This window comes from Pseudomonas knackmussii B13 (genome assembly GCF_000689415.1).
In the GTDB taxonomy this organism is placed as follows: Bacteria; Pseudomonadota; Gammaproteobacteria; order Pseudomonadales; family Pseudomonadaceae; genus Pseudomonas; species Pseudomonas knackmussii.
Genome location: NZ_HG322950.1, coordinates 4797011 through 4853482 on the forward strand (window position 1 = coordinate 4797011; position 56472 = coordinate 4853482).

The 56472-nt window shown below is 66.0% G+C and carries 52 protein-coding genes and 1 pseudogene (2 of these 53 only partly in view); 24 read left to right on the forward strand and 29 right to left on the reverse strand.

The window, feature by feature from the left end; genetic code table 11:
• From hisD to PKB_RS22465, 9 genes are all read right to left on the reverse strand, one after another.
• Positions 1-1000 carry the 5' portion of a histidinol dehydrogenase gene (hisD, locus tag PKB_RS22425; RefSeq protein ID WP_043254641.1) on the reverse strand. Its footprint begins 311 nt before the window's first position, so the window shows 1000 of its 1311 coding nt (coding positions 1-1000); its start codon is at positions 998-1000; its stop codon lies beyond the left edge, outside the window.
• A gap of 125 nt (positions 1001-1125) precedes the next feature.
• Positions 1126-1761: an ATP phosphoribosyltransferase gene (gene hisG, locus PKB_RS22430; protein ID WP_043254643.1), complete on the reverse strand. Its 636-nt coding sequence runs from the start codon at positions 1759-1761 to the stop codon at positions 1126-1128.
• Positions 1762-1773: 12 nt separating this feature from the next.
• Entirely contained in the window at positions 1774-3039 is a 1266-nt protein-coding gene (gene murA / locus PKB_RS22435; RefSeq protein ID WP_043254644.1) for a UDP-N-acetylglucosamine 1-carboxyvinyltransferase, read from the reverse strand.
• 21 nt (positions 3040-3060) lie between these two features.
• Positions 3061-3300 (reverse strand): BolA family protein, encoded by a 240-nt coding sequence (locus PKB_RS22440; protein WP_043254646.1) that lies wholly within the window; start codon positions 3298-3300, stop codon positions 3061-3063.
• Between the two features lie 116 nt (positions 3301-3416).
• Entirely contained in the window at positions 3417-3728 is a 312-nt protein-coding gene (locus PKB_RS22445; protein WP_043254648.1) for an STAS domain-containing protein, read from the reverse strand.
• Entirely contained in the window at positions 3725-4378 is a 654-nt protein-coding gene (locus tag PKB_RS22450) for an MlaC/ttg2D family ABC transporter substrate-binding protein (protein WP_043257665.1), read from the reverse strand. Before PKB_RS22450 ends, PKB_RS22445 begins: the two co-directional genes overlap by 4 nt.
• 18 nt (positions 4379-4396) lie before the next feature.
• Complete coding sequence (gene mlaD, locus PKB_RS22455; protein WP_043254650.1) at positions 4397-4870, reverse strand: outer membrane lipid asymmetry maintenance protein MlaD; 474 nt, start codon at positions 4868-4870, stop codon at positions 4397-4399.
• The gene (gene mlaE, locus PKB_RS22460) at positions 4870-5667 is read right to left on the reverse strand and encodes a lipid asymmetry maintenance ABC transporter permease subunit MlaE (protein WP_043254653.1); all 798 of its coding nucleotides are present in this window, start codon (positions 5665-5667) and stop codon (positions 4870-4872) included. Before mlaE ends, mlaD begins: the two co-directional genes overlap by 1 nt.
• Positions 5667-6476, reverse strand: a complete 810-nt coding sequence (locus PKB_RS22465) for an ATP-binding cassette domain-containing protein (RefSeq protein ID WP_043254654.1) — start codon at positions 6474-6476, stop codon at positions 5667-5669. Before PKB_RS22465 ends, mlaE begins: the two co-directional genes overlap by 1 nt.
• 242 nt (positions 6477-6718) lie before the next feature.
• Between PKB_RS22465 and PKB_RS22470 the strand changes: the two genes are divergently transcribed.
• The 10 genes from PKB_RS22470 (at position 6719) to PKB_RS22515 (ending at position 13802) form a co-directional block, all read left to right on the forward strand.
• Entirely contained in the window at positions 6719-7693 is a 975-nt protein-coding gene (locus PKB_RS22470; RefSeq protein ID WP_043254656.1) for a KpsF/GutQ family sugar-phosphate isomerase, read from the forward strand.
• Entirely contained in the window at positions 7694-8218 is a 525-nt protein-coding gene (locus tag PKB_RS22475; RefSeq protein ID WP_043254658.1) for a KdsC family phosphatase, read from the forward strand.
• 8 nt (positions 8219-8226) lie between these two features.
• Positions 8227-8799, forward strand: coding sequence for an LPS export ABC transporter periplasmic protein LptC (gene lptC / locus PKB_RS22480; RefSeq protein ID WP_043254660.1), 573 nt, complete (start codon positions 8227-8229; stop codon positions 8797-8799).
• A complete protein-coding gene (gene lptA / locus PKB_RS22485) occupies positions 8786-9322 on the forward strand; it encodes a lipopolysaccharide transport periplasmic protein LptA (RefSeq protein WP_043254662.1) in 537 nt (178 codons plus the stop codon). Before lptC ends, lptA begins: the two co-directional genes overlap by 14 nt.
• The gene (lptB, locus tag PKB_RS22490) at positions 9322-10047 is read left to right on the forward strand and encodes an LPS export ABC transporter ATP-binding protein (protein WP_043254664.1); all 726 of its coding nucleotides are present in this window, start codon (positions 9322-9324) and stop codon (positions 10045-10047) included. The genes lptA and lptB overlap by 1 nt, the downstream gene beginning before the upstream one ends.
• Positions 10048-10279: 232 nt before the next feature.
• On the forward strand, positions 10280-11776 hold the full coding sequence (locus tag PKB_RS22495; RefSeq protein ID WP_084166702.1) for an RNA polymerase factor sigma-54: 1497 nt from the start codon (positions 10280-10282) through the stop codon (positions 11774-11776).
• A gap of 77 nt (positions 11777-11853) precedes the next feature.
• Positions 11854-12162, forward strand: coding sequence for a ribosome hibernation-promoting factor, HPF/YfiA family (hpf, locus tag PKB_RS22500; protein ID WP_009617801.1), 309 nt, complete (start codon positions 11854-11856; stop codon positions 12160-12162).
• Positions 12163-12171: 9 nt separating this feature from the next.
• Positions 12172-12636, forward strand: coding sequence for a PTS IIA-like nitrogen regulatory protein PtsN (gene ptsN, locus PKB_RS22505; RefSeq protein ID WP_043254670.1), 465 nt, complete (start codon positions 12172-12174; stop codon positions 12634-12636).
• 2 nt (positions 12637-12638) lie between these two features.
• Positions 12639-13496, forward strand: a complete 858-nt coding sequence (gene rapZ, locus PKB_RS22510) for an RNase adapter RapZ (protein WP_043254673.1) — start codon at positions 12639-12641, stop codon at positions 13494-13496.
• Positions 13497-13529: 33 nt separating this feature from the next.
• Complete coding sequence (locus PKB_RS22515; protein ID WP_043254675.1) at positions 13530-13802, forward strand: HPr family phosphocarrier protein; 273 nt, start codon at positions 13530-13532, stop codon at positions 13800-13802.
• A 60-nt stretch (positions 13803-13862) separates the two neighbouring features.
• Here PKB_RS22515 and pmbA read toward each other — a convergent pair whose 3' ends face one another.
• Entirely contained in the window at positions 13863-15212 is a 1350-nt protein-coding gene (gene pmbA / locus PKB_RS22520; protein ID WP_043254677.1) for a metalloprotease PmbA, read from the reverse strand.
• A gap of 119 nt (positions 15213-15331) precedes the next feature.
• On the opposite strand from pmbA, the gene yjgA reads away from it, so the two are divergent.
• Complete coding sequence (gene yjgA, locus PKB_RS22525; protein ID WP_043254679.1) at positions 15332-15856, forward strand: ribosome biogenesis factor YjgA; 525 nt, start codon at positions 15332-15334, stop codon at positions 15854-15856.
• 19 nt (positions 15857-15875) lie between these two features.
• On the opposite strand, the gene tldD is transcribed toward yjgA, so the two are convergent.
• From tldD to mreB, 8 genes are all read right to left on the reverse strand, one after another.
• On the reverse strand, positions 15876-17318 hold the full coding sequence (gene tldD / locus PKB_RS22530; protein ID WP_043254680.1) for a metalloprotease TldD: 1443 nt from the start codon (positions 17316-17318) through the stop codon (positions 15876-15878).
• A 2-nt stretch (positions 17319-17320) separates the two neighbouring features.
• Positions 17321-18169: a carbon-nitrogen hydrolase family protein gene (locus PKB_RS22535; protein WP_043254681.1), complete on the reverse strand. Its 849-nt coding sequence runs from the start codon at positions 18167-18169 to the stop codon at positions 17321-17323.
• Between the two features lie 57 nt (positions 18170-18226).
• Positions 18227-22048 carry a YhdP family protein gene (locus PKB_RS22540; RefSeq protein WP_043254682.1) on the reverse strand — a complete coding sequence of 1274 codons (3822 nt, stop codon included), beginning with the start codon at positions 22046-22048 and terminating at the stop codon, positions 18227-18229.
• Positions 22049-22062: 14 nt separating this feature from the next.
• Positions 22063-23520, reverse strand: coding sequence for a ribonuclease G (gene rng, locus PKB_RS22545; protein WP_043254684.1), 1458 nt, complete (start codon positions 23518-23520; stop codon positions 22063-22065).
• A gap of 44 nt (positions 23521-23564) precedes the next feature.
• Entirely contained in the window at positions 23565-24149 is a 585-nt protein-coding gene (locus PKB_RS22550; RefSeq protein WP_043254686.1) for a Maf family protein, read from the reverse strand.
• A 60-nt stretch (positions 24150-24209) separates the two neighbouring features.
• The gene (gene mreD / locus PKB_RS22555; RefSeq protein ID WP_043254688.1) at positions 24210-24698 is read right to left on the reverse strand and encodes a rod shape-determining protein MreD; all 489 of its coding nucleotides are present in this window, start codon (positions 24696-24698) and stop codon (positions 24210-24212) included.
• Positions 24698-25795 carry a rod shape-determining protein MreC gene (gene mreC / locus PKB_RS22560; protein ID WP_084166703.1) on the reverse strand — a complete coding sequence of 366 codons (1098 nt, stop codon included), beginning with the start codon at positions 25793-25795 and terminating at the stop codon, positions 24698-24700. The genes mreD and mreC overlap by 1 nt, the downstream gene beginning before the upstream one ends.
• A gap of 80 nt (positions 25796-25875) precedes the next feature.
• Entirely contained in the window at positions 25876-26913 is a 1038-nt protein-coding gene (gene mreB / locus PKB_RS22565; RefSeq protein WP_043254689.1) for a rod shape-determining protein MreB, read from the reverse strand.
• A gap of 240 nt (positions 26914-27153) precedes the next feature.
• Here mreB and gatC point away from each other — a divergent pair, with 240 nt between their 5' ends.
• From gatC to PKB_RS22590, 5 genes are read left to right on the forward strand one after another with little or no spacing between them, the layout of a single operon-like run.
• Complete coding sequence (gatC, locus tag PKB_RS22570; RefSeq protein ID WP_043254691.1) at positions 27154-27441, forward strand: Asp-tRNA(Asn)/Glu-tRNA(Gln) amidotransferase subunit GatC; 288 nt, start codon at positions 27154-27156, stop codon at positions 27439-27441.
• 19 nt (positions 27442-27460) lie between these two features.
• Positions 27461-28915, forward strand: coding sequence for an Asp-tRNA(Asn)/Glu-tRNA(Gln) amidotransferase subunit GatA (gatA, locus tag PKB_RS22575; RefSeq protein WP_156958066.1), 1455 nt, complete (start codon positions 27461-27463; stop codon positions 28913-28915).
• A 14-nt stretch (positions 28916-28929) separates the two neighbouring features.
• Positions 28930-30375, forward strand: coding sequence for an Asp-tRNA(Asn)/Glu-tRNA(Gln) amidotransferase subunit GatB (gene gatB / locus PKB_RS22580; RefSeq protein WP_043254693.1), 1446 nt, complete (start codon positions 28930-28932; stop codon positions 30373-30375).
• A gap of 56 nt (positions 30376-30431) precedes the next feature.
• Positions 30432-30809: a septal ring lytic transglycosylase RlpA family protein gene (locus tag PKB_RS22585; RefSeq protein ID WP_043254696.1), complete on the forward strand. Its 378-nt coding sequence runs from the start codon at positions 30432-30434 to the stop codon at positions 30807-30809.
• Positions 30810-30817: 8 nt separating this feature from the next.
• Positions 30818-31204: a carboxymuconolactone decarboxylase family protein gene (locus tag PKB_RS22590; RefSeq protein WP_043254697.1), complete on the forward strand. Its 387-nt coding sequence runs from the start codon at positions 30818-30820 to the stop codon at positions 31202-31204.
• Positions 31205-31336: 132 nt separating this feature from the next.
• Here the strand turns inward: PKB_RS22590 and PKB_RS22595 are convergent.
• The 10 genes and pseudogenes from PKB_RS22595 to PKB_RS22640 all read right to left on the reverse strand — a co-directional run bounded on the left by PKB_RS22595 (position 31337) and on the right by PKB_RS22640 (position 46346).
• Positions 31337-32130 (reverse strand): annotated as a pseudogene (locus PKB_RS22595) (YfaP family protein).
• 15 nt (positions 32131-32145) lie between these two features.
• Positions 32146-33786, reverse strand: a complete 1641-nt coding sequence (locus PKB_RS22600; RefSeq protein WP_043254702.1) for a DUF2300 domain-containing protein — start codon at positions 33784-33786, stop codon at positions 32146-32148.
• Complete coding sequence (locus PKB_RS22605) at positions 33787-38334, reverse strand: alpha-2-macroglobulin family protein (protein ID WP_043254704.1); 4548 nt, start codon at positions 38332-38334, stop codon at positions 33787-33789.
• The gene (locus PKB_RS22610; RefSeq protein ID WP_052355362.1) at positions 38331-38990 is read right to left on the reverse strand and encodes a DUF1175 domain-containing protein; all 660 of its coding nucleotides are present in this window, start codon (positions 38988-38990) and stop codon (positions 38331-38333) included. The genes PKB_RS22605 and PKB_RS22610 overlap by 4 nt, the downstream gene beginning before the upstream one ends.
• The gene (locus PKB_RS22615) at positions 38960-40702 is read right to left on the reverse strand and encodes a DUF2138 domain-containing protein (protein ID WP_043254706.1); all 1743 of its coding nucleotides are present in this window, start codon (positions 40700-40702) and stop codon (positions 38960-38962) included. The genes PKB_RS22610 and PKB_RS22615 overlap by 31 nt, the downstream gene beginning before the upstream one ends.
• 39 nt (positions 40703-40741) lie before the next feature.
• Positions 40742-41548, reverse strand: a complete 807-nt coding sequence (locus tag PKB_RS22620; RefSeq protein ID WP_043254708.1) for a YfaP family protein — start codon at positions 41546-41548, stop codon at positions 40742-40744.
• A 113-nt stretch (positions 41549-41661) separates the two neighbouring features.
• Entirely contained in the window at positions 41662-42603 is a 942-nt protein-coding gene (locus tag PKB_RS22625; RefSeq protein ID WP_043254710.1) for an AEC family transporter, read from the reverse strand.
• A 99-nt stretch (positions 42604-42702) separates the two neighbouring features.
• Positions 42703-44436, reverse strand: a complete 1734-nt coding sequence (locus PKB_RS22630; protein ID WP_043254711.1) for an ABC transporter ATP-binding protein/permease — start codon at positions 44434-44436, stop codon at positions 42703-42705.
• A gap of 69 nt (positions 44437-44505) precedes the next feature.
• Complete coding sequence (locus tag PKB_RS22635; RefSeq protein ID WP_043254713.1) at positions 44506-45066, reverse strand: response regulator transcription factor; 561 nt, start codon at positions 45064-45066, stop codon at positions 44506-44508.
• A 23-nt stretch (positions 45067-45089) separates the two neighbouring features.
• Positions 45090-46346: an ATP-binding protein gene (locus PKB_RS22640; protein WP_043254714.1), complete on the reverse strand. Its 1257-nt coding sequence runs from the start codon at positions 46344-46346 to the stop codon at positions 45090-45092.
• A gap of 205 nt (positions 46347-46551) precedes the next feature.
• Here PKB_RS22640 and PKB_RS22645 point away from each other — a divergent pair, with 205 nt between their 5' ends.
• From PKB_RS22645 to PKB_RS22655, 3 genes are all read left to right on the forward strand, one after another.
• Positions 46552-47259 carry an SIMPL domain-containing protein gene (locus PKB_RS22645; protein WP_242411255.1) on the forward strand — a complete coding sequence of 236 codons (708 nt, stop codon included), beginning with the start codon at positions 46552-46554 and terminating at the stop codon, positions 47257-47259.
• Positions 47260-47511: 252 nt separating this feature from the next.
• A complete protein-coding gene (locus PKB_RS22650) occupies positions 47512-49113 on the forward strand; it encodes an ABC transporter substrate-binding protein (protein ID WP_043254719.1) in 1602 nt (533 codons plus the stop codon).
• Positions 49114-49196: 83 nt separating this feature from the next.
• The gene (locus PKB_RS22655; protein ID WP_052355363.1) at positions 49197-50774 is read left to right on the forward strand and encodes an ABC transporter substrate-binding protein; all 1578 of its coding nucleotides are present in this window, start codon (positions 49197-49199) and stop codon (positions 50772-50774) included.
• Between the two features lie 106 nt (positions 50775-50880).
• Here the strand turns inward: PKB_RS22655 and PKB_RS22660 are convergent, their stop codons facing one another.
• Positions 50881-52101: a M24 family metallopeptidase gene (locus tag PKB_RS22660; protein WP_043254720.1), complete on the reverse strand. Its 1221-nt coding sequence runs from the start codon at positions 52099-52101 to the stop codon at positions 50881-50883.
• 177 nt (positions 52102-52278) lie between these two features.
• Between PKB_RS22660 and PKB_RS22665 the strand changes: the two genes are divergently transcribed.
• From PKB_RS22665 to PKB_RS22685, 5 genes are all read left to right on the forward strand, one after another.
• Positions 52279-52842 carry a helix-turn-helix domain-containing protein gene (locus PKB_RS22665; protein WP_043254723.1) on the forward strand — a complete coding sequence of 188 codons (564 nt, stop codon included), beginning with the start codon at positions 52279-52281 and terminating at the stop codon, positions 52840-52842.
• Between the two features lie 616 nt (positions 52843-53458).
• The gene (locus tag PKB_RS22670; RefSeq protein ID WP_043254725.1) at positions 53459-54469 is read left to right on the forward strand and encodes an ABC transporter permease subunit; all 1011 of its coding nucleotides are present in this window, start codon (positions 53459-53461) and stop codon (positions 54467-54469) included.
• Positions 54470-54479: 10 nt separating this feature from the next.
• On the forward strand, positions 54480-55391 hold the full coding sequence (locus tag PKB_RS22675) for an ABC transporter permease subunit (protein ID WP_043254727.1): 912 nt from the start codon (positions 54480-54482) through the stop codon (positions 55389-55391).
• 91 nt (positions 55392-55482) lie between these two features.
• Positions 55483-56466, forward strand: a complete 984-nt coding sequence (locus PKB_RS22680; RefSeq protein ID WP_043254730.1) for an ABC transporter ATP-binding protein — start codon at positions 55483-55485, stop codon at positions 56464-56466.
• Positions 56463-56472: the start of a peptide ABC transporter ATP-binding protein gene (locus PKB_RS22685; RefSeq protein ID WP_043254732.1), read on the forward strand. Its footprint extends 962 nt past the window's final position; the window shows 10 of its 972 coding nt (coding positions 1-10); the start codon lies at positions 56463-56465; its stop codon lies beyond the right edge, outside the window. The genes PKB_RS22680 and PKB_RS22685 overlap by 4 nt, the downstream gene beginning before the upstream one ends.

A 56472-nucleotide genomic window follows, 5' to 3' on the forward strand; every position in this document is an offset into this window, starting at 1 on the left:
GTTCCGGCGCGATGCGATTGGCTACCTGGCAGGCCTGGGCCTGGTCGGCGACATGGATCAGCGCGCCGCGGTTGCTCAGCGAGGTGCGGATGATTTCGGCGCGCTCCATGGTCGGCAGCAGCTTATCGATGCTGGCGGCGACCTTGTCGAGGAACTCGGCGTCCGGGCTGACCAGGATGGCCTGGGCGTCTTCGTCGTGCTCAGCCTGGGAGAACAGGTCCATGGCGATCCAGTCCGGATCGGTGCCGCCGTCGCAGACCACGAGGATCTCGGACGGACCGGCGATCATGTCGATGCCGACCTGGCCGAAGACGTGGCGCTTGGCGGTGGCGACGTAGATGTTGCCCGGGCCGACGATCTTGTCCACCTGCGGCACGCTCTCGGTGCCATAGGCCAGCGCGGCCACGGCCTGCGCGCCGCCGATGGTGAAGACGCGGTCGACGCCGGCGATGCAGGCGGCAGCGAGGACGATCTCGTTGATCTCGCCACGCGGCGTCGGCACCACCATCACTACTTCGGCTACGCCGGCGACTTTCGCCGGAATAGCGTTCATCAGCACGGACGACGGATAGGAAGCCTTGCCGCCGGGTACGTACAGGCCGGCGCGATCCAGCGGGGTGACCTGCTGGCCAAGCACGGTGCCGTCAGCCTCGGTGTAGCGCCAGGAGTCCTGCTTCTGCTTCTCGTGGTAGCTGCGCACACGGGCGGCGGCGGTTTCCAGGGCTTCGCGCTGGGCCGGGGTGATGCGGGTCAGGGCCAGTTCCAGACGCTCGCGCGGCAGGATCAGGTCGGCCATGGACTTCGCTTCGAGGCCGTCGAAACGCTGGGTGAACTCCACCACGGCGGCGTCGCCACGGCTGCGCACGGCGGCGATGATGTCCAGCACGCGCTGGTTCACGGCGTCGTCGGAAACGCTTTCCCAGGACAGCAGATGGTCCAGATGACGCGCGAAGTCCGGATCGGCGGCGTTGAGTCGACGGATGGCGAAGGGTGCGGTCATAGCTGGCCTCTTAAATTTGGCGTGATCTCGGGCGCCGCTAGACTAGCAAGCCCACCGTGCGGGCACCCGAGATAATTTGGCTATGACACGGATAGGCGGCCGCGGTCATGGGACCGCGGTGAGTATCAGTGACGGTGTCGCGCCTCGACGGCGTCGCGCAGGGTATCGATCAGCGCCTGGATGCGGGCGTGCTGCATCTTCATCGAGGCCTTGTTGACGACAAGCCGCGAGCTGATGGTGGCGATCAGTTCCTGGGGTTCCAGGCCGTTCGCGCGCAGGGTGTTGCCGGTATCGACCACGTCGATGATCTTGTCGGCCAGGCCGACCAGCGGTGCCAGCTCCATGGAGCCGTACAACTTGATCACGTCGACCTGACGGCCCTGTTCGGCGTAGTAGCGCTTGGCGACGTTGACGAACTTGGTGGCCACGCGCAGGCGGCCCTTGGGCTCCGGCGCGCCGACCGCACCGGCGGTCATCAGCTTGCAGTTGGCGATCTTCAGGTCCAGCGGCTCGTACAGGCCCTGGCCACCATACTCCATGAGCACGTCCTTGCCGGCCACGCCGAGGTCGGCGGCGCCGTGCTCGACATAAGTCGGCACGTCGGTGGCACGGACGATCAGCAGGCGCACGTCATCGAGCGTGGTGGGGATGATCAGCTTGCGGCTCTTGTCCGGATTCTCGGTCGGCACGATGCCTGCCGCTGCGAGCAGCGGCAGGGTGTCGTCGAGGATGCGGCCCTTGGACAGGGCGATGGTCAGCATGTCAGCTCAGCCTTAGCCCGGCACACGGCGGATTTTCGCGCCGAGCAGTTGCAGTTTCTCTTCGATGCACTCGTAACCACGGTCGATGTGGTAGATGCGGTCGATGAGGGTGTCGCCTTCGGCCACCAGGCCGGCGATCACCAGGCTGGCGGATGCACGCAGGTCAGTCGCCATGACCGGAGCGCCACGCAGATGCGGAACGCCGGTGACGATGGCAGTGTTGCCCTCGACGAGGATCTGCGAGCCCATGCGGTTCATTTCATAGACGTGCATGAAGCGGTTCTCGAACACGGTCTCGATAACCGCGCCGGTGCCTTCGGCGACCGCGTTCAGGGAGATGAACTGAGCCTGCATGTCGGTGGGGAATGCCGGGTACGGCGCGGTGCGGATGTTCACCGCCTTCGGCCGGTTGCCCTTCATGTCCAGCTCGATCCAGTCGTTGCCGGTGTTGATGTGGGCACCAGCCTCTTCGAGCTTCAGCAGCACTGCTTCAAGGATGGTCGGATCGGTGTCCTTGAGCTTGACGCGACCACCGGTGGCGGCAGCGGCGACCAGGTAGGTACCGGTCTCGATGCGGTCGGGCATGACGCTGTACTTGGCGCCGCCCAGGCGCTTCACGCCATCGATGGTGATGGTGTCGGTGCCGGCGCCCTGGATCTGCGCGCCCATGGCGATCAGGCAGTTGGCCAGGTCGACCACTTCCGGTTCGCGAGCGGCGTTTTCCAGCACGGTACGGCCGTTGGCCAGGGCGGCGGCCATCATGATGTTCTCGGTACCGGTCACGGAGACGGTATCGAAGAAGAAGTGCGCGCCACGCAGGCCGCCGGCCGGAGCCTTGGCCTTGATGTAGCCGCCTTCGACGGTGATCTGCGCGCCCATGGCCTCGAGACCGCGGATGTGCAGGTCGACCGGACGCGAACCGATGGCGCAGCCGCCGGGCAGGGCGACTTCCGCCTCACCGAAGCGCGCGACCATCGGGCCGAGCACCAGGATCGAGGCGCGCATGGTTTTCACCAGCTCGTAGGGGGCGACCAGGGTCTTGATGCTGTTGGCGTCGACTTCGACGTTGAGCTTCTCGTTGATCACCGGCTGCACACCCATGCGACCGAACAGCTCGATCATGGTGGTGATGTCGTGCAGGTGCGGCAGGTTGCACACGGTGACCGGAGTGTCGGCCAGCAGGGTGGCGGCAAGAATCGGCAGAGCGGAGTTCTTGGCACCGGAGATGCGAATCTCGCCATCGAGGCGGGAGCCGCCGGTAATGATCAGTTTGTCCATAGCAGGTATTTCCCCGGCGACTCAGGAGCGCTCGGCCCAGGCGGCGCGGCTGAAGAATTTCATGGTTACGGCGTGGATGGCGCCACTGGCGATCCAGTCGTTCAAGTGGGCATAGATCTGCTGCTGACGCTTGACCGGGCCAAGGCCGGCCAGCTCATCGCTGATCAGGTTCAACTGGAAGTTGCAGCCTTCGCCTTCCACTTCGACTTGGGTTCCCGGGAGTTTTTCTTCCAGGAGGTTCTTGACTTCAATCGCCTGCATGCTCGACCTCGATCGGCGCTCAACGCGCGCGGGTCGGCAATGATACAAAAAAGCCCCCCGCCTGCGAACCCCGCCAATGGCGCTCGCGGACGGAGGGCTTTCGCCCACCCGGGCGGTCAGTCCTTGAGCGGCAGGATTTCCTGCAGATCGCTGACCTTGGCGATGTCACGCATGTCCTTGGGCAGGCCACGGATTTCCAGCGGCTTCTTCGCCTGGTCAGCGTCGCGCAGGAAGGACAGCAGCAAGGACAGGCCGACGCTGCTGGACTTCTCCACTGCCGAGCAGTCGAGCACCAGGCGCGGAGCCTGGGTCGCCGCGATCAGACTGCGACCCTCGGCGCGCAGTTGCGGACCGCTGCGGTAGTCGAGGACGCCGCTCAGATGCAGCACGCCGGCCTCGACTTCACTGATGCCGGCCTGGCTGGTCATTGATCACCACCGTCTTGCGACTGGCCCTTGGCGGTGTTCTTGGCATTGGCCACTACCTGGTCCCAACCGGCGATGGTCTTCTCCAGGTCGTTGCCGTTCTTCTGCATGGAATCTGCGAACTGGTCACGGAACAGCTTGCCGATGTTGATGCCGTTGATGATCACGTTACGCAGGCGCCAGGTGCCGTTCTGGCTGATCATCGTGTACTGCACCGGATAGACGGTGCCCTTGCTGTCGCGGATTTCCATGTTCACCGGAGCACGCTCCGGATCCTGCTTGCCGGTGGCCGGCAGCACGCGGATGTCCTGGTTGTCGTATTCCAGCAGGGCGTTGCCGTAGAACTGCATGAGGCTGTTCTTGAACACGGTCTCGAAGCGCTTGACCTGTTCCGGCGTGGCCTGGCGGGAATACTTGACGGTCATCACGCCCTTGGCGATGCCCTCGGAGTCCACCACCGGACCGAGGATACGATCCAGCGCGGCGTAGAGCTGCTTGGGATCGGCACGGTAGGCCGGCTTGTTGGCCTTGAGGTCGGACAGCAGGCTGTCGACGGTCTGCTGCACCACTTGCTGCGCACTCGGCGCGGCATTGGCGAACAGGGGCAGCGTGGCGAGCAGAACCAGCAGGCCACGACGCAGGAGAGTCAGCATGGCATTCATCCTCATCGATTACTTCTTGGTGTCGTCTTTATTGACCGAGTTCAGCAGGAACTTGCCGATCAGATCCTCCAGCACCAGCGCGGACTGGGTGTCGTGGATCACACCGCCGTCCTTGAGCATCTGATCGTCGCCGCCGACGCTGATACCGATGTATTTCTCGCCGAGCAGACCAGCAGTCAGGATAGACGCGGTGGAATCATCGGGAAGGTTGTTGACGTCCCGGTTGATCTCCATGGTCACGCGGCCGCGGTAGCTGTCGTGATCCAGGTCCACTGCCACCACCTTGCCGATGGTCACGCCAGCCATGGTCACCTTGCCGCGCACGGTGACGCCGGCCACGTTGTCGAAGTAGGCATACAGCCGGTAGGTATCGTTGGAATGCCCGACGGTCAGTCCGCTGACACGCAGGGCCAGCAGCAGCAGGGCCAGCAGGCCGCCGAGAAGGAACAGGCCTACACCGATTTCCAGGGTGCGGGTTTGCATCAGAAGTCTCCAAACATCAAAGCGGTCAGAATGAAGTCCAGCCCCAGTACGGCAAGGGAGCCATAGACCACGGTACGAGTCGTTGCGCGGCTGATACCTTCGGAAGTCGGGTCGCAATCGTAGCCCTGGAACACCGCGATCCAGGTCACCACGAAGGCGAACACCAGGCTCTTGATGACGCCATTGAGCACATCCTCGCCGAAATGCACGCTGTTCTGCATGTTCGCCCAGAACGAACCTTCATAAACGCCCAGCCAGTCCACCGCCACCGCGGCGCCACCCCAGATGCCAACGACACTGAAGATCGCAGCGAGCAGCGGCATGGAGATGAAACCCGCCCACAGGCGCGGCGCGATCACGTAGCGCAGCGGGTCGACACCGATCATCTCGAGGCTGGAGAGCTGCTCGGTCGACTTCATGTTGCCGATCTCCGCAGCCAGCGCCGAGCCGGCGCGTCCGGCGAACAGCAGGCCGGTTACCACCGGGCCCAGTTCGCGCAGCAGCGTCAGGGCAACCATCTGCCCTACTGCCTGCTCCGAGCCGTAGTCCTTGAGGATGTTGTAGCCCTGCAGGGCTAGCACCATGCCAATGAAGATGCCGGACACCACGATGATCGCCAGCGACAGCACGCCCACCGCATAGAGCTGCTTGACCAGCAGCGTGCCCATGCCTCCGGGAACCCGCCGACCGATCAGCGCGTGGCCCAGGAACAGCGTGGAGCGCCCAAGTGCTTCAAGCACATCGAGGCCGGACCGCCCGAGCAGGCGAATCCGCTCGAGCAGTGAAGTCTTGCGCATCAGCGTTCTCCCAGCAGATCGGCGCGATAGTCGCGCGCGGGGTAATGGAACGGCACCGGGCCGTCCGGAATCCCCTTCATGAATTGGCGCACGCGCGGGTCATCGAGATCGCGCAGGTCGGCAGGCGTACCGTGGCCGAGCACCTTGCCGTCGCCGACGATATAGATGTAGTCGGCGATACTCGCTGTCTCTGCCAGATCGTGGGAGACCACGATGCTGGTGATGCCCAGGGCATCATTGAGCAGGCGAATCAGGCGCACCAGAACGCCCATGGCGATAGGGTCCTGGCCCACGAACGGCTCGTCGTACATGAGGATCTGCGGGTCCAGGGCGATTGCCCGGGCCAGCGCAACGCGGCGTTTCATGCCGCCGGACAGCTCGTCCGGCATCAGGTCGATTGCACCACGCAGGCCCACCGCCTGCAGCTTCATCAGGACGATGTCGCGGATCATCTCGTCCGGCAGCTCGGTATGCACCCGCAGCGGGAAGGCGACGTTCTCGAAGACGTCCAGATCGGTGAAGAGCGCGCCGCTCTGGAACAGCACGCCGAACTGTTTGCGCATGTCGAAGAGGTCGGCGCGAGCCAGCGTGGGCAGGTTCTGCCCGTTGACCAGCACGTCACCCTTGGCGGGACGCAGTTGCGCGGCGATCAGGCGCAGCAGGGTGGTCTTGCCACAGCCCGACGGCCCCATGATGCCGGTGACCTTGCCGCGCGGAATACGGATATCCACGTTGTCGAAGATGGCGCGATTGCCGCGCTTGAAGGTCACTCCCTTCAATTCGACAGCGTAATTTTCATCGGTGCTCATAGAACTCCTTGCGTGACAGCCCTGTCCCTGCAATGCCCCGTCAAGCCGCTGAGGCACGGTGACGCATGACAGGCCGAACGGCGGCGAACTATAGCACTCCGTCGGTCCCGTCCCAAGCGCTGAAGACCGCGTGTTCAGCAGGAGTTCAGCAATCTGTGCGCAAGATCGAACGCAGCAGGATGATGCCCATCGCGCTTTACCGTTATAATCTCGCCCTTCCCCTCGCCCCATTCCAATGGAACATGAGCCAGAATCACGATTTCATCCAGTCGGCACAGCGCACCATCAGCCTCGAGCGCGACTCGGTCGATGCCCTCCTGCCTCGAATCGGAGCGGATTTCACCCTGGCCTGTGAGCTCCTGCTGAACTGCAAGGGCCGTGTGGTGGTGGTCGGCATGGGCAAGTCGGGCCACATCGGCCGCAAGATCGCCGCGACCCTGGCCAGTACAGGCACCCCTTCATTCTTCGTACACCCGGCCGAAGCCAGCCATGGCGACATGGGCATGATCACCAAGGACGACCTGGTCCTGGCGCTGTCCAACTCCGGCTCGACCGCCGAGATCGTCACCCTGCTGCCGCTGATCAAGCGCCTGGGCATCACCCTGGTGAGCATGACCGGCAACCCGGAATCGCCGCTGGCCAAGGCCGCCGCGGTCAACCTGGACGCCAGCGTCGAGCACGAAGCCTGCTCGCTGAACCTCGCGCCGACCTCCTCCACCACCGTTTCCCTGGTACTCGGCGACGCCCTGGCTATCGCCCTGCTGGAAGCCCGCGGTTTCACCGCCGAGGACTTCGCATTCTCCCACCCGGGCGGCGCCCTGGGCCGGCGACTGCTGCTTAAAGTGGAAAACGTCATGCACGTGGGCGAGGAACTGCCGCAGGTTTCCCCTGGCACCTCGCTCAGCGGCGCTCTGCTCGAGATGACCCGCAAGGGCCTTGGCATGACCATCATCCTCGGCGACGACGGCCGACTCGCTGGCGTATTCACCGACGGCGACCTGCGCCGCACCCTCGACAAGGGGCTGGACGTACGCCAGGTGACCATCGACCAGGTCATGACCGTTCACGGCAAGACCGTGCGCCCGGACATGCTGGCCGCCGAAGCCCTGAAAATCATGGACGACCACAAGATCAACGTTCTCGTCGTAGTCGACGGAAATGATCGCCCGGTGGGCGTACTGCACGTACACGACCTGACCCGCGCCGGAGTCATCTGAATGACCGCAGATCTGCTGCAACGCGCCAGCGGCGTGCGCCTGGCGGTGTTCGACGTCGACGGCGTGCTCACCGACGGCAAGCTCTACTTCCTCCCCGACGGCGGCGAGTTCAAGACCTTCAACACCCTTGACGGCCACGGCATCAAGATGCTGATCGCCTCCGGTGTGCGCACCGCGATCATCAGTGGCCGCAAGAGCGCCGTTGTCGAGCGCCGCGCGCAGAACCTGGGCATCCAGCACCTGTTCCAGGGCCGCGAGGACAAGCTGGTAGTGCTCGACCAACTGCTAGCCGAACTCGGGCTAGGCTATGAACAGGTCGCCTACCTGGGCGACGACCTGCCAGACCTGCCGGTGATCCGCCGGGTCGGCCTGGGCATGGCCGTAGCCAACGCCGACGCCTTCGTTCGCCAGCACGCCCACGGCGTGACCCAGGCGCGCGGCGGCGAAGGTGCAGCCCGGGAATTCTGCGAACTGATCCTGCGCGCCCAGGGCAACCTGGAAGCGGCGCAAAGCGCTTATCTGTAGAGCCGAACATGCCGAAGACTTTTCGCCAGAAGCTGCTCCTTGCCCTGATCGCGGTCCTGCTGATCGCCATGGGCTATTACTGGAACGTGCGCCTGGACCTGTTCACCGAACGCAAGATCCCGCCCAGCAATGACGCGATCGATTTCTACGCAGCGAACGCCCACAGTGTTCAGTACCGCATCGACGGCACGCTCGCCTACGAGATGACCGCCGACCGCCTGGAACACATGAAGGCTACCGACGTCACCAACGTCACCACGCCCGACCTGTACTTCTTCCGCGAAGGCCAACCGCAGCCCTGGCACGTGCAGAGCGTGCGCGCCGAGGTCGGTCCGGAAGGCAAGCAGGTCGAGTTGATCGACGATGTCCGCGTCAAGCGCACTGACGCCGAGAACCGCACGCTGCTGCTAACCACTACGCGTATGACGGTGTTCCCGGACCAGAATTATGCGCAAACCGAACAGCCCGTTAAGATCACCGAGCCCAACGGCGTGACGACGGCGATAGGAATGAAAGCGTATCTGAAAGACAGCCGGATGCTCCTGCTGTCCAACGTAAGAGGTCAGCATGAGGTTCGTTAATACCCTCCCCCTACTCCTCAGCCTCGCCGCCAGCCTCGGCAGCGCCGCCGCCTGGGCACTCCCGACGGACCGCGAGCAACCGATCCGCGTCCAGGCCGACAGCGCCGAGCTGGACGACAAGCAAGGCGTCGCGGTCTACAAGGGCGACGTGGTGGTCACCCAGGGCAGCATGAAGCTGACTGGCAACACAGTGACCCTCAAGCAGAACAAGAACGGCGATATCGAGGTAGTCACCTCGGTCGGCAAGCCTGCGTATTTCGAGCAGAAGCCGGCGCCGGACAAGGAACTCACCAAGGCCTACGGCCTGACCATCCAGTACTTCGTAGCGCAGAACCGGGTGATCCTGATCGACCAGGCCAAGGTGATCCAGGAGGGCAACACCTTCGAAGGCGAGAAGGTCGTCTATGACACCGAACGGCAGATCGTCAATGCCGGCCGCGCCACCGGAACCCCGGTGACCACGCCGCGCCCGCGCATCGACATGGTCATCCAGCCCAAGAAGAAGCAGGACCAGGCCCAGTAATGGCTACCCTAACCGCGCAACACCTTGCCAAGAGCTACAAGGGTCGCCAGGTCGTCCGCGACGTCAGCATGAGCATCGACAGCGGGCAGATCGTCGGCCTGCTCGGCCCCAACGGCGCCGGCAAGACCACCTGCTTCTACATGATCGTCGGCCTGGTGCGCGCCGATCAGGGCCTGGTCCGCATCGACGACCAGGACGTCACCAACCTGCCGATGCATGGCCGCGCCCGCGCCGGCATCGGCTATTTGCCGCAGGAAGCCTCGATCTTCCGCAAGCTGTCGGTGGCGGACAACATCAGCGCCATCCTCGAGACCCGCAAGGACCTCGATCGAGCCGGTCGCAAGGAGGCCCTCGACGGACTCCTCGAGGAATTCCACATCCACCACATCCGCGACAACCTTGGCATGAGCCTGTCCGGTGGTGAACGCCGCCGCGTGGAAATCGCCCGCGCCCTGGCCAGTTCGCCCAAGTTCATCCTGCTCGATGAACCCTTCGCCGGCGTGGACCCGATCTCGGTGGGCGACATCAAGCAGATCATCCATCACCTCAAGACCAAGGGCATCGGCATCCTGATCACCGATCACAACGTCCGCGAGACCCTGGATATCTGCGAGACCGCCTACATCGTCAACGACGGCCAACTGATTGCCGAAGGCGACTCGGAAACCATCCTGGCCAACGAACTGGTCAAGGAAGTCTACCTGGGCCACGAGTTCCGCCTCTAAGCCCTACGCCGCCGGGCCACAAAGGCCCGGCAGGCACCTCCTCCCACCTCTCTGCCAAGCCCTCCACCCACGTCTGGAGAAATGTTTCAAGGCTAGGCAAGTAACAAAATTTCAGGCATATAACTTGCTTCCTAGCGGCGCCGCGACGATTCTGAACGAATCGACCAAGGCAGCGTCCGTAGTCGTGGATAGGCGCACTCCGCGCCGGCGAACAAGGTGCCAAGTTCCAGCCATGAAACCATCGCTAGTCCTCAAGATGGGCCAGCAGCTGACGATGACGCCGCAGCTGCAACAAGCCATCCGACTGCTCCAGCTCTCCACCCTGGACCTGCAACAGGAAATCCAGGAGGCCCTGGAGTCCAACCCGATGCTCGAGCGCCAGGAGGACGGTGACGACTACGACGGCAGCGACCCGATGGGCGAAGGCGCCGAAGCTGCCTCCAGCACCACCACCCAGGCCGACAGTTACCAGGAAAGCACCACGCCCAGTGTGGACAGCCTGGACGACGACCAGTGGGCCGAACGCATCCCGAGCGAGCTACCGGTAGATACGGCTTGGGAAGACATCTACCAGACCAGCGCCAGCAGCCTGCCCAGCAGCGATGACGACGAGTGGGACTTCACCGCCCGCACCTCCTCCGGCGAAAGCCTGCAGAGCCACCTGCTCTGGCAGCTCAACCTGGCGCCGATGTCCGATACCGATCGCCTGATCGCGCTGAGCATCATCGACGGCATCAACAACGACGGTTACCTGGAAGAATCCCTCGACGACATTCTCTCCTCCATCGACCCCGAACTCGACGTCGAGATGGACGAGGTGGAAGTAGTCCTGCGCCGCATCCAGCAGATGGAGCCGGCGGGTGTCGGCGCGCGCAACCTGCGCGAATGCCTGCTGCTGCAACTGCGCCAGATGCCTGAGAACACCTACCTGCTCACCGAGGCGCAGCGCCTGGTGAGCGATCACCTCGACCTGCTCGGCAGCCGCGACTACAGCCAGCTGATGCGCCGCATGAAGCTCAAGGAAGACGAGCTGCGCGAAACCATCGAGCTGATCCAGTCACTGCATCCACGCCCCGGCTCGCAGATCGAGTCGGGCGAAGCCGAGTACGTGGTGCCCGACGTCATCGTACGCAAGCACAACGAGCGCTGGCTGGTAGAGCTCAACCAGGAAGCGGTACCGCGCCTGCGCGTGAACTCGCAATATGCAGGCCTCGTACGCCGCGCCGACTCGAGCGCCGACAACACCTTCATGCGCAACCAGCTGCAAGAGGCGCGCTGGTTCATCAAGAGCCTGCAGAGCCGCAACGAAACGCTGATGAAGGTCGCGACCCAGATCGTCGAGCACCAGCGCGGCTTCCTCGAGTACGGCGAAGAGGCCATGAAACCGCTGGTGCTGCACGACATCGCCGAAGCGGTGGGCATGCACGAGTCGACCATCTCGCGCGTCACCACGCAGAAATTCATGCACACGCCGCGTGGCATCTTCGAGCTGAAGTACTTCTTCTCCAGCCACGTCAGCACCTCCGAAGGGGGCGAGTGCTCGTCCACCGCGATCCGCGCGATCATCAAGAAACTGGTCGCGGCAGAAAGTCCGAAAAAGCCGTTGAGCGACAGCAAGATCGCTGGTTTACTGGAGGCACAGGGCATTCAAGTGGCACGACGGACCGTCGCCAAGTACCGCGAATCTCTCGGTATAGCTCCATCCAGCGAGCGCAAGCGACTGGTCTGATTGACCCAAGCCAAAGTGTTCCGGCGGCAGGTTGCATTAACCTGCCACTTATACACGGGCAATAAGGAGAAAGCGGTATGCAAGTCAACATCAGTGGCCATCAACTGGATGTGACCGACGCCCTGCGCGACTATGTGGTCGAAAAACTCGGCCGACTGGAGCGCCACTTCGACAAGATCACCAATGTTCAGGTCATCATGGAGGTCGAAAAGCTGAAACAGCGAATCGAAGCCACGCTGCATATCTCCGGGGGTGAGGTGGTGGCCTGCGCCGAACATGAAGACATGTACGCAGCCATCGACCTTCTGACCGACAAACTCGATCGCCAACTGATCAAACACAAGGAAAAGTACCTCGAACGCCAACAGGGCGTTGGAGTCCGCTAACCCCCCTCTATGATCCGACTTGAGCAAATCCTGACCCCCGGCCGCTCCCTCGTGAGCGTGCCGGGAGGCAGCAAGAAACGCGTCCTCGAACAGATCGCCAACCTGGTCGTTCACGACCTGCCGGGGCTCGACGCACAAGCCATCTTCGAAAGCCTGGTAGCCCGGGAACGCCTGGGCTCCACCGGCTTCGGCAATGGCATCGCCATTCCGCATTGCCGGCTGACCGGCTGCAAGGCGCCAATCAGCGCCATCCTTCACCTGGACACCCCTGTCGATTTCGACGCCCTCGACGGCGCCCCTGTCGACCTGGTCTTCGTACTGCTGGTACCGGAGGCCGCCACCGAAGAGCACCTGGAGCTGCTGCGGCAGATCGCCTCCATGCTCGACCGATCCGAAGTGCGCGATCGCCTGCGTCACGCCACCGATGGCGAGGCGCTGTACCGAATCGTCGTGGACGTACAGAACGGCCACTGACCATGCGCCTGATCATCGTCAGCGGCCGCTCCGGCTCGGGCAAAAGTACAGCCCTCAACGTCCTCGAAGACAACGGCTTCTATTGCATCGACAACCTGCCGGCCAGCCTGCTGCCCGATCTGGCACAGCGCGCCCTGCTGCACACCGAACTGATGCACCCGCAAGTTGCCGTGTCGATCGACGCGCGCAACCTGCCGAGCCAGCTCAAGCGCTTCCCCGAATTGCTGCAGGAAGCCCGCGACAAGCACATCCAGTGCGACGTGCTGTACCTCGACGCCGATGACGAAACGCTGCTCAAGCGCTTTTCGGAAACCCGCCGGCGCCACCCGCTGACCACCGATACCCGCTCGCTGGCCGAAGCCATCGCCGACGAGACGAACCTGCTCGGCCCGATCGCCGATCTCGCCGATCTCAAGCTGAACACGACAAACCTCAACCTCTACCAGTTGCGCGACGTCATCAAACTGCGCCTGCTGAACAAGCCGGAGCTCGGCACCGCTTTCCTCGTCGAATCCTTCGGCTTCAAGCGCGGCATGCCGGTGGACGCCGATCTGGTGTTCGACGTGCGCTGCCTGCCCAACCCGTACTGGAAGCCCGAATTGCGCGAGCTTTCCGGCCTCGACAAGGAAGTGCAGGAGTATCTCGCCGAGCAGCCCGACGTGGAGGAGATGTTCCAGGACACCCTGGCGTACCTGAACAAATGGCTGCCGCGCTTCGCTGCGAGCAACCGCGCCTACGTCACCATTGCCATCGGCTGCACGGGCGGCCATCATCGCTCGGTGTTTCTGGCCGAGCGGATCGGCAAGGCGCTGAGAGATACCCTGAAGAACGTGCAGATTCGCCACCGCGACCTGAGCTAGCAAGCGACCCGAAAAAAGGACAGCCCCCTCGCGATGCCCGCCCTCGAAATCACCATCATCAACAAGCTCGGTCTGCATGCCCGCGCTGCCGCCAAGTTCGTCGGCGTGGCCGGTCGTTTCCCCTGCCAGATTCGTGTGGGCCGCAGCCCGGAAAACACGGTGGACGGCAAGAGCATCATGGCGGTCATGATGCTCGCCGCCGGCAAGGGGACCAATCTGCACCTGCTCGCCGAAGGCGAACAGGAGAACGAAGCGCTGCAGGCACTGACCGAGCTGATCAACAACTATTTCGACGAAGGCGAGTAAGTTCGCCTCGACATGAAAAGCCCGCCATCTGGCGGGCTTTTTCTTTGCTCCGGCAACGTATCAGTTGCCGGCGACCATCATGCGCTCCACCAGCACCGAGCCGGTATGCAGGTTGCCGCGATTCTCGACGTCGTTACCCACCGCGAGGATGTTGGCGAAGAGGTCCCTGAGGTTGGCTGCGATGGTGACTTCCTGCACCGGGAACTGGATTTCTCCGTTCTCCACCCAGTAACCGCCCGCACCGCGGGAGTAGTCGCCTGTAACCAGATTGACGCCCTGCCCCATCAACTCGGTGACCAGCAGGCCGCGCCCCATGCGGCGCAGCAGCGCCTTCTGGTCTTCATCGCCGTGGCTGACGAAGAGGTTATGCACGCCGCCTGCGTTCGCAGTGCTCGGCATGCCCAGCTTGCGGCCGGAATAGGTGCCAAGCACGTAGGACACCAGTTCGCCGTTCTCCACGAAAGGCTTCGCGTAGGTCGCCAGGCCATCGTTGTCGAAGGAGGCACTGCCCAGGGCGCCACGCAACAGCGGACGCTCATCGAGGGTCAGCCATTCCGGGAACAATTTCTGGCCGAGACATCCTTCGAGGAAGGACGATTTGCGGTACAGGCTGCCGCCGGAGATGGCACCGAGGAAGTGACCGAACAGCCCTACCGCGACCTCCGGAGCGAACAGCACCGGTACTTCCGCGGTTGGAACCGGACGCGCGCCCAGACGCAGCGCAGCACGCTGAGCAGCACGACGGCCAATGTTCTCCGGGCTATCGAGCAGGTCGCCACGGCGACTCACGTCGTACCAGTAATCGCGCTGCATCTGCCCCTCACCCTCGGCGATCATCACGCAGCTCAGGCTATGCCGCGAACTGGCGTAGCCGCCTATGAAGCCGTGGCTGTTGCCGTAAACGCGGCAGCCATAGTGGGTATTCAGCGTAGTGCCGTCAGCCTTGGTGACCCGCGCATCGGTGGCGAATGCTGCCGCCTCGCAGGCCAGGGCGCGCTCGACTGCCTGATCCGGGTTCAGGTCCCAGGGATGATAGAGGTCCAGATCCGGCAGATCGCGGGCCATCAACGCCGGATCAGCCAGCCCGGCGCATTCGTCCTCGGATGCATGCTTGGCGATGGCAAGGGCCGCCGCCACGGTTTCCCGGATGGCTGCCTCGCCGGTCGCCGACGTGCTCGCCGAGCCCTTGCGCTGGCCGACGTACAGGGTGATTCCAAAGCCCTGATCACGGTTGAATTCGACGGTCTCCACCTCGCCCTGGCGCACGCTGGTGGACAGCCCCTGCTCAAGCGACACCGCCACTTCGCAGCCGCTGGCGCCCTGACGCTTCGCTTCGGCGACTATCCGCTCGACCTGCTCGCGCAGTTCCGGAAGCGCTTCCGGGCCGACTGCCTTGGCCTGTTCACTCATTGCGCAACACTCCTGTTCTGTCCCGCGACCGGCTGCTTCGGCGCCGGCAGACCGCGGGCGGGCCGGACAATCGGCCCTCGACTGGTTATCATGGCGGCGTTTTCCACTGGACCACCGCCATGGCTGATTATCAAGACGACGACTCGCTGTTCGGAGAGAAGAGCAAGACGCAAGTAAAACGCGAGATGCACGCCCTGCAGGACCTCGGCGAGCGCCTGACCGCGCTCAAGCCCGACATGCTCGACCGCCTGCCGCTCACCGAACCGCTGCGCCGCGCGCTCGACGAGGCACCCAAGCACAAGGCCCACGCCGCCGCCAAACGCCACCGGCAGTTCATCGGCAAGCTGATGCGCGACCAGGACCTCGAAGCCATAGTCGCGCTGCTCGACCAGCTGGACAGCTCGACCCGCCAGTACAACGAGCGCTTCCACGCCCTCGAACGCTGGCGCGACCGCCTGATCGAAGGCGGCGACGAAGCCCTCTCGACATTCTTCGCCGAGTATCCGGACAGCGATCGCCAGCACTTGCTGCAGCTGATCCGCCACGCCCAGCACGAAGCGGCTCATAACAAACCGCCAGCCGCAGCGCGGAAGATCTTCAAGTACATCCGCGAACTCGACGAGCTCAAACGCGGCCTGCGATAAGCCTGAGCACACCGGCGCCTCAGGCGCCGGTCCCGCCTACGGTAATGCCGTCGATCTTCAGGGTCGGCTGGCCGACACCCACCGGTACCGACTGGCCGTCCTTGCCGCAGGTACCCACACCGCTGTCCAGGGCCATGTCGTTGCCCACCATGGACACCCGGCTCATCACTTCCGGACCGTTGCCGATCAGGGTCGCGCCCTTCACCGGACGGGTGATCTTGCCGTTCTCGATCAGGTAGGCCTCGCTGGTGGCGAAGACGAACTTGCCGCTGGTGATATCCACCTGGCCACCGCCGAGGTTGGCGCAGTAGATGCCCCTCTCCACGCTGGCAATGATTTCGTCCGGCTCGCTCTGGCCGGCCAACATGTAGGTGTTGGTCATGCGCGGCATCGGCAGGTGCGCATAGGACTCGCGGCGGCCGTTGCCGGTGCGCGCCACACCCATCAGGCGGGCATTGAGCTTGTCCTGCATGTAGCCCTTGAGGATGCCGTTCTCGATCAGCACGTTGTACTGGGTGGGAGTGCCTTCGTCATCCACCGACAGCGAGCCGCGACGTCCAGCCAGGGTGCCATCGTCGACGATGGTGCACAGGCTCGACGCAACCTTCTCGCCGATGCGCCCGCTATAGGCCGAACTGCCCTTGCGGTTGAAGTCGCCTTCCAGGCCGTGGCCGACCGCTTCGTGCAGCAGCACGCCTGACCAGCCGGCGCCCATCACCACCGGCAAGGTGCCGGCCGGTGCAGGTACCGCCTCGAGGTTGACCAGGGCTTGGCGCAGCGCCTCGCGGGCGTAGGACATGGCGCGGTCTTCCTGGAGGAAGTAGCGGTAGTCGGTACGCCCGCCGCCGCCGTGGCCACCGCGTTCGCGACGGCCGTTCTGCTCGACGATGACGCTGACGTTGAAGCGCACCAGCGGGCGGATATCCGCTGCCAGCGAACCATCAGCCGCGGCGACGAGGATCTGCTCCCAGACACCGGCCAGGCTCACGGTGACCTGCTGGATGCGCGGGTCGAGCGCGCGGGTGGCGGCATCGATCTTCTGCAGCAGCTCGACCTTCTCGGCGCGGCTGAGTACGTCCAGCGGGTTGTCGCCGGCATACAGGCGCGGCGGCACCGTGGCGCGGAACGCCTGCACCTTGCCGTTCTGCCCGGCGCGGGAAATCGAACGCGCGGCACGCGCCGCCTCGCCCAGGGCCTGGGCGTTGATGGCATTGCTGTAGGCGAAGCCCGTTTTCTCTCCGGACTGTGCACGCACGCCAACGCCCTGGTCCATATGGAAGCTGCCTTCCTTGACGATGCCGTCTTCGAGCATCCAGGACTCGGAAACCTGGCTCTGGAAGTACAGGTCGGCGGCGTCGATACCCGGGCCGCTCAGCTCGTGCAGGATCGGTTGCAGACCGTCGATATCCAGTCCGCCCGGGGCCAGCAGCTGCTGGCTCACCGATGACAACAACTCGCTCATAGTCACTCCGTAGGCGCCGGACCGGGTTCGGCCGGCGGATAGAATCTGCGATGGCGGACCACCGGCATGCGCTGCCGGACCGCCGCTTGTTCTTCACTGTCGCGCTCGGCCAGCAGCACCGCTTCGCCCTTGGCCTGTTCGGCGAGGATGCGTCCCCAGGGGTCGACGATGGCCGACTGGCCCCAGGTTTCGCGACCGCGTGGATGGCTACCGCCCTGCCCCGCAGCCAGCACGTAGCATTGGGTTTCGATGGCGCGGGCGCGGATGAGTATTTCCCAGTGTGCCTGGCCCGTTACCGCGGTGAACGCCGAAGGCGTGCTGATGAGCTCGGCGCCCGCTTCACGCAGTCGCGTATAGAGCTCGGGGAAGCGCAGGTCGTAGCAGACCGTCAGGCCGAGGCGCCCCACTGGCGTATCGGCAACTACCACACGGTCGCCGAAGGCGTAGTCGTCGGACTCGCGATAGCGGCCACGCGCATCGGCCACGTCCACATCGAACAGGTGCAGCTTGTCGTAGCGCGCCACCCTTTCGCCGCGTTCGTCGAACAGCAACGAGCACGCGTTGGCCTTCTCCTGCGGCCGATCTTCAGGCGGCAACGGTATGGTCCCGCCGACTATCCACAAGCTGAGGTCGCGGGCAGTGCTTTTCAACCAGGGCAGGATCGGGCCTTCGCCGAGTGCCTCGGCACGCCCGAGGTCGGCCAGGTCGCGGCGGCCCATGGCGGCGAAATTTTCCGGCAGCACGGCGAGGCGGGCGCCCCCTTCGGCAGCCTGTTCGAGCAAGCGACGGGCGGCGGCGAGGTTGGCCAGGACATCGTCCTGGCTGACCATCTGGATCACGGCGATGGACATGCGGTTCTCCGACAACGGATGGCGTTCATCCTAACCGATGGGCCCCGGCTCTGCTCGTCAGGGTTTCTTGAGCGGCTTGCGGAAACTGATGTTGGGGTTCTGCCACGGCCCCATGACGCTGTATTCCACGCTGGCGAAACGCGAGACCTTGTCGCCCAGCAGCTTGTCGACCACGAAGAGCGCACCGCCCACCGCCGGGGCGCCGACGATCAGCGCGGCCAGCGGCAGGTTGTTGGTCAGCGGCAGGGTCACCAGCAGCTTGGCGTCGATCTGGTCGTGGGCCATGTCGAGGGTGCCGTTCATCTCGATGTTGCTCGACGGGCCGCTGAGCTTGATCGGCTCGCGGGTCAGGTAGACACCATCGGTGGCGCTCAGCACGCCCTTCACCTGGTCGTAGCTCAGGCCCTTGCCGAACAGGTCGGAGAAGTCCAGGCGCAAGCGGCGGTTGATCGCATTGAAGTTGAGCAGACCGAACACCCGCAACGCGTTGGCCCCGCCCTCGACATCGACGAACTGGCCCTTGCGCATGTCCGCATCCATTCGCCCACCGAAGCGACGCAGGCTGATGTAGGCCGGGGAGCCCGGCCAGCCGCCATCGATGTCCAGGCGGAAGCGCTCGCTGGTGGCGGTGGGCGCGAAGTCCCAGGCCTTGAGCACATCGGCCAGGTTCTTGCCGTCCAGCCCACCCTTGAAGCTGCTGCGCGTACTGCCGGGCAGGCCTTCCCAGCGCAGGGTGCCGCGCACCTTCAGGCCGCGCATGTCGAGATCGACATTGTTGAACGTGGTGCCGCTGGGCGTCGGCCGCACGTTGAAGTTCCACGCACCTATCGCCTTGCCGCCCTGGGACAATTGGGCAATGGCCACATCCATGGCCGGCAGGCTGCGCGGATCGACCTTGTCCAGCGGGTCCTGGGCCACCGTCGGCGCGGCCGCCAGGTCGCTGGTGGGGTTCTTCGGCAGGTCCAGCCGCTGCAGGCGAATCTGGATCGGCCGGCTGCCGCCCTGCGGGATCTGCACCTGGCCGTCCAGCACGCTGCTTTTGAGCCCGAGATTCCAGGCGCCGTCGCTGCGCGCGAGGGTTACGCCAAGGTTGTCCATGCTGCCGCCGAACCCGTGGAAGCTGCCGATCTGCAGGTTCGCGCCGGACACCAGGCCCGCAGCGCCCTGGGCCTGCGTGTTGGCGTACTGCTTGGCGAAGGCAATCCAGGCATCGGCGTCCAGGCTGTCCAGCTTGCCGCGCACCTGCAGGCCGGGCGTGTTGGGCAGCACAGCTGGATCGCCGCCCAGAAGGAGCATGCCGCGCCCCGCTAGCGGCTGCTCGGGCGCCGCCGCATATGCCAGGCTGGCATTGCTGCCGTAAGTCGCCCAGTAGCGCCGCTCGGGGCCGTCCAGGGTCATGCGCCATTGGCTCTGGCGTGCTTCGTCGACGGCCTTGCCCAGCGGCGCCGGGAGGTCGATGGCCAGGCCCTTGAGGTCGGAATCGACCTGCAGTTGGCTGTCCTTGCCGGCGATCAGCAGGTCGAGCTTGAACGGAATGCGTCCGGAGAGCGGCAGCGCCTGCTTCACGCCGCCCCAGTCGAGCAGGTTCTTCAGCGGCACCTGGCCGTTGGCCAGGATGCGGCTGCGCGGCGCACCGGGCGCGCCTTCGGCGCGAATGCTCGCGGCGATCCGCGAACCGAGGGCCTGGGCGCTGATCTTCTGCCCGCTCAGGCCGCTCGCGGTGTCGTAGCGGAAGTCGCCCTTGAGCTGGCTCAGCTCCAGGACGGGCTTGGCGATCTTCAGCCGCGCCTTGTCGGTGGAGAAGTCGACCACCACCTGCGACTTCGTGGCCTGAGCCTTGGCCAGCGGAATGTCGAGCTTGAGGTGGCCCTGCAGCGGCCCCTCGCCTTCCCAGCCAGCGAAGGTCTGCTGCACGCCGATGGGCGATTCCTGGAGGATCTTCAGGCCGTCGCCGAGGCTGCTGTCGACATCGCCATCGACATACAGGCGGCTGACTTCGCCCGCCGGCACATGGGGAATATCCACAGCCACATCGCGCACCTGGCTCTGCAGGATGCGCCCGGATTGCGCACGGATGCGCACGCCACTGTCCTCGACGAACACTTCGCCCTCGGCCTGGCTCAGCACCGGCCAGCCGGGCTGATAGTCCAGCTCGCCATCATGCACCTTGAAGTACAGGCTCATGGCATGGTCTTCCGGTGCCGCGCCCTTCTTCAGCGAACCCTGCCACTGGAAGTAGCCCTGCTCGACGCGGCCGCCCTTGATGGCGGTGGTCAGCCAGTGCGCCAGGTCCTTGCTCATCTCCGGCAGCACGGTGGGCAGGAACAGCGGGGTGTAGCGACCGTCACCCTCGCTCATGCCGACGCGCAGGTCCATGTAGCTTTCCTGCTCGTGGTCATGCATCAGGCGGATCAGCATGTCGCCGCCCAGGCGCCCGTAGTCGCTCTCCACCTTCATCAGGTGGCTGCCGAGGGTGAATGCCTGGTCGTCCCAGCGCCAGAACAGCCGTGCGTTGGCGGTGCGGAAGCGCCAGGGCTCGGGGAACAGGGTCGCCAGGTGCAGGGTGAAGTCCTGGGCATTGGCGTCCAGCTGGCCGCCGCCGAGGTTGCCGCTGAAGGTGCCGTCGACGTTGGCCACCGCCGGCACTTCGTGGAACGCGGCGACGCCGACTTTTTCGAGGTTGAAGGCGTAACCCAGGCGCTCCGGGCCCTGGCGCTGCGGCCAGTAATCGAAATTGAGGTTGTGCAGGACGCCCTTGGGCTGCAGCCCACGCAGCCACTCCACGGCCTTGTCCGGCATCGGCGCCAGGCTTTCCACCACCGGCAGCAGCGGGCCGAGATCAAGACGATCGGCGCGAAGTTGCCAGTGCTCTTCGCCCTTGCGTTGCAGCGCGAGGTCCATTTCCACCTCGCCCCAGCGCTGGCCGCCGAGGTTGCCCGCCAGGTTGCTGACGCGCAGGCGCAGGTCATCGCCCTCGCGCTGGAAATACAGCCCGACGCCCAGGTCGGCGACCTTCACCGGCTCGCGCCCATCGAACGACGCCTGTATCTGCGGCGCATTGAGTCGGGCCACGGCGGCGTTCGCCTGGCCTTTCTCGACCCGCGCCCAGAACTCGCCGCCGGCTTCGAGCTGGTGGATACGCCATTGCCGGGTCAGGCTGGGCGGCAGCCATTTCGCCCAGTCGCTCTGCGGCAGGCTCAGGTAGAAGTCGGCGGAGCTGCGCTGCCAGTCGCCGCGATCGACGTGTGCATCCACGCGCCAGGCCACTGGCTGGCCATCGGGCAGCGTCACGCGGCCGTCCAGGCGCTGGCCGAAGACGCCGCTGTGCAGGGTCAGTCCCAGGTAGGTCAGGCTCAACGATGGGCCGCCGTGGGGCAGCAGGGTCAGCTGGCTGTCCAGCAGTGTGAGGCGGCGCGGAGTCAGCAGCAGGTCGATCAGCTGGCGCGGGTCGGTCGCGCCCGAACGCTGCGGCAGCCCCTCGACCGACCAGTGGCCGTCCTCGCCTTCGCGGAAGCTCAGTTGCAGGCCCTGCAGTTCCAGGCTGTCGATTCGTGGCTGGCGCGCCAGCACACTGGCGATGAGGTCCGGGGTCAGGCGCACGTGCTCCAGGCGCAGCGCGTCACTGCCAACGCCGACCTGGATGTCGTGTACCGTGATGACCGGACCGAAGCCCTGCCAACTGCCCTCCAGCGCACCGATCTCGACCGGCATGCCGAGCCGCGCGCTGACCTGCTCGACCAGGTCATTGCGGTATTCGCCGAGCAATGGCGCAAGTTGGCGCCCGAGGCTGACGTAGAGGGCAAGCAGGACCAGCACCAGGGCGCAGAGCCCCAGCAGCAGACGCAACAGGCGCGCGAAGTAGCGGCCGAAGCGCTCCATCTCAGGCGCGCGCTTCAGAGCAGGACGACATCATATTGTTCCTGCGAGTACATGGGCTCGACCTGGAACTTGATGGTGCGGCCGATGAACATCTCGAGATCGGCGACGTTGCCCGACTCTTCGTCGAGCAGCCGGTCGACCACCTTCTGGTTGGCCAGCACCACGTAGGAATCGGCCTGGTAGGCACGCGCCTCGCGGAGGATCTCGCGGAATATCTCGTAGCAGATGGTCTCGGCGGTCTTCAGCATGCCGCGCCCCTGGCAGCTCGGGCAGGGCTCGCAGAGCACCTGCACCAGGCTTTCGCGGGTGCGCTTGCGGGTCATCTGCACCAGGCCCAGCTCGGTGATGCCGATGATGTTGGTCTTCGCATGGTCTCGCTCGAGCTGCTTCTCCAGGGTCCGCAGGACCTGGCGGCGGTGCTCCTCGTCTTCCATGTCGATGAAGTCGATGATGATGATCCCGCCGAGGTTGCGCAGGCGCAGCTGGCGAGCGATGGCGGTGGCCGCCTCGAGGTTGGTCTTGAAGATGGTCTCTTCGAGGTTGCGGTGGCCGACGAACGCGCCGGTGTTGACGTCGATCGTGGTCATCGCCTCGGTCGGGTCGATGATCAGGTAGCCGCCGGACTTGAGCAGGACCTTGCGCTCCAGGGCCTTCTGCACCTCGTCCTCGACCCCATAGAGATCGAAGATCGGCCGCTCGCCGGGGTAGTGCTCCAGGCGATCGGCGATTTCCGGCATGAGTTCGTCGACGAACTGCGTGATTTTCTGGAAGTTCTCCCGCGAATCGACGCGGATCTTCTCGATGCGAGGATTGACCAGGTCGCGCAGGGTGCGCAGGGCCAGGGAGAGGTCTTCGTAGATCATGGTCGGCGCACCGACCGTCTGCATCTGTACGTCGATCTGAGTCCAAAGTCGGCGAAGATAGCGGATATCGGCAAGGATCTCGTCTTCACCGGCGCCCTCGGCGGCCGTGCGCAGAATGAAACCGCCCTGCTCGACTATGCCTTCGGCCTCGACGCACTTGGCCACCACCTGCTTGAGGCGCTCGCGCTCCTGCTCGTCCTCGATCTTCAGCGAAATGCCAACGTGGCTGGTGCGCGGCATGTATACGAGGTAGCGCGACGGGATCGACAGGTGCGTGGTCAGGCGCGCGCCCTTGGTGCCGATCGGGTCCTTGGTGACCTGCACGACCAGGCTCTGGCCCTCGTGGACCAGGGCGCTGATGCTCTCTACCGCGCTGCCTTCGCGGTTGGAGATCTCCGCGGCGTGGATGAAGGCCGCACGCTCCAGGCCGATGTCGACGAAGGCTGCCTGCATGCCCGGCAACACGCGGACCACCTTGCCCTTGTAGATGTTGCCGACGATCCCGCGGCGCAGGGTGCGCTCGACATGGACTTCCTGAAGGACACCGTTTTCCACCACCGCCACGCGCGATTCCATCGGCGTGATATTGATCAGGATCTCTTCGCTCATGCGCCCTTCCTTATCGCGCCCGGATCGCTAGCGCTACTTCGTGTTCAAGACTGCCAGCAAGGGATTGCGAAGTCCGCCAACAGTTCCGCTGTTTCACACAATGGCAGGCCCACCACCGCGCTGTAGCTGCCTTCCACGCGCTTGACGAAGATAGCCGCCAAACCCTGGATAGCGTAGCCGCCCGCCTTGTCGTGGGGCTCGCCGGTATCCCAGTAGGCCTCCGCTTCGGCTTCGCTGATCGCACGGAAGGATACGTCGCTGCTGACCACCCGGACCTCGCAACGGTCGCGGTCGACCACCGCCACCGCGGTCAGCACCTGGTGCTCGCGACCGGACAGCGCCTGCAGCATGGCCAGGGCGTCTTCGCGATCCTTCGGCTTGCCGAGGATGCGACCATCGAGCACCACGGCGGTATCAGCGCCCAGCACACAGACGTCGGGGCGCAGGGCAAGCATAGTCAGTCCGGCCTGCGCCTTGCAGCGCGCCAGACGCTCGACATAGGCCGCCGGGGCCTCGTCGGGCAGCGGCGTTTCGTCGACATTGCCGGAAACCAGGTTGAAGGACAGCCCAATCTGCGTCAGCAACTCGCGCCGGCGCGGCGAACTGGAGGCCAGGTAAAGCTGAGGCATCAGCGACTCCCAAGGAGAAACCCTCGTCGCGCGCCCCTGCGGGCGGCGGCGAAGCAGGTATTAATAGACTTTCAGGCGCTGGCCGAGGCCCTTGAGCACCATTACCACCCAGGGCCAGAGCAGGCCGCTGACCAGCGCCGGGAGGAGGAAGGCCAGGGTCGGCGGACGGTTGCCGGTCAGCGCGTTGAGCCACAACTGGACCAACTGCGCCAGGCCGTAGACGACCATCAGCACCAGGCATTGCTGCCACACCGGGAACAGGCGCAGGCGCTGGTAGAGGGCCAGCACCAGGAAGATGATCAGGCTGAGGATCAGTGCGTTCTGTCCGAGCAGACTGCCATACAGCACGTCTTCGGCCAGCCCGCAGACCCAGGCGGTGAGCAGGCCGACACGTTGCGGCACCATCAGCACCCAGAAGGTCAGGAACATCGCCAGCCACAGCGGCCGGCCGATCTCCATGAAGCCGGGCATGGGCGCGACCGACAGCAGCAGCGCCAGTGCCAGGCTGAACCAGATGAACCAGCTGTTGCGCGGTCCCAGGGCGGGCATCAGTGACTATTCCTTTGCTCGGTTTGACCCGCGGGCGTGCCATGCCCGGCGGTAGTGCTTGCAGGCGGTTTGCCGGCCGCGGCGCCTTGCGGATGGCCGGCCTCATGGCTGGTCGGCGCAGCATTCGGCGCGACCGGTACAGCCGGTGCAGCCGGTGCAGCCGGGGTGCCGGTAGCGGGGGCTGCGGCCGGCGTTGCAGGCTGGCCACCCTCGGCGGCCTTGCGATCAGCCTCGGCCTGGGCTTCGGCGGCGTCGTTGGCGCGCTGCTCCGGGGTACGGCTGTCGCTGAACACCAGCAGTACGTAGCGGCTGCGGTTCATCTTCGCGGTCGGCACGGCGCGGATCACTGCAAACGGCTGGCCGGAGTCGTGGATCACTTCCTTGACCACCGCCACCGGATAGCCGGCCGGGAAGCGCTGGCCGAGGCCGGAGCTGACCAGCAGGTCGCCTTCCTTGATGTCGGCGGTATCGGCGACGTAGCGCAATTCCAGGCGCTCCGGGTTGCCGGTGCCGACGGCGATGGCGCGCAGGCCGTTACGGTTGACCTGTACCGGAATGCTGTGGGTGGTGTCGGTGAGCAGCAGGACGCGAGCGGTGTAAGGCATGACCTCGACCACCTGGCCCATCAGGCCGCTGGCGTCGAGCACCGGTTGGCCCTGGAACACGCCGTCCTTCGCACCCTTGTCGATGAGGATGCGCTGGGTGAAGGGGTTGGGATCGACGCCGATCAGCTCGCTGACCAGGACCTTGTCGTCGACCAGCGCGGCGGAGTTCAGCAGTTCGCGCAGGCGCACGTTCTGTTCGGTGAGGGCGGCCAGCTTCTGCAGTCGGCGCTGCATCAGCAGGGATTCCGCCTTCAGCCGCTCGTTCTCGGCCAGCAGCGTGCTGCGGCTGGTGAATTGGTCGCGCACGCCTTCCCAGGCACGCACCGGCAGGTCCGCGACACCGTAGAAGGGGGCCAGCACCAGGCCCATCTGGCTGCGCAGCGGCTTGAGGTAGTCGAAACGCGCATCGACCACCATCAGGCTCACCGAGAGAACAGCGAGCACCAGCAGGCGCACGCCCAGCGAGGGGCCCTTGGAGAATAGCGGTTTGATAACCGGCTCCTAGCTGTCTAGGGGCGGTCGCAGCTTCGTTGCGAGCGACGAAACCTCAACCGCCACTAATGACTCTCCACTCACTCGGTGGAGAGCAGGTCCATGGAGTGACGATCCATCATTTCCAGCGCCTTGCCGCCGCCACGGGCCACGCAGGTCAGCGGGTCTTCGGCGACGATCACCGGCAGGCCGGTTTCCTGGGCCAGCAGTTTGTCCAGGTCGCGCAACAGGGCGCCACCACCGGTCAGCACCAGACCGCGCTCGGCGATGTCCGAGGCCAGTTCCGGCGGCGATTGCTCCAGGGCGCTCTTGACCGCCTGGACGATGGTCGCCAGGGATTCCTGCAGGGCTTCCAGAACTTCGTTGGAGTTCAGGGTGAAGCTGCGCGGGACGCCTTCGGCCAGGTTGCGGCCACGGACGTCGACTTCGCGGACTTCGCCACCGGCGAAGGCGGTGCCGATTTCCTGCTTGATGCGCTCGGCGGTGGATTCGCCGATCAGGCTGCCGTAGTTGCGGCGCACGTAGGTGACGATGGCTTCGTCGAAGCGGTCGCCGCCAACGCGTACGGATTCGGCATAGACCACGCCGTTCAGCGAGATCAGGGCGATCTCGGTGGTACCGCCGCCGATGTCGACGACCATGGAACCACGGGCTTCTTCCACCGGCAGGCCGGCACCGATGGCAGCGGCCATCGGCTCTTCGATCAGGTACACCTCGCGGGCACCGGCGCCGAGGGCCGATTCACGGATGGCGCGGCGTTCCACCTGGGTGGACTTGCACGGCACGCAGATCAGCACGCGCGGGCTGGGCTGCAGGAAGCTGTTCTCGTGCACCTTGTTGATGAAGTACTGCAGCATCTTCTCGCAGACGCTGAAGTCAGCGATCACGCCGTCTTTCATCGGACGAATGGCGGAGATGTTGCCGGGGGTACGACCGAGCATGCGCTTGGCCTCGGTACCGACGGCGACGACGCTCTTCTGATTGCCATGGTTGCGGATCGCGACGACCGACGGCTCATTGAGGACGATGCCGCGCTCACGCACATAAATAAGGGTATTGGCCGTACCCAGGTCGATCGACAGATCGCTGGAGAACATGCCACGCAGTTTTTTGAACATGGAAAGGAAACCCTGGGGCGATGCGTGGGTGAAAAATACGCAGGAAAAAAGTGCGGCAAACTCTAACAACGACGGGGATTTTGGGCAAGGCGGCAATATGGTAGATTGCTGGGCTTTCGCGGCCCCTAGTGGCCCCGTCCCTGCGGCCCTATGACCGCCCGCTGCGGGTTCCGTTCCCGCGCCCCGTTCCGTCGGCCACGCGTCCATCGGTCGCTGGCCGCTCTAGCCTGGAGACCCCCGATGGCGCTTGAACGCTCCGATGTGGAGAAAATCGCCCACCTGGCCCGCCTGGGCCTGGAAGAAGCCGAAATCCAACGGACCACCGAGACCCTGAACGACATTCTCGGCCTGGTCGACCAGATGCAGGCCGTGAACACCGACGGCGTCGAGCCGCTGGCCCACCCGCTGGAAGCCACCCAGCGCCTGCGCGCCGACCAGGTGACCGAAGAGAACCACCGCGAGGCCTACCAGGCCATCGCTCCGGCCGTCGAAGCCGGTCTCTACCTGGTTCCGAAAGTGATCGAGTGATAAGGAAGGACACGGACCCATGCTGCACCAACTGACCCTCGCCGAAGTCGCCCGCGGCCTCGCCGACAAACAGTTCTCCGCCGAAGAGCTGACCCGTGCCCTGCTGAGCCGCATCGAGCAACTCGATCCGCAGCTGAACAGCTTCATCAGCGTCACCGCCGACGCCGCCGTCGCCCAGGCCCAGGCTGCCGACCAACGGCGCGCCGCTGGCGAAAATGGCGCCCTGCTCGGCGCGCCCATCGCCCACAAGGACCTGTTCTGCACGAAAGGCGTGCGCACCAGCTGCGGCTCGAAGATTCTCGATAACTTTGTCTCGCCCTACGACGCCACCGTGGTCGAACGCCTGGCCAGTGCCGGCGCCGTCACCCTCGGCAAGCTGAACATGGACGAGTTCGCCATGGGCTCGGCCAACGAATCCAGCCACTACGGCCCGGTGAAGAACCCCTGGGACCTGACCCGCGTACCGGGCGGCTCATCCGGCGGCTCCGCCGCAGCTGTAGCGGCGCGCCTGATTCCGGCTGCCACCGGTACCGACACCGGCGGTTCGATCCGCCAGCCGGCGGCGCTGACCAACCTCACCGGGATCAAGCCGACCTACGGCCGCGTCTCGCGCTGGGGCATGATCGCCTACGCCTCCAGCCTCGACCAGGCCGGCCCGCTGGCCCGCACCGCCGAAGACTGCGCGCTGATGCTTGGCGCCATGGCCGGTTTCGATCCGAAGGACTCCACCTGCGTCGACCAGCCGGTCGATGACTACCTGGCTGCGCTGAACCAGCCGCTGGCCGGCTTGCGCATCGGCCTGCCGAAGGAATACTTCGGCGCCGGCCTGGACGCGCGCATCGGCACAGCCGTAATGGCCGTGGTCGAGCAGCTCAAGCAGCTCGGCGCCGCGGTCAAGGAAATCTCCCTGCCGAACATGCAGCACGCGATCCCGGCGTACTACGTGATCGCCCCGGCCGAAGCCAGCTCCAACCTGTCGCGCTTCGACGGCGTGCGCTACGGCTACCGCTGCGAGAACCCGAAAGACCTGCAGGACCTGTACAAGCGCTCGCGCGCCGAAGGCTTCGGCGCCGAAGTGAAGCGCCGCATCATGGTCGGCACCTACGCCCTGTCCGCCGGCTACTACGACGCCTACTACCTGAAGGCCCAGCGTATCCGCCGGCTGATCAAGAACGACTTCATGAGCGCCTTCGGCGAAGTCGACGTCATCCTCGGCCCGACCACGCCGAACCCGGCCTGGAAACTCGGCACCAAGAACGACGACCCGGTCGCCCAGTACCTGGAAGACATCTACACCATCACCGCCAACCTCGCCGGCCTGCCGGGGCTGTCGATGCCCGCGGGCTTCGTCGACGGCCTGCCGGTCGGCGTGCAGCTGCTCGCCCCGTATTTCCAGGAAGGCCGCCTGCTCAACGTCGCGCACCAGTACCAACAGGTCAGCGACTGGCACAAACAGGCACCGGCCGGATTCTGAGGAAGGATTACGACATGCAATGGGAAACCGTGATCGGGCTGGAAATCCACGCACAGCTCGCCACCCAATCGAAGATCTTCTCCGGCAGCGCCACCACCTTCGGCGCCGAGCCGAACACCCAGGCCAGTCTGATCGACCTGGCGATGCCCGGCACCCTGCCGGTGCTCAACGCCGAGGCCGTGCGCATGGCCTGCCAGTTCGGCCTGGCGATCAACGCCGAGATCGCCGAGCGTAACGTCTTCGCCCGGAAGAACTACTTCTACCCGGACCTGCCCAAGGGCTACCAGACCAGCCAGATGGACCACCCCATCGTCGGCAAGGGCCACCTGGACATCACCCTGGAAGACGGCACCGTCAAGCGCGTCGGCATCACCCGCGCACACCTGGAAGAGGACGCCGGCAAGAGCCTGCACGAAGACTTCCACGGCATGAGCGGCATCGACCTGAACCGCGCCGGTACCCCGCTGCTGGAAATCGTTTCCGAGCCGGATATCCGTTCCGCCAAGGAAGCGGTGGCCTACGTGAAGGCCATCCACGCGCTGGTCCGCTACCTGGGCATCTGCGACGGCAACATGGCCGAAGGCTCGCTGCGCTGCGACTGCAACGTCTCCGTGCGCCCGAAGGGCCAGGCCGAGTTCGGCACCCGTGCCGAGATCAAGAACGTCAACTCCTTCCGCTTCATCGAGAAGGCGATCAACCACGAAGTGCAGCGCCAGATCGAGCTGATCGAGGACGGCGGCAAGGTCGTGCAGGAAACCCGCCTGTACGACCCGAACAAGGACGAAACACGCTCCATGCGCAGCAAGGAAGAGGCGAACGACTACCGCTACTTCCCCTGCCCGGACCTGCTGCCGGTGGTGATCGAGCGCAGCTTCCTGGAAGACCTGCGCGCCAAGCTGCCGGAGCTGCCCGACCAGAAGCGCGAGCGCTTCGAGAGCCAGTACGGGCTGTCCGCCTACGACGCCAGCGTGCTGTCCGCCAGCCGCGAGATGGCCGACTACTTCGAGCAGGTGCAGGGCATCTGCGGCGATGCCAAGCTGGCGGCCAACTGGGTGATGGGCGAGCTCTCCAGCCTGCTCAACAAGGACGGCCTGGAGATCGAGCAGTCGCCGGTTTCGGCCCAGCACCTGGGCGAGATGATCCTGCGTCTGAAGGACGGCACCATCAACGGCAAGGCCGCGAAGACCGTCTTCGCCGCCATGGCCGAAGGTGAAGGTTCGCCGGACGAGATCATCAAGGCCAAGGACCTGGTACAGAACACCGACAGCGGCGCCGTCGAGAAACTTCTCGACGACGTTCTGGCCGCCAACGCGGAGCAGGTCGAGCAATACCGCGCCAGCGACGAAGCCAAACGCGGCAAGATGTTCGGCTTCTTCGTCGGCCAGGCCATGAAGGCCGCCAAGGGCAAGGCCAACCCTGCCCAAGTGAACGAACTGCTGAAGAAGAAGCTCGAAAGCTGAGCCCACACTTCAATCTGACGCCGGGCTTGCCCGGCGTTTTTTCGTCCGGAGGTCCGATGCTGCGCTCCCTCGCCCTCATCGCTTGCCTGGCCCTGCTGGCCGGTTGCGCCAGCTCGTCCTATGACAGCGAGTCGGCCCACGGCTACCACGCCGAGGGCACGGCGTCCTATTACGGCCGCGCGCACCACGGCAAGAAGACCGCCAGCGGCGAGCGCTTCGACCAGCACGCGCTGACCGCCGCGCACCGCACCCTGCCCTTCGGCACCCGCCTGAAGGTCACCAACCTCGACAACGGCCGCAGCGTGGTGGTGCGGGTCAACGACCGTGGACCGTTCAGCCGTTCGCGGATCATCGACCTGTCGCGCGGCGCCGCCGAACGTCTCGACATGTTGCGCGCCGGCACCGCGCCGGTACGCCTGGAAGCACTCGACTAGGAGCACTCATGAGCGACAACCGAATCCCCGGCGAGCAGGTCCGCCGCGAAGTGATGGGCGACGCCTTCGTCGACCGCGCGCTGAACAACGCCACCGACTTCACCCAGCCGCTGCAGGAGTTCGTCAACGAACACGCCTGGGGCGGCGTCTGGAACCGCGAAGGCCTGCCGCGCAAGACCCGCAGCCTGATCACCCTGGCCGCGCTCACCGCGCTGAAATGCCCGCAAGAGCTGAAGGGCCACGTGCGCGGCGCGCTGAACAATGGCTGCACGGTGGAAGAGATTCGCGAGGCGCTGCTGCACTGCGCGGTCTATGCCGGTGTCCCGGCGGCCATCGACGCCTTCCGCGCGGCGCAGGAAGTGATCGAGGCGTGGCAGGCGGATCAGAAGGCCTGACACCCGCTCGCCCCCCCTGTAGGGGCGGACTTTGTCCGCGATTCGCGGGCATGGCCCGCTCCTACAGGATGAAATCGGTGCGGGGATGTTCGCGGATAAGATCCGCTCCTACGATGAGCCCCTGGTGGGCTATCAGGGATAACTGAACCGCTTCACCAGCGTCAGCTCCCCCGGCTGGCGCATCGGCACCAGGAAGCTTTCCTGTTTCTCGTTCGGCGTGCCCTCCTCCGTGACAATCGTCACCCGCGCCGTGGTCAACGGTTGCGCCGCTTCCACATCACCGCTTTCGCTGTCCGCGCTATAGCCGCCGCCGAAGTAGTTCACGTAGACCAGGTACTGGCCCTTGAGCGGGGTCGGCGTGGCGATGATTTCCGGGCCGTAGCCGGTGGTCACGTCGACGTCCTGGGTGGCGCCGTTGGGCAGGCTGCGATTGCCGTACCAGACGTGGCCGCCGTCGGGTGTCACCAGGTGCAGGTCGAGGTCGGTGTTGTCGCTGTCCCAGGACAGCAGCACGCGCAGCTTGGCCGGCACCTCGCCGCCTCCGCCGCCGTGGAAGAACTGCACGCGCTTACGCTGCTGGCCGTCCGGGCTGATGACTTCGAGGCTGTTGCTGCCGGCCGGGAAGGCATAGGGCCGATCGAAACCACCGTCTTCGCCGATCTTCAGCGGCATGGCCACGCCGTTGACCACCAGGGTCGCCGGCTTGTCCTTGGGCGCGTTGGCGATCTCGCCCTTGATCCGCGCGGTCATCGACTGGTCGGCCGGGGTGTTCACCGAGGATGCCGGGTAGTTCACCGTCTGCCGGAAGCTGGCGCCTTCGCCATTGCCGGCACGCCAGCCGCCGACCGGGGTGTCCAGGCGGATGCCGGCGTCGGCCGCCAGGGCCAGGCCGGGCAGCACGAACAGGGAAAGGAGCAGGTACGCACGCGGTTTCATGGCGATCATTCCAGTAGCAGGCGGCGGGCGAGGTTTTCGACGAAGCCTTCGTCCTGGCCGCTGGGGTGCGCCTGGAAGGCCAGGTGCAGGTATTCGTGGGTGAGGTCGAGGCGGTCCTGCAGCGAGTACAGGCCGCGCACGTAGATGCGTTGGCGCTCGCGGTCGACGTACGGACGGCCGGACGACAGCTGGCACACGGCGAAGCGCTGCAATTCCTCGTAGCCAGGTTCCGTTTCCAGCTGGGGACGCCATTCGCGGCGCTGCTTGCGCAGCCAATCCTCTGCCGCCGGCAGCGGTTGGCAGGCCGCCAGCGGGTTGCCCCAGGCGCTCAGGCTGGCGCGCGGGAAGGCGCGGGCGAGGATGGCGTCGAAGCGCAAGCCATTGGCCGCCTGGGCCTGCGCGTCCTGCCAGGAGAGCCGCGACGGGCCAGCCAGCTCGGAGTGATAGGTGACCGGGCTTCCAGCCAGCACCAGGCCGTCGGTGAAGGCGGCTACGGCGCGCATCTCAGTGGTGGCCGGGCGCGGCGCCACGCGCTGACGCTGGCTGCTGTCGTCGATACTCAGGCATTCACCCTGCTGCGCGGCGTTCTGCAGCAGGTAGCTGCGGATGGTCACGGCCAAGGCGCGCGATGCCTCGATGGGCGTTGCCGAAGCCTCGCGCTGCAGCACGCGGGCGACGTACTCCTCGCGATCCAACCGCGCCACCAGTTGCGGCGTGCCATTGCGTTGCAGGAAGAGTTCGCCGGCGCTGTGGATATCCAGGTCGTTGCCGTTGGCGAAGCTCACCCGGTAGTCGCCATTCAGCGCCCCGGCCGGGGCCGGACGCTTCTGCGCATCGACCACATCGCGCAGCGGATAGCGGCTGAACAGCGCCACTTCCACACAGCGCCCCGGCTCGCTCGGCCAGGGCGTCGGCAAGACCGTGCCGAGCACTTCGGAATACTGCGCCAGCAGCGTCTTGCTGGTGCCCGGGCCGCCAGCCCAGATCGGCGTGCCGTCCACCAGCCAGCCGGCGAAGCCGCCGCGGCGGGATAATGGGTCGTGGTCGTCGAGCCAGCTCCAGGTCTTCACCCGCAGGCGTCCGCCAAGGCTTGCCACGGCGCGGCCCTCATCGGCGCCGACCACCACGTCGAGCAGCACACGACGCGCCTCAGCCTGCGCCGGCAGGTGCGCCAGCGCATCGAGCAACTCGTGCACCGGCACTTCGGTCTGCGGTTGCAGCTTGCCCAGGTCGAGCAGCCACTCCGGCGCCTGCCGCGCCAGCCAGTACTGGCGCCAGCTCGCCGCATCGAGGCCAATGCGCGCCGGCTGGTAGTAGAGGCCGCAGGACTTCACCAATGCCTGCTCGCGGCCGATGCTCTGCCCGGCCGTGCAGCAATACACCTCTTCGCGGGATTGGCCCTTGCAGGCGTAGTCCGGCTCGCGCTGACCGGTGTCCACCAGCCAGGCGAAGACGAACAGCTTCCACAGGCTGCCCAGCGGCGTGCGCAGGTCGGCCGGCAGCGGCTCGCGGGCGAGCACCTGCTGGCGGTCGAAGCGCAGCAGCTGGTCGCCCTGCGCGGTACGCAGGGCCAACTGTGCGGGCGGCTGCGCTGCTGCTGCCCAGAGCGGCAGCAGGAACAGCAGCCAGGCCAGGCGCCTAGGCATTCACTGCACCTTCACCTTGGCCAGCGCCGGCTGTTGCTCCAGGGCCTGCTCGGACGGCGCGTAGAGGCGCACGTAGCGGACCGGCGGCAGGGCGAACTCGCCCTTCTGCGAGAAGCGCACCAGGTGGCGGAAGCGCAGCTCGCCGGCGAGGCTATCCACCGGAATGCCGTAGTGCAGCTCGCCCGGCTCGTTGCGCGCGCGCTCCAGGCTGGTCGCCTCGGTACCGCCCAGGCCACTGATCTGGATGCCCCAGGTGGTGCGCTCGACGTCGGCGCCCGGCGGCAGCGGCACTTCCAACATGCCGTAGCGCAGCGCGTTGGCCTGCTCGGTCTTCACCGTCACTTCGTCGAGGTACAACTCGTCGCTGGAGATCGGCTTGTCGCCCAGTTCCTCGACCTTGAAGTTGAACGCTTTGTCGCCCGGCACCAGGCGCAACAGGCGGCGGCTGATGCTGACCGGCAGCTGGCTGGCCGGCGCCTCGGCGCTGCGGTAGCTGAGCGAGGCGGCGACATTGCGCGCCGGTGCGGATTCCAGGGTCAATTCGGCAGGCACGCCCTGGCCCTGCCACAGCCAATAACGCTCGCCGCTGGGGCCTTGCTGCTCGGCCCAGTCCTTGCCCAGCTTGAGTGGCGCAGCGGCCGGAGCCTGGACCAGGGCCCGTTGCAGCCAGGTCAGTGCCAGGGCGCGTTCGAGGGTGGACTGTTGCGGCCCAAGGCGCGTCAGCAACGCGCGGGCGCGGCTCGCATCGGGCGCGGTGAGCGAAAGCTGAACCGCCTGGGCGAAGGGCTGATCGCTCTGGCCGAGGGTTTGCCGTGCGCCATCCAGCTGCTTGGCGAAGGCATCCGGCAGCACAACCTTGGCGTCCTTCGCCAGGCCTGCAGCCAGTACGCGCGCAACGGCCAGGCCGAGGCGCGAATCCGGTTCAGCCATCACCAGGCTGACTTCGGCGTCGGCCGGCAATTTCGCGTCCTCGCCCTCGCCGGCCTTGGCCAGGTCGTCGAGCAGGCCGCCGACCAGCGTCTCCACCGGCAGTTGCATGTCGCGGGCGAAACCGAGGATCAGCGCGCGCTGCAACAACGGAGTCTGATCGGCCAGCTTGGCGTAGAGCTCGAGCACGCGCTGCCAGTGCTCCGGCGGCAGGCTGATCTCCAGCGCGCGGCTGGCGTACCAGTCGGCGTAGTAGGCATAGGCGGTGAGGAAGGCGTCGCCGTCCGCGCCATCGCCCCACCAGGTGAAGTAGGCGTTGGGGCCGGCCATCTGCACCAGGCGCAGGCGGCTGTTCTGCATGATCAGGCGCAGGCGGTCGCGCACGCGCGGCTCGCCGCCGGACAGCAGCGGATAGGCCACGCTCAGCGGCAACAGGCGGCTAGCGGTCTGCTCGACGCAGCCGTAGGGATAGGCCAGCAGGTCGTCGAGGCTGCCGCGGAACAACGCAGCGGCGCTGTCATCGAGGCGCAGGCGGATATCGCGGGCGTCGGCCGGCAACTGCAGCGCGGTGTTCTGCCCGGCCAGTTGCAGGGGCTTGGCCTGCAGCACCTGCCAACCATCGGCGTTCAAGGCGAAGCGCACGCCCAGGCTGTCGCGGACCTGGCCGTCCTGGCGCAACTCGGCGCTCCACTCGCCATCGCTCAGGGCCTGGGCCGGCAGGCGCACGTAGTTGACGCCCTTGGCCAGGTCGAGTGTCTGGGTCTGCTCCTGACCGGCGTAACGCACCAGCAGGTCGGCCTTCACCGGCTGCTCGCCCTGGTTGAAGACGAACAGGCCGAGGTCCGGCTTGTCGCCGGCGCGGAAGCGCGTCGGGCCGCTCCATTTCAGGTACAGCGGTTTCTCCGAGCGGATGAACTGCTTCTTCTGTCCGACCTGGCCGTTGCCATCCATGGCCCGCGCGGTGATGCGCCAGCGGGTCAGCGAGTCGGGCATGCGGAAGCTGAAGTGCGCCTTGCCCTGGGCGTCGGTGGTGAGCTTCGGTTCCCAGGCGGCGGTGTCGACATCCTCGCGGCGCGGACGTTCCAGCACCTTCACTCCACGCTCGCTGCGATTAGTGCGGCCCGGCGCGCTGGCGCTGCCCGGCAGGGCCACGTCATAGCTGATGAACGCCAGGCTGGCGCTGGTGCGCACGTTGTTGCGCCGCGGGTGGTAGAAGAACTGGTCGATGCCCGGGGCGATTTCCGGCTGCAGGGCGTAGATCATCTCGTCGACCACGCCGACCGCGAGCTGGCTGGACACCGGCTTGCCGGCGTAGGTGGTGGTCAGGTCGACGTTGACGGTGTCGCCCGGCTCGTAGCGTTCCTTGTCGGTGGCGATGGCGATCTGCACCTGCGGCACCGTCACCTTGATCCCGGCGTTCTGGAAGCTGTAGTCGCCGCCCTTGGTGTAGAGCACCGAGAAGGTCAGGTTCGGCGAGAAGTCCGGCTTCACCGGGATGTGCGCGCGGAACTGGGTAGCGTTGAGCTTCTCCAGCTTGAGCCAGTCGGCGCCCTTGGACAGCAGCGCGGTGGCCTCGACCTTGTCGCGTTCCAGCGAGAGCAGCGCGTCGTCCACCGGCTCGGGGAAGGTGATCAGCGCCAGCGCTTCCTCGCCCGCCTGGTACTCGGGCTTGTCGAGGATGATCTCGACCGTCCCCGGCACCGCCTTCACGCCCTCCCCGCTTACCGAGTGGCCGGTGCCGCCGAGCAGTTGGCCCTGGGCGTCGCGCAGTTCGATGCTGTAGGTGCCGGGCTTGTCGAAGGCGATGCTGAACTTGCCATCGCCGGCATCGCCGTCACCCGTGGTGCGGTCCTCCAGGCGCACCCAGCGGAAGCTCTTGGGCTTCAGCTCGGTAGGCTGTTCGGCGGCATAGCTGAACTCGACCTTGTCGCCCACCGCGCTGAAGCGCTGCGGCGCGCCCAGGCTGTAGCGGGCGGCACCGCGCTCGATGAGGATTTCCTTGCTGGTCTTCACCCGGTAGGCCGCGCCGTCGCTGGCGAACACCGTCAGCAGGTAACGGCTGGGCTTGTCCGCCGCCGGCAACTCGACCGCTGCGCGGCCCTGGGCGTCGGTGCTCAGCTCGGCGCTCTTCAGCTCCACCGGGAACTGGCCGAGGTACTGCAGCTCGTTGTCCACCATCGACAGTTGCTGCGCGCGCAGGCTCAGTTGCACCTTCGCATTGGCCACTGGCTTGCCGTCCGGGTAGAGCAGGATGAGGTTGCCCTTCACAGCTTCGCCGGTCTTGAAGTCGGGCTTGGCGAGGTCGAGGGAAATCTCGAAGTGCGGCTTGATGTATTCGGCGACGCGGAAGGCGCTGCTGTAGGTCTGCCCGCGATAGTCGAAGCGCAGCTCGTAGCCGCCGGCCACCGCGTTGTCCGGCAGCTGGAAGCGGCCCTGGGTGCCGGCCTTCGGGTCGAGCTGCAGGTCGAGGGTCTGCAGCGTGGTGCCGGCGGCGTCGATCACGCTCAGCTTCACCGGCGCGGCTTGCGGCGCGGCGGAATCGCGGGCGCTCTTGAACTCGCGGCCGAGGATCTTCAGCGACACCCAGTCGCCGGGACGGTACAGCGGGCGGTCGGTGAAGGCGTAGAGCTTGGTGTCGTAGATTTCGCTGTCGTAATAGAAGTTTTCGGCGACGAAGACTCCACCTTCCTTGTCCTCGCCAATCACGAAGGAACGCTCGGGGCTGGCGTGCTGCAGGCGGATCAGGCCGTCGGTGTCGGTCTTGCCGCTGCTCATCACGCCGAGGCCGTCGGTCCACAGCACCTGGGTGTCCGGCACCGGCGTGCCTTCATGCTTGCGCGCCGACCAGACCAACAGTTCGTTGCCGGCGATCTTGCTCACCGCGACCGTGTTGGAGACGAACACCACGGTGGTCGCGCGATATTTGCCGACCATAGCCTCGACCAGGTACAGCCCCGGCTTGAGCTTGCCCAGCGGGATATAGACGTTGCCCGGCGAGACCGTGATGAACTCGCTGGAAGAGCCGGCCAGCTTGACGTCCTTCGGCGGCTCGATGGGCTTGGCGTCCCACAGCGGATAGCGGAACTGCGCAACCATCGGCAGCCCCGGGATGGGCGCGTACTGCGGCTGCGCGTCGTAGGGCGTCGGCGCTTTCATGGCGTTGCCCATTTTCAGCTCAGGCACCACGTCGGTGACCTGTTTACGCGACTCGTAGGAGAACGCGCGCTGCATCACCCGCCGCGACTTGCGGTACCAGTTGTCCCACAGGTAGGCCAGGGTGTTGGACAGGCCCTCGCCCTTGAACTGCCCTTCGGACAGCACGCGGTGCAGGTTCTTCTGGCGCTTGAGGAAGTCCAGCGGCTGGTCGATGCGGTAGACGCGGATGTCTGCCCCGCCGTAGCCCTCCATGCGGTAGCGGCGGGAGTCGCGGCCCGGTGCCTCCAGGCGCACCTTCGCCACTTCGTCGGTGGCGAAGCTGCTGTCGGCGAGCAGGAAGAACGACTCCCCGCTCATCGGCGTGTAGTTGCTCGCCGGCACCTCGTCATCGGCCCGCAGCGTCTGCGGCGCGCCCAGCAGCAGGCCGCCCAGGGCCAGACTGGCGGCCAACGCAAGCAGCTTCATCGGGCGAGGAAGGACAAGCGGTACACGCCGACGAAGTTGGGATTGGCGGGATCGGGTATCCATCGGGTGTCCTTCCAAGTCATGAGTTGTTGCAGGCTGACCGAGCGCATGCCGTTGTCGGTGGGGGTGCTGCTGCCGGTGTGGTAGGCGATGTAGCGGCCCATCCAGATCATCAGGTGCTGGTCGTCACCCTGGTCGAAGAAAATCAGGTCGCCGGGCCGCGCCTGGTTGAGGTCGCGGCCGACGAAGGTGCTGTTGAACTGGATCAGCTTGATCGCGTTGACGTAGGGGCCGACCTGCCCGCCGCCCTGCTGCCAGCGCTGCGCCAGGGCGCGCTGTTCGTCGCTCAGCGCCGGCTCCGGGGGGAGGTAGCGGTTGTCCAGGCCGTTGGCGCGCAGCCACTTGGCGTCATGCGGCTTGAGCGCCTCGTTGGCGGCGAAACGCACCAGGCCGGCGCAGTCCTGCTGGTGCCAGCGCGGCGTCGGCCCCTGGCGCAGCTGCTCCTCGGCGATACGCACGAACCAGGCGCGGAACACCTGCGATTGTTCGGGATCGAGCGTCGCCGTGGAGGCCTGGGCTGCTTGCGCGGCCCACAGTCCCAAGGCGAGCAGTAATGCGCGTGGCTTCACAGCGCGCGCCACTGCAGCGGCAGCCATTGCCAGGGGTGTTCGGCGCGGCTGCCGACCGGCAGGCCGAGGGCATAGCCGCCGAAACCGGCGAAGGTCTTCAGGCGCGGCAGGAGCAGGCTGTCGGCGGCGTTGCGGAACACCGGCTCCATGTCCTGCGGCAGGCTGTCGAGGGTTTCCTGCTGCAGCAGCGCGGACAGCGACTGCGGCGCCAGGTAGGCCGGCACCAGCGCGTCCTTGGGCAGCACGTCGGCCAGCGGCGGGAAGCGCTTGGCGAGGGTGCCCATGCCCTTGTCCAGCAGGCGGTCGTCGAGGGAGAACAGCAAAGTGCTGCCCTGCCGCGCCATACCGACGCGGAAGAAGGCGCCGCCACCGACGGCGTCCGGGTTCTCCGCCTGGTTGGCCGGGTACTGGCCGAAGCGCGAACTGACCTGGCGCAGCCACTTGCGGGTGTCGCCGCTGTTCTCTTCCTCGACCGGGAAACTACCGCCCTCGGCATTGGCCTCGTAGGCGCCGACCAGGCTGCCGAACAGCTTGCCGAGGTCGGCGTCGAGCTCAGGACTTGGCGGCGCGCTGAAGGTCGCCACCAGCAGCGGCGTGTACAGCCGCGAATCGGCGTACCAGCACAACCCGGCGGCGCCGGAGAGGTGCCCGGAGAAGGCTTCGGCCATCTTCCGATCGGCACCCAGGCGCACCAGCAGCTTGTCGTACAGGCCCGGCGTGACCGGCAGCGCCACGCAGGCGCTGGCGCCCATCGGCATGGCCTTCCACACGGAGCTGAAGTCGAGGTCCGGCTGGCCTTCGACGGGGTTCAGCGCGAGGTAGCTGCTCCAGCCCTTGGCGTCCTTGTCGAAACGCACGCCGGCGAACGCCGGGATGAATTTCTGGTAGCCCATGGCCAGGGCACCCGCCCCCAGGCTGACACGCTGGCTCAGCTCGCCGCGCGGGCCGAGGCCGAAGGCGCCCGGCAGGACGTCGTCGCCCGCCAGCAGGGTGGCCAGTTGGCTGGCGAACATCTTGTCAGGCTCGCCGAGGTCGTCGTCCTTGGCCTGGGTGAAGAGCATGTGCGGGTTCGACAACAGCACCAGGTAGTCGCCACGGGAAGCGAAGAGCATGAATTTCTGCGCGTTGTAGCGCAGGCGATAGAGCCCGGTGCTGCTACTGCCGACCTTGAGATCGCCGACCTTGCGCAACTGGCTGTCGTCGGTGGCGATGTGCGCCAGCGGCTCCAGCAGCTTGGCCAGGCCGCCGCGCTTCATCACCACCAGGAAGTCGCTCAGGCGGCCATCGGCGCCGCGCCACAGGGCTACCTGGGCGGGCTGGTCGAGCAGTTCCTCGATCAGGCTGTCCTGCAGCGTCAGGTCGTGCTCGTAGACGATGCGCCGCAGGCTGCCGGCCAGCCCCAGGCGGTCGGCGTTGTTCTCGTAGTAGAAGACGAAGTCCTCGGTCAGGGTGTCGCGCAACAGCGGCACCTGCAGCAGTTCGCCGGGCAGGCGACTGAGGGAAACGCTCTCGATCAGGGCGTCCGGGTGCAACAGGTCGCGCTCGCGGGCATTGGCCAGCGGCGGCTGCAGCGGCTGTACCACGCCCGGCTGCGGCGCCAGGATGACGTAGCGCAGCAGCAGGCCGCCGAGGATCAGCATGACCACCACCAGGCCGAAGAGGATCAGCGGCCAGCGCGGTACGCCAGGCGCGGCGTTGGCTTGGGGGGTGGTAGGGCTGGAGGGGGTGTTGTCGCTCATGCTCGCTCGATCCCGTTTCATCCCTGGCAGGGACGGCTCTCAATAGGTGAAGGACTTGACCAGAACCAGGTCGCCGATGGTGCGCAGCGGCACCTCGAAGGTTTCGCGCTTCTCGTCGACGCTGTTTTCGTTGAACACCAGGTTGACCTGGGCGGTGATGACGTCCTGCTGATTGCTGCCAGCCTGGAAGTTATAGCCCTGGTCGTTCAGGTTGCCCCAGTAGTTGACGTACACCAGATAGGTGCCGTGCAGCGGCGCGGCCATGGTGAACATCTCCGGGCCGGGGCCGTCGACGCCGTCGGGGTCGAGGCCGCCGCCGTTGTTCAGCCGTGGCGCGGCCCAGAAGGCGTGCTGGCCATCGGGGGTGATGATGTGCAGGTCGAGCTCCGCCTTGGGGTCGTTCCAGCCAAGTGCCACGCGGATGCGCGGCGGCAGGCGCCCGGGGTTGGCTTCGTAGAACTGCACGCGCTTGAGCGACTGGCCGTCCGCGCTGGCTACCTCGACGCTGTTGGAGCCGCTGCCGAAGGCGTAGGGCCGGACGAAGCGCCCTTCGGCGTCGGTATAGAGGGGCAGCGGGTTGCCATTGACCACCAGGCGCTGGGCGCGGTCGATGCCGGCCAGCTGCTTGAGGCGGCCTTCGATCAGGCTGCGGCCGCGTACGCCGCCGCGGTCGATGGGCGGCGTGGGATAGGCCACGCGTGGGCTGTCGAGGTCGTCGAGCAGGCCGGAATAGCGCCAGCCGCCCGCCGGGCCGTCGAGCTCGGCAGAAGGATCGGCGCAAACCGATCCCTGCCAGCAGAACGCCAGCAGAAGAGGCAGGCCAAGGGCGAATTCCTTGAGACGCATGAGCAATCCTTTGTCGCGCGGCGTAGGAAGGACAAGTGTAACCGCCCGTTACCGGGCGTGGAGCAACATTTGCGTGACACGGCGACGCAGTGGGCAAATCCGGCCCGGCGTCTTCAGATCCAGCCGCCCCACTGCAGGATGAACAGGCCGAGGTTGGTGGTCAGCGCGGCGGCCAGGGTGGTGACCACGACGATGGCCGCCGCCAGTTCGGCATTGGCCTGGGCGGCGCGCGCCATCACGAAGCTGGCCGCCGCCGTAGGGCTGGCGAAATAGAGGAACAGCACGCCCAGCTCGGCGCCGCGAAACCCGCACAACCAGGCGACCGAGGTGCACAGCGCCGGCAGCCAGACCATCTTCATCAGGCTCGCGCTCAGCGCCAGCGGCCCGCTGCTGCGCAGCACCGGCAGCGACAGGGTGCCGCCGATGCAGATCAGCGCCAGCGGCAGGGTCATGCGCGCGAAATATTCACCGGAGGTCAGCAGCCACGCCGGCAAGTGGATGCCCCACCAGGCGAACGGCAGCGCCGCCAGCACGCCAAGGATCAGCGGGTTGACCAGCACCTGGCGGGCGATGCTCAGCGGGTCGGACTTGAGCACCGGGCTGTAGATCGCCAGGACCACGGTGGCGAGCGTGTTGTAGCAAAGGATCACCAGGGCGGCGAGGACCGAGCCCAATGCCAGGCCGTGCTCGCCATAGAGGCTGGTGGCAAGCGCCAGGCCGACGATACCGTTGTTGCCTCGGAAAGCGCCTTGCACGTAGACACCACGGTCTTCGCGCGGCACCCGCCAGATCGCCCAGCCCCAGGCGACCAGGAAGCCGCCGAGGGTAGCCAGGCAGAAATACAGCATCACCGCCGGGCTCGCCGCGCGGTGCAGGTCGGAGTGGTAGATGCCGAGGAACAGCATCACCGGCATGGTGGCGTTGAATACCAGGGCCGAGGCGGTGTTGATGAAGGGCGGATCGATCGAGCCGATACGGCGCAGAAGGACGCCGAGGAACAGCATGGAGAACACCGGCGCGGTGATGCCGAAGGTCTGGAGCAGCAATGCGAGCATGGGAGGGAGGCGCGCCGGGCAAACGAGAGCGGCGATGATACGCCGCCCCAGTCGCCGAATGCACCCGGCGCCAGGGCGGCGCCGGGGTTATCGAGCCGATCAGGCCGGAAGCACGACCTCGACTTCGCGCAGGTGGCGATCTTCCAAACGCAGCTGGCGCGGGTGGAAGCGTTTGAGGTCGGCGCGGTGGCCGATGCTCACCAGGGTCACGCCGGGCAGTTGTTCGCGCAGGACTTGGTAGAGCGCGGTTTCATCGTTTTCGTCCAGCGCCGAGGTGGCCTCGTCGAGGAACAGCCAGCGCGGTGCGTAGAGCAGCGCTCGGGCGATGGCCAGGCGCTGCTGCTCGCCCGGCGAGAGCAGGCGCTGCCAGTGCTGGGCTTCGTCGAGGCGACCGCAGAGTTGCTCCAGACGGCACAGGCGCAGCACTTCGCGCAGGCGCTCGGGGCTGTGCTGGCCGGCTTCTTCGGGGTAGCAGAGCGCGGCGTTCAGGCTGCCGATCGGCAGGTAGGGCTTCTGCGGCACGAACAGGCTGCGTTCGGCCGGCATCACCACCTGCCCGTTGCCGTAGCGCCAGAGCCCGCTCATGGCGCGCAGCAGGGTGCTCTTGCCGGCGCCCGACGCGCCGCTGATCAACACGTGCTCGCCGGCTTCCAGGGTCAGGTTGGTCGGCTCCAGCAGGACGGTGCCGTCGCCCAGGCGCAGGCTCAGGTGCTTGAGCTGCAGGCGCTCGCCGGCGCTGTGCACTTCGATGTTTTCCGATTCGTGCGCAATCTCGGCCATGGCGTTGCGGAAGCTCAGCAGACGGTCGCAGGTGGCGCGCCAGTTGGCCAGGCTCGCATACGCGTCGATGAACCAGCTCAGGCCGTCCTGCACGTTGCCGAAGGCGGAGTTGATCTGCATGAGTTCGCCGAGCTGGATCTTGCCGGCGAAGTAGCGCGGCGCGGCGACCACCAGCGGGAAGATGATGGCGATCTGCGCGTAGCCGGAGCTGAAGAAGGTCAGGCGCTTCTGCACCTTCATCAGTTCCCAGAAGTTGCCCCAGACGTTGCGGAAGCGCGTCATCAGCCGCTCGTTCTCGCTCTGCTCGCCGTTGTACAGGGCGATGCTCTCGGCGTTCTCGCGGATGCGCACCAGGCCGAAACGCAGGTCTGCCTCGTAGCGCTGCTGCTGGTTGTTCAGCTGAATCAGGCGGCGGGCGATCAGGTGGGTCAGCCAGCTGCCGACCAGGGCGTAGAGCAGCGCGGCCCAGAACATATAGCCGGGGATGCTGATGCCGAACAGCTCGATGCTGCCGGAGACGCCCCAGAGGATCACCGAGAACGACACCAGGCTGACCAGGTTGCGAATCAGCCCCAGGCCGAGGGTCAGGGTAGTGTCGGTGAAGTTGTTGAGGTCTTCGGACAGGCGCTGGTCGGGGTTGTCGGTGAAGCCGCGCTGTTCGAGGCGGTAGTAGTTCTTGTCGCCGAGCCAGGTGGAGAAGTGCTTCTCGGTCAGCCAGCGCCGCCACTTGATGGTGAGCATCTGCGTCAGGTACAGGCGATATACGGCGATCAGGATGGCCGCGGCGGCGATGCCGCAGAAGTACAGGACCAGGCGGATGAAGGCGTCGAGGTCCTTGTTCTGCAGGGCGTTGTAGAAGTCGCGGTACCAGCTGTTGAGCCACACCGAGACGGCTACGCCGACCAGCGACAGGGCGATCACCACGATCAGAAGCAGCCAGGCGGCGCCCTTCTCTTCGCTGCGCCAGTAGGGCGCGGTCAACTTCCAGACTTGGGAAAAGAAGTGCCCGCGAACGGCATCGTTCGCGGCGCGGTACTCGGCGCTATCGGTCATCGGGTCGGGCTCGGCACAGGCACAAAAAAGAAGGAGCGCTCAGTTGGCGCTCCCTGTCTTATGAATTACTTAACGCCTTACAGGGCGCTTCTGCAGCTTACGCTGCAAAGTTCGTCTGTGCATCCCCAGGGCGCGGGCGGTCGCGGAGATGTTGCCGTCGTGCTCGGCCAGCACCCGCTGGATGTGCTCCCACTGCAGGCGGTCGACCGACATCGGGTTTTCCGGCACCAGCGAATCCAGGTCGGCGTGCTGCGACAACAGCGCGGTGAGCACGTCGTCGGCATCGGCCGGCTTGCACAGGTAGTTGGTGGCGCCGCGCTTGATGGCCTCCACGGCGGTGGCGATGCTCGAATAGCCGGTGAGGATCACCACGCGCATCTCGGCATCCAGCTCCAGCAACTTGGGCAGCAGCACCAGGCCGGAGTCGCCGTCCATCTTCAGGTCGAGCACGGCGTAGTCCGGCAGGTCTTCCTTGGCCAGCGCCAGTCCCTCCTCGGCGGACCCGGCGACCGACACGCGCAGGCCGCGACGGCTCATGGCGCGTGCCATCACGCGGGTGAAAGTGGCGTCGTCATCCACCAGCAGCAGGTGGGGTTGCTCTTCGCCTTCGAACAGGATTTCTTCGCTCATTGGGGTACTTCCTCGCGCGTGGATCAGACCACACCGTAACTACGCGGCAGGCGCAGCTCGGTAAGCGTGCCGCCGTCTTCATGGTTATACAACTTCACCGTGCCGCCGGCGCGGGTAACGCTGGCCTGGCTGAGAAAAAGGCCCAGTCCGAAGCCTTTGCCCTTGGTGGTGAAGAAGGGTTTGCCGAGTTGCTCGGCGATGGCCAGGGGAACCCCCGGGCCGTGGTCACGGATGTTCAGGCAGATGTCCGTGGCATCCCAGTCCAGACGGATGTCGAGGTCGTCCGGGCAGGCGTCTGCGGCGTTGTTCAGCAAGTTCAGCAGGGCCTGGCTGAGGTCGGTGGGTGGGGTCAGGCGCGGCGCGCTGCCGCGACCGAGGTTCTGGTAGCGGTAGGTCGCCTCCGGGCGCATCAGGTGCCAGCGCTGCAGGGTCGCCTCCAGCCACTGGTTGACGCCTTGTTCCTCGATCGCCTGGCGACGGTCGGCCTCGGCGGCGCGTACCAGTTGCTGCAGGGTCTCCTTGCACAGGCTGACCTGCTCCTGCAGCAGGGCCAGGTCTTCCTGCAGCATTGGATCATTGGGATGCGCCTGGCGCAGCTCCTTGAGCAAAACCTTCATGGTCGCCAGCGGCGTGCCGAGCTCGTGGGCGGCGCCGGCGGCCTGGGTGGCCACGGCGAGCAACTGCTGGTCGCGCATGCTCTCCTCGCGGCGCTGCGCGACTATCTGCTCCTGCCGGCGCAGGGCCTGGGACATGCGCGCGACGAAGAAGGTGATCAGCCCGGCGGCGAGGGCGAAGCTCAGCCACATGCCGTTGATCAGCAGGTAATCGCGCTGGCCCGGGGAAATGTTCAGCGGATGGAACCACACCAGCAGCACCGTGTACGCGGCCAGCGCGAGCCCGGCGAGGACTATGGTGTAGACCCAGGGCAAGGTCGCCGCGGCGATGGTCAGCGGCACCAGGTAATAGGAAACGAAGGGGTTGCTGGAGCCGCCGGAGAAATACAGCAGGGCGCTGTGGATCAGCAGGTCGCAGGCCAGCTGGACGGCATATTCCACCTCGGTCACCGGCCAGGGGCCACGCAGGCGCAGGGCGGTGGCGATGCAGAACACCAGGGAGATGGCCAGGGTCACGCCCAGTGCCATCCAGGGCAGCTGGATCAGCTGGGCTTTGTAGGCAATGCCCACCGAACCGGCCTGGGCGGCCAGCACGAGGACGCGGATAAGCGTCAGGTGCAGCAGGTTCTGCCGGCTGGCTGATAACTGGAAAACCGGTGTGCGCATGGTGAATTCCGGAATTTGCGCGAGTATAGCCAAGCCCCTTCCCCTCTCTCTGCGTCAAAGCGACACAGCATAACGACAACAAAGCCTATCGCGAATCAACCCGTGCGAACCCAGACCTGCGTCAAAGGGTCTGACTGTCCGCGCGCAGGGTCCGCTACCCTGCATCCGGGACTCGAACAGGACCAAGGAGCTACGCATGTCCACCATGAAGAAATCCCTCGCCAGCCTCGCCGCCGCCATCGCGCTGGTTTCCACCAGCCTGTCCGCCGTGGCCGACGAGCCGCGCTACAACCTGGTCAGCCTGCACGCCGAGGCCAGCCAGGAGGTGGCCCACGACCTCATGCATGTGACCCTGTACAGCGAGGAACAGGCCAGCGACCCGGCCAAGCTCGCCGCCACGACCACCACCGCGATCAACGAAGCCGTCACCCAGGCACGCAAGGTCAAGAACGTCACCGTCAGCCTGGGCAGCCGCAACAGCTACCCGGTCTACGACGACAAGGGGCAGAAGATCACCGCCTGGCGCGAGCGCGCCGAACTGCGCCTGGAAAGCGCCGACTTCGCCGCCCTCTCGCAGCTCAGCGCCGACCTGCTGGGCAAGCTGAAGATGGGCGGCATGAGCTTCAGCATCGCCGACGCCACGCGCCAGCAAAACGAAGACAACCTGATGAAGAACGCCGTGGCAGCCTTCAAGGCCCGCGCGCAACTGCTGACCAGCGCCCTCGGCGGCAAGGACTACCGCCTGGTGAACCTCAACCTGAGCAGCGCCGGCGCGCCGCATCCGATGCCGGTGATGCGCATGGCGACGATGAAGGCCGATGCCGCCGGCTATGCCCCGGCGCCGCAGATCGAGGCGGGCACCAGCCAGGTCACCGTCAGCGCCGACGGCACCATCGAAGTGCAGATGCCCTGACTCGTTCCCCACGCGTCCCGGAGCCGCTCCGGGGCGCCCTCTCCCGCGCTGCCGCCCGCCCCCGCGAGGACGACGCCACAAGGTGACCATTCGGTCGTTTTGCGTTTTTGCGACATTCCCTTATGACTTCGTCACAACTTCTACACTGTGGCCAAAGAGACCCTTGCACCCGGCATGTGGCGTGCATAGTTTCGGCCCACCACGGCCCACAAGGTCGTGCCTCGATGACAACCAGAATAAACAGAGGTCAGCATGCGCAAGAATGCCGTCATCCGCTCCATGATCGCCGCTGGGTTGATCGCCAGTGCGCCCTTCGCCCACGCCGCGGGCAACCTGGTGTTCTGTTCCGAGGGCAGCCCGGCGGGCTTCGACCCGGGCCAATACACCACCGGCACCGATTTCGATGCCACTGCGGAAACCATCTTCAACCGTCTGACTCAGTTCGAGCGCGGCGGCACCAAGGTCATCCCGGGCCTGGCCGAGAGCTGGGACGTTTCGGCGGACGGCAAGACCTACACCTTCCACCTGCGCAAGGGCGTGAAGTTCCACACCACCGAGTACTTCAAGCCGAGCCGCGAGTTCAACGCGGACGACGTGGTCTTCACCTTCGACCGCATGCTGAACAAGGACAACGCCTTCCGTAAGGCGTACCCGACCGAATTCCCCTACTTCACCGACATGGGCATGGACACCAACATCGCCAAGGTGGAGAAGGTCGACGACAACACCGTCAAGTTCACCCTCAACGATGTCGACGCCGCGTTCGTGCAGAACATGGCCATGAGCTTCGCCTCCATCCAGTCCGCCGAGTACGCCGACAAGCTGATGAAGGAAGGCAAGGCCAGCGACATCAACCAGAAGCCGATCGGCACCGGTCCCTTCGTGTTCAGTCGCTACCAGAAGGACGCGATGATCCGCTTCAAGGCCAACAAGGACTACTGGGTGCCCGGCGAGGTCAAGGTCGACAACCTGATCTTCGCGATCAACACCGACGCCTCGGTGCGCATGCAGAAGCTCAAGGCCAACGAGTGCCAGATCACCCTCTTCCCGCGTCCGGCCGATCTCGAGTCGCTGAAGAAGGACCCGAACCTGAACATGCCGTCGCAGCCGGGCTTCAACCTCGGCTACATCGCCTACAACGTGCTGCACAAGCCGCTGGACAAGCTGGAAGTGCGTGAAGCGCTGGACATGGCGGTGAACAAGAAGGCGATCATCGACGCCGTCTACCAGGGCGCCGGCCAGCTCGCCGTGAACGGCATGCCGCCGACCCAGTGGTCCTACGACAACAGCATCAAGGACGCCGGCTACAACCCGGAAAAAGCCAAGGAGCTGCTGAAAAAGGCCGGCGTGCCCGAAGGCACCGAGATCACCCTCTGGGCCATGCCGGTGCAGCGCCCGTACAACCCCAACGCCAAGCTGATGGCCGAGATGCTGCAGGCCGACTGGGCCAAGGTCGGCATCAAGGCGAAGATCGTCACCTACGAGTGGGGCGAGTACATCAAGCGCGCCAAGGCCGGCGAGCACGACGCCATGCTGATCGGCTGGAGCGGCGACAACGGTGACCCGGACAACTGGCTGGGCACCCTGTACAGCTGCGACGCGATCAACGGCAACAACTTCTCCAAATGGTGCGACAAGTCCTACGACAAGCTCGTGACCGAGGCCAAGCGCACCACCGACCAGGCCAAGCGCACCGAGCTGTACGTACAGGCCCAGCACATCCTCAAGGAGCAGGTGCCGATCACCCCGATCGCCCACTCCACCGTGTACCAGCCGATGCGTAAAACCGTGCAGGACTTCAAGATCAGTCCCTTCGCGCTCAACTCCTTCTATGGCGTGAGCGTCGGCAAGTAAGGCAGACGGCCGCCGCAAGGCGGCCGTTTTCCGTTACCGGCATGCACCAAGGACATTTCCAGCAACGACACCAGGGTCGCCGCATGTGGGTGGCCCTGGCGTTGTTCTTCTGTTGTTCCTGGACCAGCGCGCAGACGCTGGTGGTCTGTACCGAAGCCAGCCCCGAAGGCTTCGACATCGCCCAGTACACCGCCGCCACCACCGCCGACGCAGCCGCCGAGACGGTCTACGAGCGCCTGGTGGAGTTCGCCCCCGGTACCACCCAGGTCGCGCCCGCGCTGGCGCAGAGCTGGGAGATCAGCCCCGACGGCCTGAGCTACACCTTCAACCTGCGCCGCAACGTACAGTTCCAGCGCACCGACTACTTCACCCCGAGCCGCCCGTTCAATGCCGACGACGTGCTCTGGAGTTTCCAGCGCCAGCTCGATCCCAAGCATCCGTGGCACAGCCTGGCGCCACGCGGTTTCCCCTACGCCACCTCGATGGGGCTGCCGGGCTTGATCGAACGCATCGAGAAGCTCGACGACAACCGCGTGCGCTTCACCTTGCGCCACCCCGAGGCGCCCTTCCTCGCCGACCTGGCCATGGGTTTCGCTTCCATCTACTCGGCCGAGTACGCCGACCTGCTGCTCAAGGCCGGCAAGGCCGAGCAATTGAACAACCTGCCGGTGGGCACCGGTCCCTTCGTCTTCCAGCGCTACCAGAAGGACGCGCTGGTGCGCTTCGCCGCCAACCCGACTTACTGGGGCGGCACGCCGAAGATCGACCGCCTGCTACTGTCGATCACCCCCGACCCTGGCGTGCGCCTGCAGAAGATTCGCGCTGGCGATTGCCAGGTCGCGCTCTACCCGCGCCCGACCGACATCCCGGCACTGCGCCAGGAACCGAAACTGAAGGTGGCCGAACTGGATTCGCTGCTGGTCGCCTACGTCGCCCTCAACACCCGCCACAAGCCGCTGGACGACGTACGCGTACGCCAGGCGCTGAACCTCGCCTTCGACCGCGACGCCTACCGCACGGCGCAGTTCGGCGAGGGCGGCGCCAGCCCGGCGGTGGCGCCCTATCCGCCGACACTGTGGGGCTCCGACCCGAGCCTGCAGGGCTGGCCGCGCGACCTCGAGCGCGCACGAAAACTGCTCGCCGAAGCGGGCATCCAGCCGGGTCTGAAACTGTCGATCTGGACCCGCCCGGGCGGCGGGCCGACCAACCCCAACCCTGGAATAGGCGCGCAGATGCTGCAGGATGACCTGGGCAAGCTGGGCATCCGCGCCGACATCCGCGTCTACGAGTGGGGCGAGCTGATCCGCCGCGGCAAGCGCGGCGAGCACGACCTGCTGTTCATGGGCTGGGTCGGCGACAACGGCGACCCGGACAACTTCCTCACGCCCAATCTGTCCTGCGATGCGGCACGCAACGGCGAGAACCTTTCAGGCTGGTGCAACGCGCAGTTCGACGACCTGCTGCGCCAGGCCCGCGCCAGCACCGACCAGGCGACGCGCGCCGACCTGTATCGCCAGGCGCTGGCGATCTTCCAGCGCGAAGCGCCGTGGATCGCCCTGGCCTATCCGAAGCAGTTCGTGGTGCTCAGCCCGAAGGTGAAGGGCTTCACCCTGAGCCCGCTGGGCTCGAACAATTTCGCGCGGGTCGAATTGGCGCCCTGAGGCGCCGTACCGCTCTTCGTAGGAGCGGACCTTGTCCGCGAATCGCGGGCGTGGCCCGCTCCTACAGGGAAACTCGGAGCGGAGAATTCGCGGATGAGATCCGCTCCTACGAGGCCTGCAGACCGAACGGATCGTCGATCGAATGGCTCGGCTGGGTGAACCAGCGCGGGCCTTCGGCGCTCATGTAGAAGTGGTCTTCCAGACGGATGCCGAACTCGCCGGGCACGCAGATCATCGGTTCGTTGCTGAAGCACATGCCGATGTCCAGCAGGGTTTCCTCGCCTCGTACCAGGTATGGGCTTTCGTGGATCTCCAGGCCGATGCCATGGCCGGTTCGGTGCGGCAGGCCGGGCAACGCGTAATCCGGGCCGAGGCCGGCGGCCTCCAGGCTGCGGCGGGCGGCGGCGTCCACCACCTGGCAGGGCGCGCCGAGCGTGGCGGCCTCGAAGGCGGCTTGCTGGGCTGCCTTCTCCCGATTCCAGAACTCACGCTGGCGCTCGCTGGGCGTACCGAAGACGTAGCTGCGGGTGATGTCCGACTGGTAGCCGTGCAGCTGGCAACCGGTGTCGATCAGCACCATGTCGCCTTCGCGCAGAGGGCGCGGCTGGCGCACGCCGTGGGGGAAGGCGCTGTCTTCGCCGAACAGCACGATGCAGAAGGTCGAGCCGCTGGCGCCGACCTGGCGGTGTGCGGCCTCGATGAAGCGCGTCACCTCGCCGGCCGTGATGCCGACATGGAGGATGCTGGCGGCGGCCTTGTGCACCTCCAGGGTCATGTCCTTGGCGCGCTGCATCAGCGCCAGCTCGGCCGGCGACTTGCGCTGGCGGCAATGCTCGACGGCGGCGCTGGCGTCGACGAACTCGGGCGCTCCGGCGACCCGGCGCAGGCGCTCGAACATGCCGAACGGCAGGCTCGGGCAGAGGCCTACGCGGCCGTCGGCGGGTACGCCCCACTCGGCGAGGACCTGGCACAGCAGGCGATAGGGGCTTTCGTGCTCCTGCCAGGTGCGGATCGTCCCGGGGAGGATCTGGAAGTCGCGTACCGTGCCTTCCTCGAAAGCCGGGGCGATGTACTGCGGCTCGCCGATATCGGGCACCAGCAGGCCGACCATGCGCTCGCTGGGGCTCCACTTCACACCCGAGAAATAGCGCAGGTTGGCGCCGGCATCGACGAACACCGCAGCCAGACCGCGCTGGCGCATCTGGCCCTGCAACCGCGCCACCCGCGTGCGGTACTCGGCCAGGCCGATGGCCTCGGCACCCGCCGTCATGTCATGCAGCCGCGCCAGTGCTTGCTGGGGAGTGCTTCCCCCGACGCCCAGAGTCATTTCGCCTTACCTCGAATACGTGGAATCGCACGAAATTTAAGTAGGGCTTAATATCCGGTCAATGCCAATTATTCAGTCCCACTTAAATTTCTGCCGAATGGCTACCGCTGCCGCGCGCCGCTCCAAGCGGCAGACCCGGCCGGTATACTGGCCGGCATTCCACGCTGAGCCCCGCCCATGACCGTCGATCGAATCGGAGAACGCCTGCGCCGCTATCGGCGCGCGGCGAAGAAGACCTTGAACCAGGTGGCCGCCGAGTCCGGCCTCACCGCCAGCTTCCTGTCCCAGGCCGAGCGCAACCTTACCGGCGTGTCCATCTCGTCCCTGGCGAGCATCGCCAAATCCCTCGGCGTGCCGCTCAACTCGCTGTTCGACCAGCCGCAGCAGCCGCAGCCCGACTCCCACCACGGCGAGCGCGTGCGCTACACCATCGAGGGTCAGCCGCTGGCCTACGAGCGGCTGTCGAGCAGCTTCCCGGGCAACCTGCTGAACGCCGTGAAGATGAACATGCCGGCGGGCTACCAGTCGGAGCTGATCGCCCACGAAGGCGCCGAGTTCGCCTACGTGCTCAGCGGCCACATCGTCTACACCATCGACGGCCACGCCTACCCGCTGGGCCCTGGCGACTCGGTGCACTTCGATGCCGGCAAGAGCCATTGCCTGCGCAACGTCGGCGAAGGCGCCGCGGAAGTGCTCACCGTCACCACCATGCCGCTGTTCGGCGAGCACCCCGGCAACTGAGCGTCGGTCGCCTTTTTGAAGCCACACTGAATTTCAGGTTGATCTTGATTTCAGCATGACTTAATTTCCGCCTTCGCCCGCCGCCGGCCATCCCGGCGGCTCTCGCCCCGCGCGGTGCACAACGCCGCAGCCAGGCCCTCAGAACAACAACAATGAGGTTAGGCACGCTTATGCAGCGTCGAATCTCCCCGCCCATGCCAGCCGCCAACGGCTCGCCCACGGCCCCTTCCTTCTGCCCATCCGTACTCCGGCGTCCGCACGGCACCAGCCAGCGCCCCTGAATCGCCCGCCGCACGCCTGCGTGCGACGAACGTCTTCGTGCGCCGACAAGCGCGACCGGAAAATCGACCTTCTTACTCGACGCGAACAAACACCCGATGAACGGTCATTTTTGGCACAAGTTTATGAAAAAGCGACAAAGAAATTCCCCGCGCAAGCGCCTTGCGTTCGTTTGGCGCATCCTAAGCTGTTGAATGCGCGCCAGCGCAGCGGCGCGAGCCACACCAAAGGCCCGCCTGACCAGAAGAACTTCGCCGCCATCCAGGTGAAGTAACAAGAAACCGGCCCCCGCCAGCATCCCGGCGGCGAGCCGCGCGATGAGGAGTCCTCCACCACCATGCTGAGTTTCATCGCACGCCGCTTCGGCTTGCTCATCCCGACCTTCTTCGGCGTCACCCTGCTGACGTTCGCGCTGATCCGCATGATCCCGGGCGACCCGGTCGAGGTCATGATGGGCGAGCGCCGCGTCGACCCGCAGATGCACGCCGAAGCCATGCACCGCCTGGGCCTCGACAAGCCGCTGTACCTGCAGTACTTCGACTACGTCAGCAACCTCGCCCACGGCAACCTCGGCGAATCACTGGTGACCCGCGACAGCGTCTGGCACGAATTCCTCACCCTGTTCCCGGCGACCATGGAGCTGGCCATCGCGGCAATGCTCTTCGCCGGTGTCTTCGGCCTGCTGGCCGGGGTGATCGCTGCACTCAAGCGCGGCTCGTTGTTCGACCACGGGGTGATGACCATCTCCCTGGCCGGCTACTCGATGCCGATCTTCTGGTGGGGCCTGATCCTCATCATGCTGTTCTCCGTGACCCTGGGCTGGACGCCGGTGTCCGGGCGCCTGGACCTGCTCTACGACATCGAGCCGAAGACCGGCTTCATGCTCATCGACACCCTGCTCTCGGACCAGGAAGGCTCCTTCGTCGACGCCCTGCGCCACCTGATCCTGCCGGCCATCGTGCTGGGCACCATCCCGCTGGCGGTGATCGCTCGCATGACCCGCTCGGCGATGCTCGAAGTGCTGCGTGAGGACTATGTGCGTACCGCTCGCGCCAAGGGCCTGTCGCCGGCTCGCGTGGTGTTCATCCATGCCCTGCGCAACGCCATGATCCCGGTGCTGACCGTGTTCGGCCTGCAGGTCGGCGCGTTGCTCGCCGGCGCCGTGCTGACCGAAACCATCTTCTCCTGGCCGGGCATCGGCAAATGGCTGATCGACGCCATCAGCCGCCGCGACTACCCGGTGGTGCAGAACGGCATCCTGCTGGTCGCCACCCTGGTCATCCTGGTGAACTTCGTCGTGGACATCCTCTACGGCCTGGTCAACCCGCGTATCCGCCATCAGCGCTGAGGAGCCCGACATGAGCACCGTGCAAACCGCTCCCGCCAGCGACCCGAGTCTGGTCTACCCATCGCCGCTGAAGGAGTTCTGGCAAGCCTTCGCGCACAACAAGGGCGCCGTCGGCGGCCTGCTGTTCATCGCCCTGATCATCTTCTGCGCGCTCTTCGCGCCCTGGGTCGCCCCGCACGACCCGAGCGAGCAGTTCCGCGACTTCCTGCTGCCCCCGCCGGTGTGGTTGCAGGGCGGCAACGCGCAGTTCCTGCTGGGCACCGACGAAGTCGGCCGCGACATGCTCTCGCGCCTGATGCATGGCGCGCGCCTGTCGCTGCTGATCGCCCTGAGCTCGGTGGTGATCTCGCTGGTGCCCGGCCTGGTCCTGGGCCTGCTCGCCGGCTTCTCGCCGAACCGCCTGGGCCCGGTGATCATGCGCCTGATGGACATCATGCTGGCGCTGCCCTCGCTGCTGCTGGCGGTGGCCATCGTCGCCGTCCTCGGCCCGGGCCTGATGAACACCGTGATCGCCATCGCCGTGGTCTCGTTGCCCTCCTACGTGCGCCTGACCCGTGCCGCGGTGATGAGCGAGCTGAACCGCGACTACGTCACCGCCTCGCGCCTGGCCGGCGCCGGCACCCTGCGCCTGATGTTCGTCACCGTGCTGCCCAACTGCATGGCGCCGCTGATCGTGCAGGCCACCCTGAGCTTCTCCTCGGCGATCCTCGACGCCGCCGCCCTGGGCTTCCTCGGCCTCGGCGTGCAACCGCCGACGCCCGAGTGGGGCACCATGCTGGCCTCCGCCCGCGACTACATCGAGCGCGCCTGGTGGGTGGTGAGCCTGCCCGGCCTGACCATCCTGCTCAGCGTCCTGGCGATCAACCTGGTCGGCGACGGCCTGCGCGATGCGCTGGACCCGAAACTGAAGAGCGCGGCGTGAGGACGACGACCATGAAGACCTTCCCGCGCTGCGCAGGAGCGAACCTGCACGCACCCCACACCAATAAGAAATGCCTGATGGAGACCGCCGTATGAGCCTCCTCGAACTGAAGAACCTCTCGGTGCGCTTCGGCGGCGCCGACGCCGTACCCGTGGTCGACGGCCTCGACCTGAGCGTCGACAAGGGCGAAGTGCTGGCCATCGTCGGCGAGTCCGGCTCCGGCAAGTCGGTGACCATGATGGCGCTGATGGGCCTGATCGACGCCCCCGGCAAGGTCACCGCCGAGCGCATGCGCTTCGACGGCACCGACATGCTCAAGCTCAAGGGCCGCGAGCGCCGCCGCATCGTCGGCAAGGACATCGCCATGGTCTTCCAGGACCCGATGACCGCGCTCAACCCCAGCTACACGGTCGGCTACCAGATCGAGGAAGTGCTGCGCCTGCACCTCGGCCTGCGCGGCAAGGCCGCCCGCCAGCGCGCCATCGAGTTGCTCGAACGGGTCGAGATCCCCGGGGCCGCGCAGCGCCTGGACGCCTACCCGCACCAGCTGTCCGGCGGCATGAGCCAGCGCGTGGCAATCGCCATGGCCATTGCCGGCGAGCCCAAGCTGCTGATCGCCGACGAGCCGACCACTGCGCTGGACGTGACCATCCAGGCGCAGATCATGGAGCTGCTGCTGAACCTGCAGCGCGACCAGGGCATGGCGCTGATCCTGATCACCCACGACCTCGCCGTGGTCGCCGAAACCGCCCAGCGCGTTTGCGTGATGTACGCCGGCCAGGCGGTGGAGATCGGCGAAGTGCCGACACTGTTCGACCTGCCGACCCATCCATACACCGAGGCGCTGCTCAAGGCCATTCCGGAGCACAGCCAGGGCGCCGAGCGCCTGGCCACCCTGCCCGGCATCGTCCCCGGCCGCTACGACCGTCCACAGGGTTGCCTGCTGTCGCCGCGCTGCCCGTACGTGCACGACAACTGCCGCAGCACCCGCCCTGCCCTGCAGGCGCATGAACGTGGCGCGGTGCGCTGCTTCTACCCGCTGAACCTGATTGCCAAAGCCGAGGTGGCCCGATGAGCGCCG

Excerpts from the sequence above, each read along its gene's own strand:
- hisG (WP_043254643.1), bottom strand. The coding sequence starts at position 1,761 with ATGCTGACCATCGCCCTGTCCAAGGGCCGCATCCTCGACGACACCCTG.
- murA (WP_043254644.1), bottom strand. The coding sequence starts at position 3,039 with ATGGACAAACTGATCATTACCGGCGGCTCCCGCCTCGATGGCGAGATT.
- PKB_RS22440 (WP_043254646.1), bottom strand. The coding sequence starts at position 3,300 with ATGCAGGCGATTGAAGTCAAGAACCTCCTGGAAGAAAAACTCCCGGGA.
- PKB_RS22445 (WP_043254648.1), bottom strand. The coding sequence starts at position 3,728 with ATGACCAGCCAGGCCGGCATCAGTGAAGTCGAGGCCGGCGTGCTGCAT.
- PKB_RS22450 (WP_043257665.1), bottom strand. The coding sequence starts at position 4,378 with ATGCTGACTCTCCTGCGTCGTGGCCTGCTGGTTCTGCTCGCCACGCTG.
- mlaD (WP_043254650.1), bottom strand. The coding sequence starts at position 4,870 with ATGCAAACCCGCACCCTGGAAATCGGTGTAGGCCTGTTCCTTCTCGGC.
- mlaE (WP_043254653.1), bottom strand. The coding sequence starts at position 5,667 with ATGCGCAAGACTTCACTGCTCGAGCGGATTCGCCTGCTCGGGCGGTCC.
- PKB_RS22465 (WP_043254654.1), bottom strand. The coding sequence starts at position 6,476 with ATGAGCACCGATGAAAATTACGCTGTCGAATTGAAGGGAGTGACCTTC.
- PKB_RS22470 (WP_043254656.1), top strand. The coding sequence starts at position 6,719 with ATGAGCCAGAATCACGATTTCATCCAGTCGGCACAGCGCACCATCAGC.
- PKB_RS22475 (WP_043254658.1), top strand. The coding sequence starts at position 7,694 with ATGACCGCAGATCTGCTGCAACGCGCCAGCGGCGTGCGCCTGGCGGTG.
- lptC (WP_043254660.1), top strand. The coding sequence starts at position 8,227 with ATGCCGAAGACTTTTCGCCAGAAGCTGCTCCTTGCCCTGATCGCGGTC.
- lptA (WP_043254662.1), top strand. The coding sequence starts at position 8,786 with ATGAGGTTCGTTAATACCCTCCCCCTACTCCTCAGCCTCGCCGCCAGC.
- lptB (WP_043254664.1), top strand. The coding sequence starts at position 9,322 with ATGGCTACCCTAACCGCGCAACACCTTGCCAAGAGCTACAAGGGTCGC.
- PKB_RS22495 (WP_084166702.1), top strand. The coding sequence starts at position 10,280 with ATGAAACCATCGCTAGTCCTCAAGATGGGCCAGCAGCTGACGATGACG.
- hpf (WP_009617801.1), top strand. The coding sequence starts at position 11,854 with ATGCAAGTCAACATCAGTGGCCATCAACTGGATGTGACCGACGCCCTG.
- ptsN (WP_043254670.1), top strand. The coding sequence starts at position 12,172 with ATGATCCGACTTGAGCAAATCCTGACCCCCGGCCGCTCCCTCGTGAGC.
- rapZ (WP_043254673.1), top strand. The coding sequence starts at position 12,639 with ATGCGCCTGATCATCGTCAGCGGCCGCTCCGGCTCGGGCAAAAGTACA.
- PKB_RS22515 (WP_043254675.1), top strand. The coding sequence starts at position 13,530 with ATGCCCGCCCTCGAAATCACCATCATCAACAAGCTCGGTCTGCATGCC.
- pmbA (WP_043254677.1), bottom strand. The coding sequence starts at position 15,212 with ATGAGTGAACAGGCCAAGGCAGTCGGCCCGGAAGCGCTTCCGGAACTG.
- yjgA (WP_043254679.1), top strand. The coding sequence starts at position 15,332 with ATGGCTGATTATCAAGACGACGACTCGCTGTTCGGAGAGAAGAGCAAG.
- tldD (WP_043254680.1), bottom strand. The coding sequence starts at position 17,318 with ATGAGCGAGTTGTTGTCATCGGTGAGCCAGCAGCTGCTGGCCCCGGGC.
- PKB_RS22535 (WP_043254681.1), bottom strand. The coding sequence starts at position 18,169 with ATGTCCATCGCCGTGATCCAGATGGTCAGCCAGGACGATGTCCTGGCC.
- PKB_RS22540 (WP_043254682.1), bottom strand. The coding sequence starts at position 22,048 with ATGGAGCGCTTCGGCCGCTACTTCGCGCGCCTGTTGCGTCTGCTGCTG.
- rng (WP_043254684.1), bottom strand. The coding sequence starts at position 23,520 with ATGAGCGAAGAGATCCTGATCAATATCACGCCGATGGAATCGCGCGTG.
- PKB_RS22550 (WP_043254686.1), bottom strand. The coding sequence starts at position 24,149 with ATGCCTCAGCTTTACCTGGCCTCCAGTTCGCCGCGCCGGCGCGAGTTG.
- mreD (WP_043254688.1), bottom strand. The coding sequence starts at position 24,698 with ATGCCCGCCCTGGGACCGCGCAACAGCTGGTTCATCTGGTTCAGCCTG.
- mreB (WP_043254689.1), bottom strand. The coding sequence starts at position 26,913 with ATGTTCAAAAAACTGCGTGGCATGTTCTCCAGCGATCTGTCGATCGAC.
- gatC (WP_043254691.1), top strand. The coding sequence starts at position 27,154 with ATGGCGCTTGAACGCTCCGATGTGGAGAAAATCGCCCACCTGGCCCGC.
- gatA (WP_156958066.1), top strand. The coding sequence starts at position 27,461 with ATGCTGCACCAACTGACCCTCGCCGAAGTCGCCCGCGGCCTCGCCGAC.
- gatB (WP_043254693.1), top strand. The coding sequence starts at position 28,930 with ATGCAATGGGAAACCGTGATCGGGCTGGAAATCCACGCACAGCTCGCC.
- PKB_RS22585 (WP_043254696.1), top strand. The coding sequence starts at position 30,432 with ATGCTGCGCTCCCTCGCCCTCATCGCTTGCCTGGCCCTGCTGGCCGGT.
- PKB_RS22590 (WP_043254697.1), top strand. The coding sequence starts at position 30,818 with ATGAGCGACAACCGAATCCCCGGCGAGCAGGTCCGCCGCGAAGTGATG.
- PKB_RS22600 (WP_043254702.1), bottom strand. The coding sequence starts at position 33,786 with ATGCCTAGGCGCCTGGCCTGGCTGCTGTTCCTGCTGCCGCTCTGGGCA.
- PKB_RS22605 (WP_043254704.1), bottom strand. The coding sequence starts at position 38,334 with ATGAAGCTGCTTGCGTTGGCCGCCAGTCTGGCCCTGGGCGGCCTGCTG.
- PKB_RS22610 (WP_052355362.1), bottom strand. The coding sequence starts at position 38,990 with ATGGCTGCCGCTGCAGTGGCGCGCGCTGTGAAGCCACGCGCATTACTG.
- PKB_RS22615 (WP_043254706.1), bottom strand. The coding sequence starts at position 40,702 with ATGAGCGACAACACCCCCTCCAGCCCTACCACCCCCCAAGCCAACGCC.
- PKB_RS22620 (WP_043254708.1), bottom strand. The coding sequence starts at position 41,548 with ATGCGTCTCAAGGAATTCGCCCTTGGCCTGCCTCTTCTGCTGGCGTTC.
- PKB_RS22625 (WP_043254710.1), bottom strand. The coding sequence starts at position 42,603 with ATGCTCGCATTGCTGCTCCAGACCTTCGGCATCACCGCGCCGGTGTTC.
- PKB_RS22630 (WP_043254711.1), bottom strand. The coding sequence starts at position 44,436 with ATGACCGATAGCGCCGAGTACCGCGCCGCGAACGATGCCGTTCGCGGG.
- PKB_RS22635 (WP_043254713.1), bottom strand. The coding sequence starts at position 45,066 with ATGAGCGAAGAAATCCTGTTCGAAGGCGAAGAGCAACCCCACCTGCTG.
- PKB_RS22640 (WP_043254714.1), bottom strand. The coding sequence starts at position 46,346 with ATGCGCACACCGGTTTTCCAGTTATCAGCCAGCCGGCAGAACCTGCTG.
- PKB_RS22645 (WP_242411255.1), top strand. The coding sequence starts at position 46,552 with ATGAAGAAATCCCTCGCCAGCCTCGCCGCCGCCATCGCGCTGGTTTCC.
- PKB_RS22650 (WP_043254719.1), top strand. The coding sequence starts at position 47,512 with ATGCGCAAGAATGCCGTCATCCGCTCCATGATCGCCGCTGGGTTGATC.
- PKB_RS22655 (WP_052355363.1), top strand. The coding sequence starts at position 49,197 with ATGTGGGTGGCCCTGGCGTTGTTCTTCTGTTGTTCCTGGACCAGCGCG.
- PKB_RS22660 (WP_043254720.1), bottom strand. The coding sequence starts at position 52,101 with ATGACTCTGGGCGTCGGGGGAAGCACTCCCCAGCAAGCACTGGCGCGG.
- PKB_RS22665 (WP_043254723.1), top strand. The coding sequence starts at position 52,279 with ATGACCGTCGATCGAATCGGAGAACGCCTGCGCCGCTATCGGCGCGCG.
- PKB_RS22670 (WP_043254725.1), top strand. The coding sequence starts at position 53,459 with ATGCTGAGTTTCATCGCACGCCGCTTCGGCTTGCTCATCCCGACCTTC.
- PKB_RS22675 (WP_043254727.1), top strand. The coding sequence starts at position 54,480 with ATGAGCACCGTGCAAACCGCTCCCGCCAGCGACCCGAGTCTGGTCTAC.
- PKB_RS22680 (WP_043254730.1), top strand. The coding sequence starts at position 55,483 with ATGAGCCTCCTCGAACTGAAGAACCTCTCGGTGCGCTTCGGCGGCGCC.